The sequence below is a fragment of the Streptomyces sp. NPDC102360 genome (genome assembly GCF_044766085.1).
Classification (GTDB): Bacteria; Actinomycetota; Actinomycetes; order Streptomycetales; family Streptomycetaceae; genus Streptomyces.
This window is the reverse complement of sequence record NZ_JBIWLG010000019.1, coordinates 54,037-108,220: the sequence shown is the minus strand read 5'-3', so window position 1 is coordinate 108,220 and position 54,184 is coordinate 54,037. Positions and strand designations below refer to the sequence as shown.

The 54,184-nt window shown below is 70.1% G+C and carries 56 protein-coding genes and 1 pseudogene (2 of these 57 running past the window's edge); 26 read left to right on the top strand and 31 right to left on the bottom strand.

What is annotated here, in order from left to right:
• On the bottom strand, positions 1-439 hold the start of the coding sequence (locus tag ACIRHA_RS40890) for an ATP-binding cassette domain-containing protein (RefSeq protein ID WP_403856544.1). 509 nt of this gene lie to the left of the window's left edge; the window shows 439 of its 948 coding nt (coding positions 1-439); the start codon lies at positions 437-439; its stop codon lies off the left edge, out of view.
• A 105-nt stretch (positions 440-544) separates the two neighbouring features.
• On the opposite strand from ACIRHA_RS40890, the gene ACIRHA_RS40885 reads away from it, so the two are divergent.
• The gene (locus ACIRHA_RS40885) at positions 545-1,117 is read left to right on the top strand and encodes a GNAT family N-acetyltransferase (protein WP_403856542.1); all 573 of its coding nucleotides are present in this window, start codon (positions 545-547) and stop codon (positions 1,115-1,117) included.
• 35 nt (positions 1,118-1,152) lie between these two features.
• On the opposite strand, the gene ACIRHA_RS40880 is transcribed toward ACIRHA_RS40885, so the two are convergent.
• On the bottom strand, positions 1,153-1,749 hold the full coding sequence (locus ACIRHA_RS40880) for an NADPH-dependent FMN reductase (protein ID WP_403856540.1): 597 nt from the start codon (positions 1,747-1,749) through the stop codon (positions 1,153-1,155).
• Positions 1,750-1,766: 17 nt separating this feature from the next.
• On the bottom strand, positions 1,767-3,446 hold the full coding sequence (locus tag ACIRHA_RS40875; RefSeq protein WP_403856538.1) for an MFS transporter: 1,680 nt from the start codon (positions 3,444-3,446) through the stop codon (positions 1,767-1,769).
• A gap of 93 nt (positions 3,447-3,539) precedes the next feature.
• Here ACIRHA_RS40875 and ACIRHA_RS40870 point away from each other — a divergent pair, with 93 nt between their 5' ends.
• A complete protein-coding gene (locus ACIRHA_RS40870) occupies positions 3,540-4,181 on the top strand; it encodes a TetR/AcrR family transcriptional regulator (protein ID WP_403856536.1) in 642 nt (213 codons plus the stop codon).
• Positions 4,182-4,185: 4 nt separating this feature from the next.
• Here the strand turns inward: ACIRHA_RS40870 and ACIRHA_RS40865 are convergent, their stop codons facing one another.
• The 6 genes from ACIRHA_RS40865 to ACIRHA_RS40840 form a co-directional block, all read right to left on the bottom strand.
• Positions 4,186-5,736: a TraM recognition domain-containing protein gene (locus ACIRHA_RS40865; protein WP_403856562.1), complete on the bottom strand. Its 1,551-nt coding sequence runs from the start codon at positions 5,734-5,736 to the stop codon at positions 4,186-4,188.
• Positions 5,737-5,801: 65 nt separating this feature from the next.
• Positions 5,802-7,220, bottom strand: coding sequence for an ATP-binding protein (locus ACIRHA_RS40860; protein WP_403856534.1), 1,419 nt, complete (start codon positions 7,218-7,220; stop codon positions 5,802-5,804).
• 111 nt (positions 7,221-7,331) lie between these two features.
• Positions 7,332-8,891, bottom strand: coding sequence for an SCO6880 family protein (locus tag ACIRHA_RS40855; protein WP_403856532.1), 1,560 nt, complete (start codon positions 8,889-8,891; stop codon positions 7,332-7,334).
• Positions 8,888-10,249: a hypothetical protein gene (locus tag ACIRHA_RS40850; RefSeq protein WP_403856530.1), complete on the bottom strand. Its 1,362-nt coding sequence runs from the start codon at positions 10,247-10,249 to the stop codon at positions 8,888-8,890. The genes ACIRHA_RS40855 and ACIRHA_RS40850 overlap by 4 nt, the downstream gene beginning before the upstream one ends.
• Positions 10,239-11,030 carry a hypothetical protein gene (locus tag ACIRHA_RS40845; RefSeq protein WP_403856528.1) on the bottom strand — a complete coding sequence of 264 codons (792 nt, stop codon included), beginning with the start codon at positions 11,028-11,030 and terminating at the stop codon, positions 10,239-10,241. The genes ACIRHA_RS40850 and ACIRHA_RS40845 overlap by 11 nt, the downstream gene beginning before the upstream one ends.
• A 133-nt stretch (positions 11,031-11,163) precedes the next feature.
• Entirely contained in the window at positions 11,164-11,472 is a 309-nt protein-coding gene (locus ACIRHA_RS40840; RefSeq protein ID WP_326019448.1) for a hypothetical protein, read from the bottom strand.
• 306 nt (positions 11,473-11,778) lie between these two features.
• On the opposite strand from ACIRHA_RS40840, the gene ACIRHA_RS40835 reads away from it, so the two are divergent.
• Both ACIRHA_RS40835 and ACIRHA_RS40830 read left to right on the top strand, forming a co-directional pair.
• Positions 11,779-12,795, top strand: coding sequence for an NlpC/P60 family protein (locus tag ACIRHA_RS40835; RefSeq protein ID WP_403856526.1), 1,017 nt, complete (start codon positions 11,779-11,781; stop codon positions 12,793-12,795).
• A gap of 197 nt (positions 12,796-12,992) precedes the next feature.
• Positions 12,993-13,712 (top strand): phosphatase PAP2 family protein, encoded by a 720-nt coding sequence (locus ACIRHA_RS40830; RefSeq protein ID WP_403856524.1) that lies wholly within the window; start codon positions 12,993-12,995, stop codon positions 13,710-13,712.
• A gap of 154 nt (positions 13,713-13,866) precedes the next feature.
• Here the strand turns inward: ACIRHA_RS40830 and ACIRHA_RS40825 are convergent, their stop codons facing one another.
• A complete protein-coding gene (locus ACIRHA_RS40825; protein ID WP_403856560.1) occupies positions 13,867-15,465 on the bottom strand; it encodes an FAD-binding oxidoreductase in 1,599 nt (532 codons plus the stop codon).
• Positions 15,466-15,800: 335 nt separating this feature from the next.
• On the opposite strand from ACIRHA_RS40825, the gene ACIRHA_RS40820 reads away from it, so the two are divergent.
• Both ACIRHA_RS40820 and ACIRHA_RS40815 read left to right on the top strand, forming a co-directional pair.
• The gene (locus ACIRHA_RS40820) at positions 15,801-16,664 is read left to right on the top strand and encodes a hypothetical protein (RefSeq protein ID WP_403856522.1); all 864 of its coding nucleotides are present in this window, start codon (positions 15,801-15,803) and stop codon (positions 16,662-16,664) included.
• A 161-nt stretch (positions 16,665-16,825) separates the two neighbouring features.
• A complete protein-coding gene (locus tag ACIRHA_RS40815) occupies positions 16,826-17,014 on the top strand; it encodes a hypothetical protein (protein ID WP_403856520.1) in 189 nt (62 codons plus the stop codon).
• 77 nt (positions 17,015-17,091) lie between these two features.
• Here ACIRHA_RS40815 and ACIRHA_RS40810 read toward each other — a convergent pair whose 3' ends face one another.
• Positions 17,092-17,451: a metal-sensitive transcriptional regulator gene (locus ACIRHA_RS40810; protein WP_403856518.1), complete on the bottom strand. Its 360-nt coding sequence runs from the start codon at positions 17,449-17,451 to the stop codon at positions 17,092-17,094.
• A 208-nt stretch (positions 17,452-17,659) separates the two neighbouring features.
• Here ACIRHA_RS40810 and ACIRHA_RS40805 point away from each other — a divergent pair, with 208 nt between their 5' ends.
• On the top strand, positions 17,660-18,280 hold the full coding sequence (locus ACIRHA_RS40805; RefSeq protein WP_266712456.1) for a DUF47 domain-containing protein: 621 nt from the start codon (positions 17,660-17,662) through the stop codon (positions 18,278-18,280).
• Positions 18,281-18,287: 7 nt separating this feature from the next.
• Positions 18,288-19,286, top strand: coding sequence for an anion permease (locus ACIRHA_RS40800; RefSeq protein ID WP_403856516.1), 999 nt, complete (start codon positions 18,288-18,290; stop codon positions 19,284-19,286).
• Between the two features lie 222 nt (positions 19,287-19,508).
• On the opposite strand, the gene pstB is transcribed toward ACIRHA_RS40800, so the two are convergent.
• From pstB to mshD, 12 genes are all read right to left on the bottom strand, one after another.
• Complete coding sequence (gene pstB / locus ACIRHA_RS40795) at positions 19,509-20,285, bottom strand: phosphate ABC transporter ATP-binding protein PstB (protein WP_403856514.1); 777 nt, start codon at positions 20,283-20,285, stop codon at positions 19,509-19,511.
• A gap of 51 nt (positions 20,286-20,336) precedes the next feature.
• A complete protein-coding gene (gene pstA / locus ACIRHA_RS40790) occupies positions 20,337-21,419 on the bottom strand; it encodes a phosphate ABC transporter permease PstA (protein ID WP_403856512.1) in 1,083 nt (360 codons plus the stop codon).
• Complete coding sequence (gene pstC, locus ACIRHA_RS40785; protein ID WP_403856510.1) at positions 21,416-22,426, bottom strand: phosphate ABC transporter permease subunit PstC; 1,011 nt, start codon at positions 22,424-22,426, stop codon at positions 21,416-21,418. The genes pstA and pstC overlap by 4 nt, the downstream gene beginning before the upstream one ends.
• A 118-nt stretch (positions 22,427-22,544) precedes the next feature.
• Positions 22,545-23,672, bottom strand: coding sequence for a phosphate ABC transporter substrate-binding protein PstS (pstS, locus tag ACIRHA_RS40780; protein ID WP_403856508.1), 1,128 nt, complete (start codon positions 23,670-23,672; stop codon positions 22,545-22,547).
• Between the two features lie 245 nt (positions 23,673-23,917).
• The gene (locus ACIRHA_RS40775) at positions 23,918-24,367 is read right to left on the bottom strand and encodes an NUDIX hydrolase (RefSeq protein ID WP_403856506.1); all 450 of its coding nucleotides are present in this window, start codon (positions 24,365-24,367) and stop codon (positions 23,918-23,920) included.
• A complete protein-coding gene (locus ACIRHA_RS40770) occupies positions 24,364-25,401 on the bottom strand; it encodes a CHAD domain-containing protein (RefSeq protein WP_403856504.1) in 1,038 nt (345 codons plus the stop codon). Before ACIRHA_RS40770 ends, ACIRHA_RS40775 begins: the two co-directional genes overlap by 4 nt.
• Entirely contained in the window at positions 25,382-27,799 is a 2,418-nt protein-coding gene (locus ACIRHA_RS40765; RefSeq protein WP_403856502.1) for an RNA degradosome polyphosphate kinase, read from the bottom strand. Before ACIRHA_RS40765 ends, ACIRHA_RS40770 begins: the two co-directional genes overlap by 20 nt.
• A gap of 131 nt (positions 27,800-27,930) precedes the next feature.
• On the bottom strand, positions 27,931-28,869 hold the full coding sequence (locus tag ACIRHA_RS40760) for a hypothetical protein (RefSeq protein WP_403856500.1): 939 nt from the start codon (positions 28,867-28,869) through the stop codon (positions 27,931-27,933).
• On the bottom strand, positions 28,866-29,873 hold the full coding sequence (locus tag ACIRHA_RS40755; RefSeq protein ID WP_403856498.1) for a hypothetical protein: 1,008 nt from the start codon (positions 29,871-29,873) through the stop codon (positions 28,866-28,868). Before ACIRHA_RS40755 ends, ACIRHA_RS40760 begins: the two co-directional genes overlap by 4 nt.
• Positions 29,870-30,766, bottom strand: a complete 897-nt coding sequence (locus ACIRHA_RS40750) for an ABC transporter ATP-binding protein (RefSeq protein WP_403856496.1) — start codon at positions 30,764-30,766, stop codon at positions 29,870-29,872. The genes ACIRHA_RS40755 and ACIRHA_RS40750 overlap by 4 nt, the downstream gene beginning before the upstream one ends.
• On the bottom strand, positions 30,763-31,185 hold the full coding sequence (locus ACIRHA_RS40745; protein ID WP_403856494.1) for a GntR family transcriptional regulator: 423 nt from the start codon (positions 31,183-31,185) through the stop codon (positions 30,763-30,765). The genes ACIRHA_RS40750 and ACIRHA_RS40745 overlap by 4 nt, the downstream gene beginning before the upstream one ends.
• Positions 31,186-31,292: 107 nt before the next feature.
• A complete protein-coding gene (mshD, locus tag ACIRHA_RS40740; RefSeq protein ID WP_403856492.1) occupies positions 31,293-32,219 on the bottom strand; it encodes a mycothiol synthase in 927 nt (308 codons plus the stop codon).
• A 220-nt stretch (positions 32,220-32,439) separates the two neighbouring features.
• On the opposite strand from mshD, the gene ACIRHA_RS40735 reads away from it, so the two are divergent.
• Together ACIRHA_RS40735 and ACIRHA_RS40730 are read left to right on the top strand one after the other, a co-directional pair.
• On the top strand, positions 32,440-34,260 hold the full coding sequence (locus ACIRHA_RS40735; RefSeq protein WP_403856490.1) for a bifunctional metallophosphatase/5'-nucleotidase: 1,821 nt from the start codon (positions 32,440-32,442) through the stop codon (positions 34,258-34,260).
• A gap of 106 nt (positions 34,261-34,366) precedes the next feature.
• Entirely contained in the window at positions 34,367-35,530 is a 1,164-nt protein-coding gene (locus ACIRHA_RS40730) for a DUF2993 domain-containing protein (protein ID WP_403856489.1), read from the top strand.
• Positions 35,531-35,552: 22 nt separating this feature from the next.
• Here ACIRHA_RS40730 and ACIRHA_RS40725 read toward each other — a convergent pair whose 3' ends face one another.
• The 5 genes from ACIRHA_RS40725 to ACIRHA_RS40705 all read right to left on the bottom strand — a co-directional run bounded on the left by ACIRHA_RS40725 (position 35,553) and on the right by ACIRHA_RS40705 (position 40,879).
• Positions 35,553-36,968, bottom strand: coding sequence for an ATP-binding protein (locus ACIRHA_RS40725; RefSeq protein WP_403856487.1), 1,416 nt, complete (start codon positions 36,966-36,968; stop codon positions 35,553-35,555).
• Positions 36,965-37,693, bottom strand: coding sequence for a response regulator transcription factor (locus ACIRHA_RS40720; protein ID WP_403856485.1), 729 nt, complete (start codon positions 37,691-37,693; stop codon positions 36,965-36,967). Before ACIRHA_RS40720 ends, ACIRHA_RS40725 begins: the two co-directional genes overlap by 4 nt.
• Positions 37,694-37,794: 101 nt before the next feature.
• Entirely contained in the window at positions 37,795-38,853 is a 1,059-nt protein-coding gene (locus ACIRHA_RS40715; protein WP_403856483.1) for a S1C family serine protease, read from the bottom strand.
• Positions 38,854-38,975: 122 nt separating this feature from the next.
• Positions 38,976-39,998, bottom strand: a complete 1,023-nt coding sequence (locus ACIRHA_RS40710; protein ID WP_403856481.1) for a LacI family DNA-binding transcriptional regulator — start codon at positions 39,996-39,998, stop codon at positions 38,976-38,978.
• Positions 39,999-40,051: 53 nt separating this feature from the next.
• A complete protein-coding gene (locus ACIRHA_RS40705; RefSeq protein WP_403856479.1) occupies positions 40,052-40,879 on the bottom strand; it encodes a response regulator transcription factor in 828 nt (275 codons plus the stop codon).
• Between the two features lie 249 nt (positions 40,880-41,128).
• Between ACIRHA_RS40705 and ACIRHA_RS40700 the strand changes: the two genes are divergently transcribed.
• From ACIRHA_RS40700 to ACIRHA_RS40650, 11 genes and pseudogenes are all read left to right on the top strand, one after another.
• Entirely contained in the window at positions 41,129-41,956 is an 828-nt protein-coding gene (locus tag ACIRHA_RS40700; protein WP_403856477.1) for an alpha/beta hydrolase, read from the top strand.
• 82 nt (positions 41,957-42,038) lie between these two features.
• Positions 42,039-42,293: a MoaD/ThiS family protein gene (locus ACIRHA_RS40695; RefSeq protein WP_389271557.1), complete on the top strand. Its 255-nt coding sequence runs from the start codon at positions 42,039-42,041 to the stop codon at positions 42,291-42,293.
• 157 nt (positions 42,294-42,450) lie between these two features.
• Positions 42,451-43,185: pseudogene (locus ACIRHA_RS40690) on the top strand (hypothetical protein); the annotation flags it as partial.
• An 89-nt stretch (positions 43,186-43,274) separates the two neighbouring features.
• Entirely contained in the window at positions 43,275-44,012 is a 738-nt protein-coding gene (locus ACIRHA_RS40685; RefSeq protein ID WP_403856475.1) for a DUF2993 domain-containing protein, read from the top strand.
• A gap of 212 nt (positions 44,013-44,224) precedes the next feature.
• Entirely contained in the window at positions 44,225-44,305 is an 81-nt protein-coding gene (locus ACIRHA_RS40680) for a putative leader peptide (protein ID WP_351257108.1), read from the top strand.
• 117 nt (positions 44,306-44,422) lie between these two features.
• Positions 44,423-45,268 (top strand): sulfurtransferase, encoded by an 846-nt coding sequence (locus tag ACIRHA_RS40675; RefSeq protein WP_403856473.1) that lies wholly within the window; start codon positions 44,423-44,425, stop codon positions 45,266-45,268.
• A 32-nt stretch (positions 45,269-45,300) separates the two neighbouring features.
• Positions 45,301-45,588, top strand: coding sequence for a DUF1416 domain-containing protein (locus ACIRHA_RS40670; protein ID WP_266712503.1), 288 nt, complete (start codon positions 45,301-45,303; stop codon positions 45,586-45,588).
• Positions 45,589-45,711: 123 nt separating this feature from the next.
• Entirely contained in the window at positions 45,712-45,972 is a 261-nt protein-coding gene (locus tag ACIRHA_RS40665) for a DUF3099 domain-containing protein (protein WP_403856471.1), read from the top strand.
• 258 nt (positions 45,973-46,230) lie between these two features.
• The gene (locus ACIRHA_RS40660) at positions 46,231-46,806 is read left to right on the top strand and encodes an FABP family protein (RefSeq protein WP_403856469.1); all 576 of its coding nucleotides are present in this window, start codon (positions 46,231-46,233) and stop codon (positions 46,804-46,806) included.
• A 39-nt stretch (positions 46,807-46,845) separates the two neighbouring features.
• Positions 46,846-47,292: a Fur family transcriptional regulator gene (locus tag ACIRHA_RS40655; RefSeq protein ID WP_403856467.1), complete on the top strand. Its 447-nt coding sequence runs from the start codon at positions 46,846-46,848 to the stop codon at positions 47,290-47,292.
• A gap of 54 nt (positions 47,293-47,346) precedes the next feature.
• A complete protein-coding gene (locus ACIRHA_RS40650; protein WP_403856465.1) occupies positions 47,347-48,327 on the top strand; it encodes a YgfZ/GcvT domain-containing protein in 981 nt (326 codons plus the stop codon).
• Positions 48,328-48,346: 19 nt separating this feature from the next.
• On the opposite strand, the gene dtd is transcribed toward ACIRHA_RS40650, so the two are convergent.
• Positions 48,347-48,772 carry a D-aminoacyl-tRNA deacylase gene (dtd, locus tag ACIRHA_RS40645; RefSeq protein WP_403856463.1) on the bottom strand — a complete coding sequence of 142 codons (426 nt, stop codon included), beginning with the start codon at positions 48,770-48,772 and terminating at the stop codon, positions 48,347-48,349.
• A gap of 198 nt (positions 48,773-48,970) precedes the next feature.
• On the opposite strand from dtd, the gene ACIRHA_RS40640 reads away from it, so the two are divergent.
• Both ACIRHA_RS40640 and ACIRHA_RS40635 read left to right on the top strand, forming a co-directional pair.
• Positions 48,971-49,597, top strand: coding sequence for an ABC transporter substrate-binding protein (locus ACIRHA_RS40640; RefSeq protein ID WP_403856461.1), 627 nt, complete (start codon positions 48,971-48,973; stop codon positions 49,595-49,597).
• Between the two features lie 178 nt (positions 49,598-49,775).
• Positions 49,776-51,068, top strand: a complete 1,293-nt coding sequence (locus ACIRHA_RS40635; protein WP_403856460.1) for a GNAT family N-acetyltransferase — start codon at positions 49,776-49,778, stop codon at positions 51,066-51,068.
• A gap of 70 nt (positions 51,069-51,138) precedes the next feature.
• Here the strand turns inward: ACIRHA_RS40635 and ACIRHA_RS40630 are convergent, their stop codons facing one another.
• Complete coding sequence (locus tag ACIRHA_RS40630) at positions 51,139-51,324, bottom strand: hypothetical protein (protein WP_403856459.1); 186 nt, start codon at positions 51,322-51,324, stop codon at positions 51,139-51,141.
• 165 nt (positions 51,325-51,489) lie between these two features.
• On the opposite strand from ACIRHA_RS40630, the gene ACIRHA_RS40625 reads away from it, so the two are divergent.
• Positions 51,490-52,467: a winged helix-turn-helix domain-containing protein gene (locus ACIRHA_RS40625; protein WP_403856458.1), complete on the top strand. Its 978-nt coding sequence runs from the start codon at positions 51,490-51,492 to the stop codon at positions 52,465-52,467.
• Positions 52,468-52,502: 35 nt separating this feature from the next.
• Here ACIRHA_RS40625 and ACIRHA_RS40620 read toward each other — a convergent pair whose 3' ends face one another.
• Positions 52,503-52,694, bottom strand: coding sequence for a hypothetical protein (locus tag ACIRHA_RS40620; RefSeq protein WP_403856457.1), 192 nt, complete (start codon positions 52,692-52,694; stop codon positions 52,503-52,505).
• A 214-nt stretch (positions 52,695-52,908) separates the two neighbouring features.
• On the opposite strand from ACIRHA_RS40620, the gene ACIRHA_RS40615 reads away from it, so the two are divergent.
• On the top strand, positions 52,909-53,796 hold the full coding sequence (locus tag ACIRHA_RS40615; protein WP_403856558.1) for a winged helix-turn-helix domain-containing protein: 888 nt from the start codon (positions 52,909-52,911) through the stop codon (positions 53,794-53,796).
• Positions 53,745-54,184, top strand: the 5' portion of a protein-coding gene (locus ACIRHA_RS40610) for an HAD family hydrolase (RefSeq protein ID WP_403856456.1). 415 nt of this gene lie beyond the right edge of the window; 440 of the gene's 855 nt are visible here — the first part of the coding sequence; it begins with the start codon at positions 53,745-53,747; the stop codon falls past the right edge of the window. Before ACIRHA_RS40615 ends, ACIRHA_RS40610 begins: the two co-directional genes overlap by 52 nt.

Below are 54,184 nucleotides of genomic sequence, written 5' to 3'. Positions count from 1 at the left end.
GGAGCGCCGCCGCGATGCCGAGGCGCTGGCCCATGCCGAGGGAGAAGCCCTTCACCCGCTTGTCCGCCACCTCGGTGAGGCCCGCGAGGTCGAGGACGTGCTCGACGCGGGAGCGCGGGATGCCGTGCGTGAGGGCGAGCGCCGTGAGGTGGTGGAAGGCGGTGCGGCCGGGGTGGACGGCCTTCGCCTCCAGGAGCGCGCCGACCTCGGTGAGCGGGGCCGGGTGGGTGGCGTAGGCGCGGCCGCCGATCGTGGCGCGTCCCGCGGTCGGGGTGTCCAGGCCGAGCAGCATGCGCATGGTCGTGGACTTGCCCGCGCCGTTGGGGCCGAGGAAGCCGGTGACCGTGCCGGGCTCGACCGTGAAGGTGAGGTCCTCGACGACTGTCTTGCCGTTCCTGCCGCCGTAGCGTTTGGTGAGGCCGTGGGCTCGGATTGTCATGGTTGTACGGTGCCGTGGGCGGGGTGCCGCGGGCGTCGGACCGGGGCATCGAGCTGCGGGAATGCCGTAGTACCGGGGGACTAGGGGCCCTTAGGGTGCGGTTGCATGGACTACGTGATCAGACCCGTGCGGGCCGACGAGTGGCGCGCCGCGAAGGAGCTGCGGCTCGCGGCGCTGCGGGATCCGGCGGCGCCGCTGGCGTTTCTGGAGACGTACGAGGACGGGGCGGCGCAGCCGGACGAGTTCTGGCGGGGGCGGGCCGAGCGGGCCGCGCACGGGGCGACGGCCCTGCAGTTCGTGGCGGAGTCCACCGAGGCCGGGGAGACAGGCGCGGGCGGGCGCTGGGACGGCAGCGTGGTGGTGCTCGTGGAGGAGGCGGGCGCCGTGGACTTCTTCGGGCGGGCCGTCGAGCGGCGGCAGGCGCAGCTCGTCGCGGTGTTCGTGCGGCCGGAGGCGCGGGGGAGCGGGGTGGCGGGGGCGCTGTTCTCCGCCGCGGTGGAGTGGGCGTTCGGTCTTGAGGGCGTGGCGCGGGTGCGGTTGTACGTCCATGAGGACAATCGGCGGGCCGAGGCGTTCTACCGGAGGTTCGGTTTCGTCCGCACGGGAGGGGTCGTCCCGAATCCGGGCGACCCGTCCCAGGTGGAGCGAGAGATGGAGCTCAAGCGGCGTCAGCCGTAGGGGTGTTGGTCGCAGGGGCGTTGGCCGTGACGGCTCTAGCTGTACGGGTTTTCCGCTCGGGCCGTGCGCAGGGCGTGGGCCCACCAGTTCAGTTGGTCGAGCATGACCTTGGCGGCGCCGGCCGCGCCCTGCTCGTCGTGGGCCGGTCCGTCCTCGGCGAAGAGGCCGCCGTGGGCCCGGTGGAAGCTGACGCCGTCGCGGATCGTGGCGCAGTGCAACTCGGCGAATACCAGGCGGAGTTGTTCCACGGCGCGGAGGCCGCCGCCCACGCCGCCGTACGAGACGAAGCCGACGGGCTTGGCCTTCCACTCGTCGTGGTGCAGGTCGATGAAGTGCTTCAGGTGGGCCGGGAAGCTGTGGTTGTACTCGGGGGTGATCACCACGTAGGCGTCGGCGGCGGCCACGCGGGTGGCCAGTTCGGCCTGGACCGGGGTGGGTTGGTGGCCCCAGTCGGGGTGGGTTCCGGGTAGGTCCAGGTCGGTCAGGTCGATGACGTCGTAGTGGGTTTCGGGGGTGTGGGCTTCGGCCTGGGCCGTGAACCAGGTGCTTACCGTGGGGGCGAGGCGGCCGTCTCGGGTGGATCCGACAATTACGCCCACTCGGAGCGGGGTGGTGGTGTTGGTCGTGGTCATGGTGCGGTCCTCCGTGGTCATCGGGTCGACTCGGTGTGCGTGGTCGTGTTGTTGCGCGGAGACGGGGGCTGTGCCCACCCTTCCCCAAGCTCTCGGCTTCGCTCGAGCAGGGGAGACCCCATTCGCCGTGCGGAACGCCTGCCCACAGCGGGGGGCGAGTGGGTGGGGTCAGCGGGGGTGGAGCGGCTGCCCACGGCGGGGGGTGAGTGGGTGGGGTCAGCGGGGGCGGGGCGCTTGGCCGTGGCCGTGAGCAGCCAGTAGGTCAGTGCTGCCAGTGCCGTTATCAAGGTCGCTATCGACCAAAGTGTCAGCTGCCAGGCCTGCGTGAATTCCGGGGCGTGGCCGGGGGTGCCTGCCGTGATCCGTTCCGCGACGTCGGGGGAAGGGACGCGGGAGCTCACTGCGGCCAGCAGTACCGCGCCGAAGACCGTGAGCATGATGGCGCCCGTGCCGCCGCGGACCGTGTTGAGGAAGCCGGAGGCCATACCGACCTCGGACGGGGCGACCATCGACATGGCCTGGGCGTCGATGATGCCGATGGAGAGGCCCTGGCCCGCGCCGATGGTGAGCAGCGGGCCCGCGAGCCCCAGGGCACCGATGCCCGGGTGGAGCGTCGTCAGCCACGCGTTGCCCGCCGCCAGCAGGAGCAGGGACAGGACCAGGATGTGGCGGGCCGGCACGCCCCGGTTGACCAGGCGGGCGCCGAGCGGGGGCAGGGCCAGGATCGGCACCGTCATCAGGAGGAGCGTCAGGCCGGCCGCGCGGGCCGTCGTGCCGTTCGCGCCCTGGAGGTAGGTCGGCAGGAAGGTGAGGACGCCGGTGGTGCCCGCTCCGAGCCCGAAGGAGCCGACCGCCCAGCCGAGGAACGCCGGGTTGCGGGCGAGGCGCAGGTCGAGGATCGGGCGGCCTTCGCCGGTGCGGACGAGGCGCCGTTCGACGCGTACGAAGGTGAGGAGGAGGGCGAGGGACAGGGCGGCGGGGACGAGGGTCGGGGCCGCCGTCCAGCCGGACTTGGAGCCCTGGGTGATCGCGTAGAGGGCGAGTGCCAGGCCCGCGATGAAGGTGGCCGCGCCCGCCTTGTCGACGCGCGGGCTCGTGTCCGCCCGGGACTCCGGCATCAGGCGGGTGCCGAGGACGATGACCGTGCCCACGGCGACGTACGACAGGAAGGTGGCACGCCAGCCGACCGCGTCCACGAGCCAGCCGGAGAACGTCGGGCCGAAGGCGAGGCCGAGGCCCGCCGTGGTGCCGAGTGAGGCGAAGACGCGGGTGCGGGCGGGGCCCGTGAAGGTCGCGGCGAGCAGCGAGCTGCCGCTGGCCATCACGCCCGCGGCGCCGATGCCGGACAGGATCCGGGCCGCGTCCAAGAGCAGGATGTTCTGGGCGAGGGCCGAGGCCAGGGTACCCGCCGTGTAGAGTGCGGCGCCCGCCGTGAGGATCCGGCGGCGGCCGTAGAGATCGCCGAGGGAGCCCGCGACCAGCATGAACGAGGACGCGGCGAGGAAGTAGCCGACGACCACCCACTGCAGCGTGGCGCCGGAGGCGCCGAGGTCGGCCCCGATGCGCGGGAGCGCGACCGTGGTGCCGGACATGGCCATCGGCAGGGTGAGCATGCCGAGCAGGACGACGAGGAGAGTGAACGTGGAGCGGCTGCCGCCGACTTCGCGGGCCGCCGAAGCCTGGGGTTCGGTTGCCATGCCGGTAAAGTACAACGACGGTTGTAAGAAGTGCAACCGTCGTTGTACCTAGGTCTCTGTGCCTAGGCTGAACGTGAGCGGAGGAGTGCGGGCATGGTGCAGCAACGGGAACGCAAGGGCACGGTCGAGAAGCGGCAGGCGCTGTTGCGCGGGGCACGCACGGTTTTCGGCCGCGAGGGGTACGCGCGCGCGGGCATCGACGAGATCGCCGCGGAGGCGGGGGTCTCCACGCGTACGCTCTACAACCATTTCGGCGGCAAGGAGAACCTCTTCCGTGAGGTTCTCATCGACAGCGCGGAGAACGTGACGGGCGCCCATGTCGCGCTGATCGAGCGGCACTTGGGCAAAGTCACGGACGTGGAGAAGGATCTGCTCGCGCTCGCCCGGGAGTGGATGGGGCGGCGCGGCGACCACGAGCCGCACATGCTTCTCGTACGGCACATCATCTCGGAGGGCTCGCATCTGCCCGCCGACGTCATCGAGGAGTGGCAGCGGATCGGCCCGCGGGCGACGGTGGAAGCGGTGCGCACGGCGCTGCTGCGGCTCGGCGAGCAGGGGCACTTGGCGGTCGACGAGGCCAACTCCACTGAGGCCGGGCGCCACTTCATGCTGCTGATCCCCGGGTCCGTCACGGTGGATACGTTCTTCGGGGTGGTGCCGATGACGGCCGACGAGGTCGACGCGCGTGTACGCAGCGGGCTCGCGGTGTTCCTGAAGCTGTACGGCCTGCCCTAGGGCCCTAGTCGAGCGGGAGTTCCGCGTCCGGCCAGCGGGTGCGGGCCTGTTCCCTGGACCGGAGCAGGGCCAGGGTGTTCAGACCCCGGTCCGCTCCCGTGGCCAGCAGCTCCGGCAGTTGGGGAAGCGGAGCCACCGCCGCGACGTCGTCCAGGACGAGCGTCATTGGTGGGTCGAGCCGGCCGGCAGGTGACCGTGCGGCCACGCGGCGGCCGTGCTCGACCACGCTCGAGGCGAGGGCCGTGAGCAGGGGCATCGCGCCGGGCTGCCCCTTCGGGTCCTCGATGGGTTCACCGACCACATAAAGCGTGCCCCCTTCGTTCACGAAGGAATCCAGAGTGAGCGCATCCGTTCGGTTGGGCGTGCAGGCCTCGCGGACGTGGATGGTGAAGAGGGAGGACAGGGCACGGGCGGTCAACTCCTGTGCCATGTCGCGGCGCTCGGGGTGCGAGGTGAGAGCGGCCTCGAGTTCGCCCGCGGTGCCGGCGGCGGCCTTCGGGTTCGTACGGAGGGTGCGTACGGCGTCCTGGACCTGGGTGCCCTGGGCCCAGCGGTGGACGTGGCGGAACGGTTTGCCGTCGACGGCCGCGGCGTGCAGGTAGCTGCGGAGGAGGGTTTCGGCGGCTTCGGCGAGGGCCGAGTCCAGTTTGGCCGTGGGCCTTATCGGGGCGAGCAGGGCGGTGGCGCGCTGGGCCGCGGTGTCCTTGTCGGTGCAGCCGGAGGACGGGTTCCAGTGCATGCGGGCGGGGGTGTCGCAGAGGTGGGTGGGGTCGTAGAGGAGGACGGGGCCGAGTTTGGCGCGGGCGTCCTTGGTCTCCGACCAGACCTCCGGTGCCGAGGTGATGACGAGGGCTGGGCCCTCGGCGTCCCGGATTGCCTCTGTGGCGAGGGGGTGGCGGTCGGCCGGGGGGCCGAGGTGGATTTGGCGGGTCGCTGTTGCGGGAGCCGGGGTTGCGGTCACGGGGCTCTGCCCCGGACCCCGCGCCTCAATCGCCGGCGGGGCTTGATTGGCCTGCGCCTCGATCGTCGGCGGGGCTTGAATGGGCGGGGCCTGACCTGCTGGCATCTCCTGCTTCTCGAGCGTCGGCGGGGCTTTGCGTTCGGTGGCGGCGGGTTGGTTCTTTTCAAGCCCCGCCGTCGGACGAGAGCCAGCGGGGTCCGGGGCGGAGCCCCGTGACCGCACCGCGCGCCAGCGGGTGAAGGTTCCCGCTATGAAGATCGTGAGGACGACCAGGATCATCAGTTGGCCGATGACCAGGCCCCAGACGAGGCCGTAGCCGGAGAGTTCGGTGGTGGGGGTGTTCGGCCAGGCGCCGGGGATGTCGTGGGGGCGGGTGATCAAGGAGCGTAGGGCGAGCGGTGTGTTCGCGAACGTCACGGCCGTCGGCCACGCGCCCTTGGTGAACAGGCCCGCCAGGCCCGTCGCCGTCCACACCAGCACCGTCATGCCCAGGAGGAAGGCGAGGACGCCGATGAGCAGCCCGTCGGGCACGCCGCCCCGGCCGCCACGACCCTCCCGGTAACCCCGCTCGTCCCGGTCGTAACCCCGCTGCATCCGGCGCCCCCGCTCGTCCCGCATTCCTGTCATGCCACCGTTCGTCCCACCGTTCGTCCCACCGTTCACGCCACCGTGGACTCGGAGCCGCCGAAGCGCTGCTCCACGAACGCGGCGGCCCGTTCCTCGGCCTCCAGCTCGGCCGCGTGCAGGGCGTCGTCCACGAACTGCTCGCGCTCGGTGGACGTTTCGGTCATGGCCCGGTCGGTGAAGACCAAGGGGCGTTCCGTCTCGGTGACCAGGTGTTTGACCACCTGTACGTTGCCGTTGACGTCCCAGACGGCGATGCCGGGGGAGAGCGTCGGGATGATCTCGACCGCCCAGCGGGGCAGTCCGAGCACCCGGCCCGTGGCTCTCGCCTCGTCCGCTTTCTGGGCGTAGATCGTTCGTGTGGAGGCCATCTTCAGGATCGCCGCCGCTTCCTTCGCCGCCGCGCCGTCCACCACGTCGGACAAGTGGTGCACGACCGCCACGAAGGACAGGCCGAGACGGCGGCCGAACTTCAGCAGCCGCTGGAAGAGTTGGGCCACGAACGGGCTGTTGATGATGTGCCAGGCCTCCTCGACCAGGAAGATGCGCTTCTTCCGGTCGGGGCGGATCCACGTGTGCTCCAGCCACACGCCGACGATCGCCATCAGGATCGGCATCGCGATCGAGTTCCGGTCGATGTGGGACAGGTCGAAGACGATCAGCGGGGCGTCCAGGTCGATGCCGACCGTCGTCGGGCCGTCGAACATGCCGCGCAGGTCACCGTCGACGAGCCGGTCGATGACGAGCGCCACGTCCAGGCCCCAGGCCCGGACGTCCTCAAGGGCCACGTTCATGGCCTCCGCCGACTCCGGTTCCGGGTGGCGGAGCTGCTCGACGATGTCCATCAGGACCGGCTGCCGCTCGACGATCGTCTCGTTCACGTACGCGTGCGCGACCTTCAGCGCGAAGCCGGAGCGCTCGTCGAGGCCGTGGCCGAGCGCGACCTCGATGATGGTGCGCAGCAGCGCGAGCTGGCCCGTCGTCGTGATCGCCGGGTCGAGGGGGTTGAGGCGGATCCCCATGTCCAGGGCGGCCGTCGGGTCGAGCCGGATGGGAGTTATGCCCAGCTCCTCGGCGATGAGGTTCCATTCGCCGACGCCGTCCTCGCCCTGCGCGTCGAGGACGACGACCTGGCGGTCCTTGAACCTCAACTGCCGCAGCACGTACGTCTTCTCCAGCGCCGACTTGCCGTTGCCGGACTCGCCGAGGACCAGCCAGTGGGGGGCCGGGAGCTGCTGACCGTAGAGCTGGAAGGGGTCGTAGATGTAGCCCTTGCCGGAGTACACCTCGCGGCCGATGATCACGCCGGAGTCACCGAGGCCTGGCGCGGCCGTCGGCAGATAGACGGCCTGCGCCTGCCCCGTCGACGTACGCACCGGAAGCCGGGTCGTCTCCACCTTCCCGAACAGGAACGCGGTGAAGGTATCGGTGAGAGCGGTCAGCGGATCCCGCATAGTGCAGCGCCTACCTTCCGGCCGGAGACTTGGCGGCGGACATCAGGAACATCGGGATCGTCGAGGGTGTCGAGGGCGTCGGGATCATCGGGCTCGTGGGGACCATCGGCGTCATCGGCGGATGCCGGTGGCGAACGGCAGCGTGTTCACGAAGGCCCGGTGGTGCTCGCGGTCGCACCACTCCAGCTTCAGGTACGACTTGCCGGCGGAGGCGCGGATCGTGCGCTTGTCGCGGGCGAGCGCGTCGGGGTTGCGGGAGGAGACCGTGATGTAGCCGACGAGGTTGACGCCGGCCGCGCCGCTCGCCAGGTCCTCGCCGCGCTGGTCGAGGCGGCCGTGGGCGGCGATGTCGCGGGGGTCGACGGTCCGGTTCATCTTGGCGGCGCGGGACGCCTCCGCCTCGTCGTTGGTCTTCTCGGTCAGCATCCGCTCGATGGCGACCTCGGTGGGTTCGAGGTCCATCGTCACCGCGACGGTCCGGATGACGTCCGGGGTGTGGACGAGGAGCGGAGCCAGGAAGTTCACGCCCACCGGCGTCATCGGCCACTCCTTCACCCACGCCGTGGCGTGGCACCAGGGCGCGCGCGTCGCCGACTCGCGCGTCTTGGCCTGCAGGAACGTCGGCTCCATGGCGTCGAGCTCGGCCGGCCAGGCGTTCCGCTTCGACATCGCCTGGATGTGGTCGATGGAGTGGTCCGGGTCGTACATGGAGTGGATCAGGGACGCGAGCCTGCCCTGCCCGAGCGGCTGCCGGACGCGGATGTCCGCCTCCTGCAACCGCGAGCAGATATCGGTCAGTTCGCGCGCCATGACGACGGCGAGCCCGGCGTCCCTGTCGACCTTCTTGCCGCCCTTCGGGCGGGTGGCGCGGGCCATCGCGTTGGCCTCGGCGGCCAGGTCGCGCGTGTAGTGCATGCAGGCCACGAGGTACGCGCGGTGCTGCTCGCTGCTCGTCGACACCATGGACTGCAGCTGGTCGTACGACTTCTGCAGCCAGCCGAGCGAGCGGTCGTCGCCGCGCACGGCGACGTCCTTGTTGTGCGCGTCGGGGTCGGCGGGGAGGGTGCGGGCCAGCATTTGCAGCCGGCTCACGAACCCGTCCCCGTTGGCGACGTGCTTGAGCAGTGTGCCGAACCGGTCGACCAGCGCCTCCTGGTCCTCCGAGTCGCGCAGCCCGACGCCGGGGCCCTCGATCTCGATGGCGGCGGTGACGGTGCGCCGGTCGGCGTGGAGCAGGACGGCGATCTCGTCGGGCCCGAACGGCGCGGCCAGCCAGGTGAGCCTGCCGATGCCGGGGGGCGGGCCGATCTCGACCTCACGCCCGTCGAGCCGGGTGCCGGCCTCCATGGTGCGCGAACGGTAGGCGGTGCCGCGCTTGAGGGAGCGCTTGTAACTGCGGTTGATCTCGAACCACTTGTAGAAGGTGCGGTTCTTGTAGGGGACGTAGACCGCGGCCAGCGCGAGCATCGGGAAGCCGGTGAGCAGCACGATGCGCAGCGACAGCACGGGGACGAGCAGTCCGCACATCATGCCGAGGAACGCGCCCACGACGATCATCGCGATCTCGCCGGACTCACGATTCTTGCCGACGATCGCGTTCGGCCGGGCGCGACCGATCAGATATGTACGGCGGGGCGTGACCGGAGGGGACACGTGGGACTGGGTCGTCAACGCCCTGCACCTCCTTGCCAGTTGCCGTTCTTGCCGGTGTTACCGCTGTTGCTCCCGCGGTCCCCGCTCGCGTGCGGGGACTTCGACGGGCTCGTACGGGGCGGGGGTGCGGCGGAGGGGACAGTTCCGCCGCCTCCCGCTGCCCCGCCCTGCCGCGAACTGTGCGCGGCCACACCGCCGGACGCGGGGTTGGCGGGACGGGCCTGGGAAGCTCCGCCACCACCCGAACCCCCGCTGTCCTGACGGCTGCTGTGGGTCTTGATTCCTTGCGAGACGAGCGCCGCGGGGGAACTGATCACGGCGGCGGCCTTGCCCTCGGCCCCTTGCATGAGCCGGTTCTTGCGTACGTTGGCCATCTCGTCGCCGAAGCCGGGTACGAAGCGGTAGATCATGCCGCTCGCGAAGATGGCGAGCAGCACGATGGCGAGGCCGGAGACGACCGCGGCGAGGGAGTCGGGCCCCTTGCCGCCCGTGGACAGCGCGCCCGCGAGGCCGAGCACGATCACGATGACCGGCTTCACGAGGATGACCGCGATCATGACACCGACCCAGCGGCGGACGTGGCCCCACAGGTTCTTGTCGACGAGCCCCGCGTAGACGACGACGCCGAGCAGCGCGCCCACGTAGAGCAGGACGGCCCGCAGATACAGCTCCAGGTAGAGCACGCCCGCCGCGACGATCGACACGAGTGACACGACGATCAGCATGATCGGCCCGCCGCCGATGTCGTCGCCCTTCTTCAGCGCCTCGGAGAACGTCCCGAAGAACGCGTCCGTCTGATTGCCCGTCGCCTTCGCCAGCACGTCACTGACCCCGTCGGCCGCCGACACCACCGTGTACAGGATCAGCGGGGTGAAGGCCGACGCGAGCACGGTGAGCCAGAGGAAACCCACGGCCTCCGTGATCGCGGTCATCAGCGGTACGCCGCGCACGGCGCGCTTGGCCACGGCGAGCAGCCACAGCACGAGCGTGAGGATCGTCGACGCGGCGAACACGACGGCGTACTGCTGGAGGAACTTCTGGTTGGTGAAGTCGACGGTGGCCGTCTTCTGCACGGCGTTACTGAGCTGATCGACGGTCCACGACGCGGCCTCGGCGCAGCCCTTGGCGAGGCTGGAGAGGGGGTCGAGGGGGTTGGAGACGTCGGGCGTCCCGCCACCGCCGCCGCCTCCGGTGCTGCCACCGGTGGCTTCGTTGCCGCGCTCGCAGTAGTCCTTGGCGCGCCCCGGGATCAGGGAGCAGGGGTCGTCGGTCGGTTCGGGTGCCGCGAAGGCGCGGGTGGCCGTCAGGACGGCCGCGGCCTGTACGGCGGCGACGAGACCGGTGAGCTTGAGCGCACGGCGTGGGTTACCGGGCATACGAGAACCCTCCGTACTCCTCGATGGCCTTGCTGATGTCGTCGGAGTTGGAGGCGCGGTCGTCGCCGGGGACGGGCGTGGGACCGTTCTTCTGCGAGTCGGAGGTGATCTTCCAGTCGCCGTCGGTCCACTGCAGCTGGAAGGTCCAGGTCTGCCACGACGTGGCGACCGGGTTGGTCGAGTTCGTGCCGGAGATGCCGAGGAGCCCCATGTACCAGACCGACACCTTGGCGGTGTCGTCCTCGTACCGGAGCGCCTTGGTGCCGACCGGAATGGTGCGGGAGACGAACGTGCTGCCCTTGGGCGCCTTCCCGTCCGCGTCGAGGCCCAGCTTGGTCAGGAACTCCGTGGAGTACGCCTTGTCCATCGGGCCCTTGAGCTTGGTGGCCGCCCCGGACGTGTAGAGCTCGTCCACGATGCCGTGCCGACGGTCGGCGTTGAACATGCCGTCGCCGCCGAGCCGCACCGCATAGTTGGCGGCAGCCGATTGCGCGCCCTGTTCGTCATGCGCGAAGCCGGAGGCCACCGGTTTCGTACCGGAGGGAGCCGTGGGGGAGGCCTTGGCCTCAGCCCCGGAGTTCCCGGGACCGCCGGAGGCGTCGTCCCCGCGGTTCGCGAACGCGATCGCCGCGATGAGCAACACCACCACGCCGACCACGGTCACCAAGGACCGGGACGGCGAACGTCCCGGTCTGCGGGCGCCGGAGCCCTCCGGGAGCCGCGTCCGGGTCTGCCCGGAGCCCCCGTAGAGCTCGTCGTCCTGTGGACCGTCGGAACTCATCGCGCGCACGCCCCCTCAACCTTTCGCCGAACCACCGCATACGACGGTAGCCGTGCTGGTTTCCGCGCGGGCGCGGTGTGGTGACTCGACATCAGGGAGACGCAACCTCAGCGGAGAGCTAGATCGGCGGGAGCTAGACGGCCATGCCGTACACGATGGTGAACAGCGTGCCTAGTGAGCCGATGATGAACACCCCGGTCAGGCCCGCGATGATGAGGCCCTTGCCCTGCTCGGCGCTGAAGGTGTCGCGCAGGGCGGTCGCCCCGATCCGTTGCTTGGCGGCGCCCCAGATCGCGATGCCGAGGCACAGCAGGATGGCGACCGCCATCACCACCTCGATCATCACGCGCGCCTCGTTGCCCAGGGTCCCGAACGGGCCCCAGTCCGGGGCGATCCCGCCGATGATGGTGGAGATGTCGCCCTTTTCGGCTGCCAGCAGCATGTGTAACTCACCGCCCCATGTGGGTAGTTCTGTCGCCTCTGCCGCAGCGCAGAGGTCAGACCCATTCTTGCCCAGATTGGCTCCGTTGCCTGCACACTTGGCGCCATTCCTTGGCCGAGTTCCTACGGTCCCATGCCTGGGGGACCGCCCGGGAGGGACGGTTCCGGATGCGAAGGAACGTACGGTTACTCTGTGTATCATGCCTGGTCACGCCGGGCAATGAAGGCTGGTCGAGGACAGTTCGGCGCAGTCTCCGACGGCGTAGCGGTCCCGCCCGTAAACTGACTGCCCCGTGGCGAAGGGTGGTTGACGGTGCGTAAGGCGTGGATGCTCGCGGGCTCGGCCGTCGCCGGGGGTACCGGGTTCGTGGCGTTGCTCGTCTTCGGGACGTACATGGCGGCGGGGAGTCTGAGCAGCGGAGTCGGCCAGGGGGCCGTGGGGCTCGCGAAGGGGGCCGTGCCCGCCGCGTATCAGCCACTCGTGCAGAAGTGGGGCAATCTCTGCCCCGCCATCAACCCGGCGCTGCTGGCCGCGCAGCTCTACCAGGAGAGCGGGTTCAACCCGAAGGCGTCGTCGCCGGCCAAGGCGTACGGCATCGCGCAGTTCATCAGCGGCACCTGGGCCGCGCACGGGGTCGACGGGGACGGGGACGGGGACCGCGACATCTGGGACCCCAACGACGCGATTCCGTCCGCCGCTTCGTACGACTGCAAGCTCGCCTCGTACGTGAAGGACGCGCCCGGCGACAAGACGAAGAACATGCTCGCCGCCTACAACGCGGGCTCCTACGCGGTCATCAAGTACGGGGGAGTGCCTCCGTACCGCGAGACGCAGAATTACGTGAAGGTCATCACGACGCTCGAGGAGTCCTTCGCGAAGCCGGTCGGACGCGTGCAGCCCTCGCAGCAGGCCGCGGCCGCCATCTACTACGCGCAGAAGAAGCTCGGCACCCCTTACCTCTGGGGCGGCAACGGCACGGCGGACCAGGATGGCCGATTTGATTGCTCGGGTCTCACCAAGGCCGCGTACGAATCGGTGGACATCGAGCTGCCGCGCGTGGCCAACGACCAGTACAACGCCGGGCCGCATCCGAAGCGGGACGAGCTGCTTCCCGGGGACCTCGTGTTCTTCTCCCACGACCTCCAGAACAGCCGGGCCATCCATCACGTGGGCATTTACGTGGGCGGCGGCTACATGATCGACGCGCCGCGGACCGGCGCCGTCATCCGCTTCGACCCCATCGACACCGCTGACTACTTCGGCGCGACCCGGGTCACGCAGGACGGTGCGAAGGCGCTTCCGAGCGCTTCGCCGGAGGTCTGAGCCGGGCGATGCGGGCTGTGGTTTGGCTGGAACTCTCTGTTATGCCATGGCCCTGAGCTGCGGGTTTGTGTCTCTCTTCGATAACGTCTGGGTGATCGTTCGGTGGAGTGTGGAACGTAGAGGGCGGGACCGTGCGTTCCTCTTGCTGAATCGAAAACAACCACGGGGGTGGCTGAAGACGAAGGGGCCGCTGAACTATGGCTGGACTCGTGGCACTCGAAGCGCCCGCGACATCCGGATCCAACCCCGACGTCACGCTGCTCTACGACATCAACGGCCTGGCCGATGACGCTCCCCGCTGGTTCGACCGGACCATGGAGTTCGTCGGGGAGTACGGGATCCTGCTCGCGCTCGTCCTCGTCGTGCTGTGGTGCTGGTGGGGTGCGAGGAAGCGCGGGTCGCTCGACGACGCGGCGTCCTCCGTGGCCGCCGTGGTGTGGGCGCCGCTCGCGGCCGGCGTCGCGGTTCTGGTGAACGTGCCGATCCGGTCCTTCGTCGAGCGGCCGCGGCCCTTCATGGACCACCAGGGGCTCGAGGTTCTGGTCAAGGGGAAGACCGACTTCTCGTTCGTCAGCGATCACGCCACGCTGGCGATGGCCATCGGGGCGGGTCTCTTCATCGCCCACCGCAAGCTTGGGCTCGCCGCCATAGGTCTTGCCGTGCTTGAGGGGTTCTGCCGGGTCTTCATGGGTGTGCACTATCCGACGGACGTCGTCGGCGGGTTCGCGCTCGGTACGGCCGTCGCGCTGCTGCTTTCGCCGCTGGCTTCGGCGCTGCTCACTCCGCTGGCGCGGGGCATCGGGCGGTCGTCCGGGTGGGTGTCACGGCTCGTGTGGGCGCCGGTCGAGCCCGCGGTGGAGCTCCCGCAGTCCCAGGACGCCCCCGGCCCCTCCGAGGAACGCGACCTGGCGGCGTAGCCCCACCGTCCTCGTCGCGCGGTGCCGGGGGCTTTCTCCCCCACCCCGCCCCTTCCCGAAAGTCCTGCCGGACGGGCCTGCTCAATCGCCGCAGGGGCTATTTATAGCCCCGCCGGCGTTTGAGGCGCGGGGGCCGGGGCAGAGCCCCGAAGCGTTACAGGGACTGTGGGAAGTCGAAGAAGCCCGACGGGTCGTACTTGCGCTTCAGCTTGGTGAGGCGGGGCGCCGCGTCGCCGTAGTACGCACGCTTCCAGTTCTTCAGGGACGCATCCGTGTAGTTCTGGTACGCCGAGCCCGAGGCGTACGGTCGCATCGACGCGTGGGCCGAGGACAGCCAACTACGGGCGGCACCGCTGGAGGCATTCGGCTGCCACGACACGATGTACTGCGCGAGCATCCGCGCGCGGCGATGCACGAACGCCGTCGCCGTCGGATCCACCCGGTTGATCGCGCCGCCGAGTGCCGTGAGCGCCACCGAGCCGGCGCCGGACGTGATGTTCTCCAGCTGCTTGAGGAGCGTGCGCGCGCCCGCGTCCGAGAGGTCGCGGTCGAAGAAGTCGGAGGCGGCCGCGTACGTCTCGCGCTGGAGCGCGCCCGCCGAGTCGCGGCCGGGGGTGGCGCCGGGGAGGTGGCACTGGTCGTCATCCGCGAAGGCCGAGCAGCCCGCGTACACCTCCATCGACTCCTCGTACGAGCGGCGCTTGAGGGAGACCGAGGTGGCCGGGCCCGGGCCGCCGGGGCCGTCGGCGAGGCGGTCGACCGCGTTCTGCAACTCCGTGTACGTACCGAGGGAGAACGCGGCGACCGAGACCGTCGGGTTGCCGCCGGGCGCGCCCGCGATGTGCAGCGAGGACCAGATCTCGTCGGCCTGGTCGGGGCCCCACTTCTGCCACGCCTTGAGCACCTTGGTCGCCTTGGACCAGGGCCAGCTCATGTACGCGGACACCCCCTGCGGCGCGGGGTGGGTCTTGAAGCGGAGCTCCGTCACCACGCCGAACTGGCCGTTCCCGGCGCCGCGTAGCGCCCAGAAAAGGTCCTTCTCCGAGGTCTTGTTAGCCGTCAGCTCCTTGCCGTCGGCGGTGATGACCGTGGCCTGCGTCAGGCTGTCGCAGGTGAGGCCGTAGGCCCGTGAGACGACGCCGTGACCGCCGCCGAGCGTGAGGCCCGAGACGCCGACCGTGGGGCAGGAGCCCGCCGGTATCGTGACGCCCTTGGCCGCCAGCGACCGGTAGACGTCGATGAGCTTCGCGCCCGCGCCGATCACCGCCTCCGACCCCGACGAGCGGACGGACTTCATCCGGGAGACGTCGAGTATCAGATGACCGTCGCCGGAGGACCAACCCGCGTACGAGTGGCCGCCGTTGCGTATGGAGAGCGGGACCTTGTGCGCGCGGGCGTACGCGAGCGTCGTGCGGATGTCGTCGGGCCCCTCGACGTACGCGACGGCGCGCGGTTTCAGCGCGTCGAAGCGGGTGTTGTAGAGCTGGCGGGCCGCCGCCCAGGAGGACTCTCCGGGGCGGACGAGGGAGCCGTCGAGGTCCTTGGCGAGCCCGGCGAGGTTCGCCGCGGCCCGCACCGCCGTGCCGGACGCGCTCGCGCTGGTGGAGCGGATCGGGACGGAGGAACCGGCGGAGGTCCCGCCCGTGGAACCGGAACCCGATCCGGAACCCGAACCCGAACCCGAGCATGCGCTCACCGCGCCGCCGGCCGTGAGTGCCGCGGCCGATGCCGTGATGAACGTGCGGCGTTCCATGCGGTTGTCCCCCTCGGCCACCTGTTCGCTTCCCGAGGTACGAGACGTCATCCGGGAGCCGTGGGTTCCGTCAGATGGTCGGGCCCGCCGAGCCGAGATGGTCGTCCGCGTCCGAACGGGCCTTGCTCCGTGCCCTCCTCGCGGGGCCCCGCCAGCCGCAGCTGCACCGGGCCAGGCAGAAACGTCCCTGTTCCACGACGGTGGTCGTATGCGAATGCTGCTGTTGTGCCACGCAGCCACGGTAGCGACTCCATGTAAACCCCCCGTTCGCGTGACGGTCGACCCTACTCGTCGTTAACCACGACAACACGGTGGCCGCACACGCACGGACAGGCATGGGGGTCGGACCAGCGATGGTGGTGCAGCAGGACGGGCGCGCGGCCGCTTCGGCACGGGTGGTGGTGGCCGCCGCGGTGGCGTCGGTGGTCGTGGGCGTCGGCGGGTGCGGTGGCGGCGCCGAGGGCGGGGAGCGGAACTCGGATCCGACGCAGACCGTGCGCGGGGCGGCCGACCGGCTGGTCCGCGAGGGCAGTTCGCAGGCGCGTACGTCGATGGAGATGGCCAGCGGCGGGACCCGCGTCACCATCCACGGCGAGGGCGTCTACGACTACCGCAAGGGCCTCGGCGAGCTGCGGGTGCGGCTTCCGCAGGACGCGGCGGGCGACGAGGAGCACCGGCCGATCACCGAACTGCTCGCGCCCGGCGCCCTTTACATGAAAAACCGTGGCGCCGGCGTCCCGGCCGACAAGTGGGTGCGCGTCGACATCGCGGCGTTGACGGACGGGAACCTGGTCACCGGCGGCGCCACCGATCCGCTCGCCGCTGCCGAACTGCTGCGCGGCGCACGGAATGTGACGGAGCGGGGCGAAAAGAACATCGCGGGCGTACGTACCCGGCACTACAAAGGGGACGTGGAGCTGAGCGTCGCGGCGAAGGCCGCTTCCGCGACGCAGAAGAAGGCGCTCGCGGCGGCGGCGAAAGGGTTCCGCAAGGGGCGGGTGCCGTTCGACGTCTACGTCGACGACGAGGGGCTTGTCCGCAAGGTCGTGCACCGGTTCAGCTTCGCCAACGGGCAGCCGGGGAAGGGCGTGGACGTGACGTCGACGACCCTGTACCGGGGTTTCGGGAAGCCGGTGAAGGTACGGCTTCCGGCCAAGGGGGACATCTTCGCGGGGAAGGTCGCCGAGCCCGGACCGTAGGGCCTGCCGCCCGTCCTGTCGCCCGTTTCGTCGTCCGTCCGTAGGCCTGTCGGGGGCCGGAAATGGTTCTTCCGTGCCATGCGCGGGGCGTGAGCCGGTCCCTACTCTAGGAAGTCGGCCATTGCGGCCATCGGCTGTTGGTCACGCGGCAGGAAGAGGTGATGAACGTGGCTCCCGTGGGTGGTACGGCGGTTCAGGACCACGTCGCCCTCGTCGAGATCGAGCTGTGCGGTGAGTTGATCATCGCGGCGTCCGCCGTCTCCGAGGGGCGGCTCAGCGTGGACCGGATCGACGAGGTGCTGCGGGTCGCCGAGGCGTTGCCCGGCGGACCGGAGGGCGACCGGGACTGAGGCGGAAAGAACGAGAAGGTGGGGGCGCCGGGATCGGCGTCCCCACCTTCTCGTAGAAGTACGGGTGGAACGGGCGCTCAGGTGCGCAGCAGGCGTGCGATCGCCTTGGTGGCCTCTTCGACCTTCTCGTCGATCTCGGTCCCGCCCTTGAGCGCGGCGTCGGCGACGCAGTGCCGCAGGTGCTCCTCCAGGAGCTGGAGCGCGAAGGACTGCAACCCCTTCGTGGAGGCGGACACCTGCGTGAGTATGTCGATGCAGTAGACGTCCTCTTCCACCATCCGCTGCAGGCCGCGGATCTGGCCCTCGATCCGGCGCAGCCGCTTGAGGTGTTCGTCCTTCTGGTGGTGGTACCCGTGGATGCCGCGGTCGTGGTCGGTCACGATCTCGGCCTTGTCCGGCACAGTCTGCTGTTCGGTCTGCGTCGCGTCCGTCGTCATCGCTTCCGTCCTCCCGTGGCCCTGTATACCCCCTGCGGGTATATGATACCGGATTCCTCGCGGGTCGTACCGGTTCGTCCCGTCTCGGCCGGGCCCAGTGCTGATCACTGTGCCCGATGGGCGACACTGTTGGAACGCCGGTTAGCCGTGGCCGGATGATGCGCCTAGCATCAGCCTGACCGAATCCAAAGCACCCCGAGGACCCCACGTGCGCTTTCGTCTGACCCCCAGGGAGACGAGCTTCTACGACATGTTCGCCGCGTCCGCGGACAACATCGTCACGGGCTCGAAGCTCCTGATGGAACTGCTCGGGGCGGATTCCTCCGCCCGGGCCGAGATCGCGGAGCGGATGCGGGCAGCCGAACACGCCGGTGACGACGCCACCCACGCGATCTTCCACCAGCTCAACTCCTCGTTCATCACGCCGTTCGACCGCGAGGACATCTACAACCTCGCGTCGTCCCTCGACGACATCATGGACTTCATGGAGGAGGCCGTCGACCTGGTCGTCCTGTACCAGGTCGAGGAGCTTCCCAAGGGTGTGGAGCAGCAGATCGAGGTGCTCTCGCGCGCGGCCGAGCTGACCGCGGAGGCCATGCCGAACCTGCGCACCATGGACAACCTCACCGAGTACTGGATCGAGGTCAACCGGCTGGAGAACCAGGCCGACCAGATCCACCGCAAGCTGCTCGCTCAGCTCTTCAACGGCAAGTACGACGCCATGGAAGTTCTGAAGCTCAAGCAGATCGTCGATGTGCTGGAAGAGGCGGCCGACGCCTTCGAGCACGTGGCCAACACGGTGGAGACCATCGCCGTGAAGGAGTCCTGACCGGCTCATGGACACCTTCTCCCTGATCGTGACGATCGGCGTCGCGCTTGGATTCACGTATACGAACGGTTTCCACGACTCCGCCAACGCCATCGCCACTTCTGTCTCCACGCGTGCGCTGACGCCCCGTGCGGCGCTCGCGATGGCCGCTGTGATGAACCTCGCCGGTGCCTTCCTCGGCAGCGGCGTCGCCAAGACGGTGAGTGAGGGGATCATCGCGACCCCCGTCGGCGACAAGGGGATGGGAATCCTCTTCGCCGCGCTCGCGGGCGCGATCGTGTGGAACCTCATCACCTGGTATTTCGGACTTCCTTCTTCGTCCTCGCATGCCCTGTTCGGTGGAATGGTGGGCGCCGCCCTCGCGGGCGGGACCACCGTCTACTGGTCGGGCGTGTGGGAGAAGATCGTCGTCCCGATGTTCACCTCGCCGGTGATCGGGCTCGTCGTCGGTTACCTGGTGATGACCCTCATCATGTGGCTCTTCCGGCGCTCCAACCCGCACAAGGCCAAGCGCGGCTTCCGTATCGCGCAGACCGTCTCCGCCGCCGGCATGGCGCTCGGGCACGGTCTGCAGGACGCGCAGAAGACGATGGGCATCGTGGTCATGGCGCTCGTCATCGGCGGCCACGAGACCTTCGAGGACCCGATTCCGGTCTGGGTCAAGATCGTGTGTGCCGTGATGCTGTCGCTCGGTACGTACGCCGGTGGGTGGCGGATCATGCGGACGCTCGGGCGCAAGATCATCGAGCTGGATCCGCCGCAGGGGTTCGCGGCCGAGACCACGGGTGCGTCGATCATGTTCGGTTCGGCGTTCCTGTTCCACGCGCCGATCTCCACGACGCATGTCATTACGTCGGCGATCATGGGTGTCGGCGCCACGAAGCGTGTGAACGCGGTGCGGTGGGGTGTCGCCAAGAACATCATCCTGGGGTGGTTCATTACGATGCCGGCCGCCGCGCTTGTCGCTGCCGCTGCGTATGGGGTCGTTTGGCTGGCCTTCGGGTAAGCCGCCGCCTGCGCCGTGGTTGCGGCCGCGGGGCTCTGCCCCGGACCCCGCGCCTCAAACGCCGGCGGGGCTGGGAAGGCTCAATCGCCGGCGGGGCTGGGAAGGCTCAATCGCCGCAGCGGTTTGATCGTGTGAAAAGGCCCGCCCCTCTCGGGGCGGGCCTTTTCTGGGCCCCGTGGTGGCACCGCCATGCAGCACCACGGGGGGTCGGGGGGAGTCGGGTCAGCCGAAGCGGCCCGAGATGTAGTCCTCCGTGGCCTGGACGGACGGGTTGGAGAAGATGCGCTCCGTCTCGTCGATCTCGACCAGCTTGCCGGGCTGACCGACCGCCGCGAGGTTGAAGAACGCGGTGCGGTCCGAGACACGGGCCGCCTGCTGCATGTTGTGCGTCACGATGACGATCGTGAAGCGCTCCTTCAGCTCCCCGATCAGGTCCTCGATCGCGAGGGTGGAGATCGGGTCGAGCGCCGAGCAGGGCTCGTCCATGAGGAGGACCTGGGGCTCGACCGCGATCGCGCGGGCGATGCAGAGGCGCTGCTGCTGGCCGCCGGAGAGGCCCGAGCCGGGCTTGTTCAGGCGGTCCTTGACCTCGTTCCAGAGGTTGGCGCCCTTCAGGGACTTCTCGACGACGTCGGCGAGCTCCGACTTCTTGTACTTGCCGTTGAGCTTCAGGCCCGCCGCCACGTTGTCGAAGATCGACATCGTCGGGAAGGGGTTGGGGCGCTGGAACACCATGCCGACTGTGCGGCGCACGGCGACCGGGTCGATGTGGGACCCGTACAGGTCCTCGTCGTCCAGGAGTACCTTGCCCTCGACGCGGCCGCCGGGGGTGACCTCGTGCATCCGGTTGAGGGTGCGCAGGAACGTCGACTTGCCGCAGCCGGACGGGCCGATGAAGGCCGTCACCGACCGGGGCTCGACGGTCATCGAGATGTCTTCGATCGCCTTGTGGGCGCTGTAGTAGGCGGTGAGTCCGCTTACGTCGATTCGCTTGGCCATGGGTTCAGTTCACTTCCGATTACGTCGCTGAGTCGCTGAGGGTGGCCGCGGTCAGCGACCGGCGCTCGGGGCCTTCCAGCGGGCTACGCCGCGGGCCGCGAGGTTGAGGATCATGATGAAGGCGATGAGCACCAGGGCCGCCGCCCAGGCGCGGTCGTACGCCGCCTGGCTGCCGCCGCTGCTCGCGTACTGCTGGTAGATGTACAGCGGCAGCGAGGCCTGCGGGCCTTCGAACGGGTTGCCGTTGATCAGCGGGTTGCCGAAGACCAGCAGCAGCACCGGGGCGGTCTCGCCGGCGATGCGGGCGACGGCCAGCATGACGCCGGTCGTGATGCCGCCGATCGACGTCGGCAGGACGACCTTGAGGATCGTGCGCCACTTCGGGACGCCGAGGGCCAGGGAGGCCTCGCGCAGCTCGTTCGGGACGAGCTTGAGCATCTCCTCGGTGGAGCGGACCACGACCGGGATCATCAGGATGGCCAGGGCCATCGATCCCGCGAAGCCGGAGAAGCCGAAGCCGAGGATCAGGATCCAGAAGGACAGGATGAACAGGCCCGCCACGATGGAGGGGATGCCGGTCATGACATCCACGAAGAACGTGACCGCCTTCGCGAGCTTTCCGCGCCCGTACTCGACCAGGTAGATCGCCGTGAGCAGGCCGATCGGCACCGAGATCACGGTGGCGATGCCGACCTGTTCCAGCGTGCCGAGGATGGCGTGGTAGATGCCGCCGCCCTCCTGGTACGAGGTGACGAAGCCCATCGAGTGGCTCAGGAAGTACGGGTCCAGGACCTTGATGCCGCGCGCGATCGTCTCGTAGACGAGGGACGCGAGGGGGACCACGGCGAGGATGAAGGCGACCCAGACGACGCTGGTCGCGAGGCGGTCCTTGGCCTGGCGGCCGCCTTCGACCTTGGCGGCGAGGGCGTACGAGACGAGGACGAACAGGAGGGCCGCGATCAGGCCCCACTGGATGCGGCTGGAGAGCCCGGCACCGAGGCCGATGGCGCAGCCCGCGGCGATCGAGCCGATCGCGATGGCCCAGGGGGCCCAGCGGGGCAGGCGCGCGGCGCTCAGGGTGCTCGGCGCCTTGGGCGCGTCCGGCGTCCGGGCGGGAACGGTTGCGTTGCTCATGCGTTGGCCCCCGAGTACTCCTTGCGGCGGGCGATGATCAGGCGGGCCGCGCCGTTGACCAACAGGGTGATGACGAAGAGGACCAGGCCCGAGGCGATCAGGGCGTCGCGGCCCTGGTCGTTGGCCTCGGAGAACTTCGCGGCGATGTTCTGCGCGAAGGTGCCGCCGCCCGGGTCGAGCAGGCTGGTGTGGATCAGGAAGTCGGGGGAGAGGACCGTGGCGACGGCCATCGTCTCGCCGAGCGCGCGGCCGAGGCCGAGCATCGAGGCGGAGATGACGCCGGAGCGGCCGAAGGGGATCACCGACATCCGGATGACCTCCCAGCGGGTCGCGCCGAGCGCGAGGGCCGCCTCCTGGTGCATCTGGGGCGCCTGCCGGAAGACCTCGCGGGAGACGTTGGTGATGATCGGCAGGATCATGATCGCGAGCAGGATGCCGACGGTGAGCAGGGTGCGCGGGGCGCCGCCCTGGTACTCGAAGATGCCGGTCCAGCCGAAGTAGTCGTCGAGCCAGTGGAAGACGCCGGTCATGTGCGGCACGAGGAACAGCGCGCCCCACAGGCCGTACACGATGGACGGCACGGCGGCCAGCAGGTCGATGACGTAGGCGATGATCCCGCTCAGCTTCTTCGGCGCGTAGTGCGTCAGGAAGAGCGCGATGCCGACGGCGACGGGGACCGCGATCACCATGGCGATGATCGAGGTGACGACCGTGCCGAAGACGAGGACGGCGATGCCGAAGACGGGCGGGCTCGCGGTCGCGTTCCACTCGAAGGTGGTGAGGAAGTTGCCCTCGTTCTTCGAGAGGACCAGCGAGGCGCGGTAGGTCAGGAAGACCGCGATCGCGGCCATGATCACCAGCAGCAGGATGCCCGAGCCGCGCGAGAGGCCGAGGAAGACCCGGTCTCCGGGGCGGGTGGCGCCGCGGGCGGCGCGCTTCTGCTGGGAAGGCGAGGGGCGATCGGTGGGCGCCGGTGGCGGCGCCGGTGCTTGCGTGGTTATGTCCATGAGGGTTCTCCGGTCTGCGAAGTCCCGTTCCCGGTAGGGGAGTTCAGAGCTGCGGGGCTTCTGGCGGCGGTGCACCGGACGGTGCGGGCCGCCTCCGGGAGGCGGCCCGCACGCTGGGTCAGCTGATGCTCGCGACGGTCTCGCGGACCTTCTTGTTGATCTCGGTGGGGATCGGGGCGTAGCCCAGGTCGGAGAGGGCCGCCTGGCCCTCCTCGGACGAGGTGTAGTTCAGGAAGGACTTGGTGGCGGGCAGGCTCTCCGCCTTGTTGCCCTTGTCGCAGACGATCTCGTACGTGACCAGGGTGATCGGGTACGCGCCCGCCGCCTTGGTCGCGTAGTTCAGCTCCAGGGCGAGGTCCTTGCCGGTACCCACGACCTTGGCGTCGGCGATCGCCTTCGAGGCGTTCTCCGTGGTGGCCTTGACGGGCTGGTCGGCGCCGGTGTCGATGTCGACGGTCTTCACGCCGTCCTTGGCGTAGGAGAGCTCGACGTACGTGATGGCGCCGTCGGTCTGCTTCACCTGCTGGGCGAGGCCGGAGGAGCCCTGCGCGGACTGGCCGCCCTTGGCCTGCCAGGCCTTGCCGCCCTCGTACTTCCAGTCGCCCGGGGCGGCGGACTTGAGGTACTTGGTGAAGTTGTCCGTGGTGCCGGACTCGTCGGAGCGGTGGAACGCCTGGATCTTCGTGGACGGCAGCTTGGCGTCCGGGTTCAGCTTCTTGATCGCCGGGTCGTTCCACTTGGTGATCTTCGAGTCGAAGATCTGGGCCAGCGTCTTGGCGTCCAGGGTCAGGTTGTCGACGCCCTGGACGTTGAACGCGACGGCGATCGGGCCGCCGACCATCGGCAGGTCGATGCCCTGGCCGCCCTTGCAGACCTTCTTCGAGGCGGCGACCTCTTCGGGCTTGAGCGCCGAGTCGGATCCGGCGAAGGCGACCTGGCCCTGGTTGAAGGCGGTGACGCCGGCGCCCGAGCCGTCGGGCTTGTAGTTGAGCTGCACGCCGGAGCAGGCCTGCGCGTAGGCCTGGCGCCAGGCGTCTATGGCGTTGGCCTGGGCGGACGAGCCGATGCCGAGGAGCTGGCCCTTGGCGTCGTCGCACTTGATGTTGCCCGCCTTGGCCGAGGCGCTGGTGCCGCCCGAGCCGCCGCTGGTGTCGTCGGAGCCGCACGCCGTGAGGGCCAGGGCGCCGGAGACGGCGAGAGCGCCGAAGGAGAGGGCGCGGAGCCGGTTCTTGCGCTGAAGCTTCACTTTCGGATGTTCCTTCCAGGAGCCGCCGGCCTTCTCTGTCGCTGTGGCGGCGTGCGATCTGCGGTTGGTTTCCAGTCGAGCGGCGGACCGTTCCCGGAGGCCGGGGACGCACCGCGTAAGGCTGAAATTAGGCAGATCAGGTGAAGCGGCCGATGGGCGTGAGTGAACGCGGGGTGAACCTAAGCGGGCGGCCCGGTTAGGTCACGGTACGGCTACGGAACGTGATCGTCCGGCGGTGTGGACCGTCAGGTGGTGTGGAGGGCGTCCAGGAGCGCGTCGACGAGGGTGCGGTCCCTGGGCTGGGTGAGGCGGGCGCGGGCCGCGGGGGGTGTGAGCCAGGTGATGCGGTCGACTTCGCGGTTCGGCCTGAACGTGCCGGAGGTCGCCTCCGCCGCCCAGTAACTCACCTGCTTGGGGCCGCCGTTCGCGAGGTAGCGGACCGTGGGGAGCGCGGGGCCGGGTGCGCAGTCGTGTCCGGTTTCCTCGCGCACCTCGCGGAGGGCTCCGGAGAGGGTGTCCTCGCCGCGCTTGAGCTTCCCTTTGGGGTGCGACCAGTCGTCGTATTTGGATCGATGGACCAGGCAGATCTCAATGCCCTGGCCGCCGTGGGGAGTTGAGGTGTGGCGCCACAGGACGCAGCCCGCCGCGAGGATCGTGCGGGGGCCGCCGTGGCGGTCGTCCTGATACACGGTCATGGGGTGCCCACCGTCTGTCGTTGCCATGCCTGTCCGAACGCGATCCTGGCGGCCGCGACCTCGTGGCGCTGATCGGCGTGGAGCACGCCGAGCGCGTACGCGGTCGCGGGCGCGATGCGGGGGGTGCGGGCCGCGTGGGCCGCCGCGGCGGCGGCCTCGGCGGCGTCCCTGTGGGCGTTCAGGGCGTCGGCCGCTTCGAGGAGTCGTACGTCCCTGGGGGCGCCCGGGAGCACTTCGCGGGCGTAGCGGTGCAGGCGGAGCAGGAGGCGTACGTGGTGCCAGGAGGTGTCGGCGTCCGCGTCGTAGGGGTGGCTGGTGTGGTGGAGGGCGGTGGCGGCCTCGGTGAGGCGGGAGGCGGCTTCCGTGGCGAGCTTCTCCAGCTCGGTGTGGGTGGCGGTGGTCGCCAGGGGGACGTCGCTGGCCAGTACGGCCACGTTGTCCGCGACCGCGTGGAAGCGGGCGGAGCCGAGGGACTGGAGGGCGGTGCTGTGGGCGCGGGTCCTTGCCAGGGTGAGCTGGCGGTCGAGCAGGGCGGACGCCTTTGCGGCGCCGAGGGTGAGGGTGTCCCGCGGCTCGGGCGTGGGGGCCGTCGTGGCGGCGCGCGGCGCCGGGGGCCGTCTTGCCCACTGCTCAAGCCCCGCCGGCGATTGAGGCGCGGGGTCCGGGGCGGAGCCCCGGGGCGTGGGGGACGGTGGCGTCGACAGGTCGCGGAGGGCCGAGGTCAACCGGTCGAGGCGGGACGCGTACGCGTGTTCGCGGGCCAACGTGCCCGAGAGCCACGCCAGTTCGGGACGGAGCGCATCCGACCACTCCGTGTCGAGGAGCGGCCGGAACGTGTGCAAGGTCCCACTGATCCGCCGCGCCGCACGGCGCAACGCGCGCGCCGCCTCCGCCGTGTCCCCCGCCGCCCCGCTCTCGCGGTGCTGCCGCAACGAGCGCAGGAACTCGGTGGCCTGGGAGCGGAGATAGCACCCCAGGGCATCGACATCGTTCCCGTTCAGCGGCTCGCTGGACTCAAGGTGTCGCTGTGCCACGCCGGCGCCTCCGGGCGTCTATGAGCATCTCCTGTACGTTGCGCAGGGGTTGGCCGTCCGCGTCCAGCGCGTGCCGGGTCCAGTTGCCGTCCGGGCCCAGGTGCCAGGAGGCGGTGGTGTCGGACATCCCCGTTTCGAGCAGTCGGCCGAGCGCCGCGCGATGGGCCGGGTCCTCCACGCGGACCAGGGCCTCGATGCGGCGGTCGAGGTTGCGGTGCATCATGTCGGCGCTGCCGATCCAGACCTCCGGTTCGCCGCCGTTGCCGAAGGCGAAGACGCGGGAGTGCTCCAGGAAGCGGCCGAGGACCGAGCGGACCCGGACGTTCTCGGAGAGGCCCGCGACGCCGGGTCGGACGGCGCAGATGCCGCGCACCCAGATGTCGACGGGGACACCCGCCTGCGAGGCCCGGTAGAGCGCGTCGATGACGGCCTCGTCGACCATCGAGTTGACCTTGATGCGGACGTGCGCGGGGCGGCCCGCACGGTGGTGCTGGACCTCCTTCTCGATCCGCGTGATCAGGCCCGTACGAAGGGACTTGGGGGCGACGAGGAGGCGGCGGTAGGTCTCGCGGCGCGAGTAGCCGGACAGCCGGTTGAAGAGGTCGGAGAGGTCGGCGCCGACCTCCTGATTGGCCGTCAGCAGCCCCAAATCCTCATACAGACGGGCGGTCTTGGGGTGGTAGTTGCCGGTGCCGACGTGCGAGTACCTGACGAGCTGGTCGCCCTCCTGGCGTACGACGAGCGACAGCTTGCAGTGCGTCTTCAGGCCGACGAGGCCGTAGACGACATGGCAGCCGGACTCCTCCAGCTTGCGGGCCCACTTGATGTTGGCCTGCTCGTCGAAGCGGGCCTTGATCTCGACCAGGACGAGCACCTGCTTGCCGGCCTCGGCGGCCTCTATCAGCGCGTCCACGATCGGCGAGTCGCCCGAGGTCCGGTACAGCGTCTGCTTGATGGCGAGCACGTCCGGGTCGTTGGCCGCCTGTTCCAGGAAGGCCTGTACGGAGGTGGAGAAGCTGTCGTACGGGTGGTGGAGGAGCACGTCGTGCTGGCGCAGCGCGGCGAAGATGTCGGGGGCCGAGGACGATTCCACCTCGGCGAGGTCGCGGTGGGTGCCGGCGACGAACTTGGGGTACTTCAGCTCGGGGCGGTCGATGCCCGCGATGGAGAAGAGTCCCGTGAGGTCCAGGGGGCCCGGCAGCGGGTACACCTCGGCCTCGCGCATCTTCAGCTCCTTCACGAGGAGGCTGAGTATCTCCGAGTCGATGGTCTCCTCGACCTCAAGGCGCACCGGCGGCCCGAAGCGGCGCCGCATCAGCTCCTTCTCCAGGGCCTGGAGAAGGTTCTCGGCGTCGTCCTCCTCCACTTCCAGGTCCTCGTTCCGGGTCAGCCGGAACATGTGGTGCTCCTCGACCTTCATGCCGGGGAACAGCTCGCCGAGGTGCCGGGGCGCGGCGATGACGTCCTCGATGGGGACGTAGCGCTGCGGTGAGGCCTCCAGGAAGCGGGCGAGCAGCGGCGGAACCTTTACCCGGGCGAAGTGGCGATGGCCGGAGACCGGGTTCGAGACGACGACGGCGAGGTTGAGGGAGAGCCCCGAGATGTACGGGAAGGGGTGCGCGGGGTCGACGGCCAGCGGCGTGAGCACCGGGAAGATCTGCTGCATGAACAGCGTGTAGAGCCGGGCCTGCTCCTTCTCCGTGAGCTCGTTCCAGCGCACGACGTGGATGCCCTCGTCGGCGAGCGACGGGGCGATCTCGTCCTGGTAGCAGGCGGCGTGCCGGGCCATGAGTTCGCGGGAGCGGTTCCAGATCAGCTCCAGGACCTCGCGGGGCTGCAGCCCCGAGGCCGACCGGGTGGCGACGCCGGTCGCGATGCGGCGCTTCAGGCCCGCTACCCGGACCATGAAGAACTCGTCCAGGTTCGAGGCGAAGATCGCCAGGAAGTTCGCCCGTTCCAGGAGGGGGGTGCTCGGGTCCTCGGCGAGCTCCAGGACCCGCTCGTTGAACGCGAGCCAGCTGCGCTCGCGGTCCAGGAAGCGGCCCTGCGGGAGCTCCGCGCCCTCCTGGCTCGCATAGCTCTCTTCGTAGTCGTCCGGGTCCGCGTCGATGTCGGCGACGATGCCGGCGAGCTTCGCGGCGGCCAGGTCGTACTCGCCACCGGCCACGGGGTGCGGCCGGTGCGCGGCGAGCGACCCCACGGACGGCTGGGGCTGCGCGGCCGAGGGGGCCGGAGCAGCGTCGGTCGTCTGGTCCTGTGCGGCGTTCGGCTGGCTCATGGCCCCATTCTTCCGCGTGGACGCCGTCCGGGGCGCGTCGACCGCGTCGGAGTGCGCGGGCGCGAGCGTGAGACCGCCGCGGCGGGCGGGCTCAGCGGGTTCGGGGGCGGGGGGCTGCATTCCATGAGCGTCGCAAGCCCGTCTGAATCGACGGTTACGGCGACATGACGTACGGGCTATGGGCGTGCGGCCCGCCGGGTATTTCCCGGGAACCGCCCCGCCGCGGCCCCCGCGCCGGGGCCGGTCCCCCGCTACCTGGCCCGGCGGCGCAGCAGGTAGAAGGCCGTGGCCGTGGCGATGCCCGTGAGGGCGAGGATCAGGCCGGTTTCGACGAGCTGGAGTGGCCAGAAGTGCGACGGTGGGTGGCCTTCACGGTAGTAGCCCGTGATGTCGTGCGAGGTCAGGCAGGCGCGGTCGTCGACGCACATGGGGTCGGCGACGCGTGCGCCGGAGCCGGTCAGCGCGCCCTCGGTGGTCAGGGAACCCGCGAAGTAGGGGTAGCCCTCGCGCAGGTCCCCGGTCACCGTGACCGTGGGCCACAGCCGGTCGCGGACCGAGCCGAGCACGCCCACCACCACGGCCATGGCGATCAGGGAGACGGGCGCCGCGGACAGGCTCCGCCGCATCAGGAGCGCCACGACCGCGCCGATGGCAAGACCGAGCAGCGGCATCGCCACGGCCGTCGGGCCGAGGGCGTCGTAGACCCCCGAATCGTGCCAGCGGTTGCCCGAGAGGCCGGGGGCCGCCGAGGCGACGAGCCGGCGGAGGAGGACCAGGACGGTCGTGCCGACGACCAGGAACATCGCGGGTACGGCCAGCTTCGTGGCGAGCCAGCGGGCCGGGGAGACGGACTGCGTCCACGCCAACTCGGCTGTGCCCCTGCTCAGTTCGCGCCCGATGAGCAGGCTGCCCGCGAACACCGAGGCCGCCATCGGCAGCAGCGTGATCAGCGTGTCCGTGAGGGTGAGGACGTAGTGGTACGTGTCCGCGGTGGCGCCCTTCGCCGTGCAGCCGTTGGCCACCGCCGGGTCGCAGTGCCCCGTGATGTCGAGCCCGGCCGTGCCGGGACCCCACAGCCACAGCAGCAGCGCGCCCGTCACGACGACGAAGGCGATCCACAGCCAGGCGGCGACGCGGTGCAGTCGCAGGACCGTCCGGGGCAGGCCCAGGGAAATCGTGGCGGCGCTCATGCGGCGGTCTCCTTCGTGAGCGGGGTGACCGGGGGCTCGGGCTGGAACCGGCGCAGTACGAGGAAAGCGGCGACGACGGCCAGCGCGGTGAGCCCGAGGAGGATGCCGGTCTCGGTGAGCTGGCGCGGCCAGAAGTCGGGGGAGGGGAGGTAGTGGCGGGTGAAGCCGGTGATGTCGTGCTGGTCGAGACAGCGCTGCGTCATGCAGCCGGGGTCGCGGATCTCCGCCCCCGTCGACGTGATCGCCTTGCTGTGCACGGGGATCTCCGGCTGCTGGTAACTGCCCTGGAGCGGCCAGGAGTTGGAGCGGAACGCGCCCACCAGGTACGTCACGACCCCGGCGAGGGCCGCGGCCGGCAGCGTCCGGCGCAGCACCAGTGCGGCCAGCACCCCGATGGCCAGGCCGAACAGGGCGTTCGCCACCGTCGCGGGACCCACGGAGAAGTCGAAGTCGCGCGGGCCGATGCCGGCGACCAGCAGATGGTTCCGGCCGTCCCACACCAGTCGGTAGAGGATCACGACGAGCGTCGTGCCGACGGTGATGAGCGCGGCGGGCACGTACAGCTTCGCGGCCAGCCAGCGGGCCGGGGAGACGGACTGGGTCCACGCCAACTGGGCGGTGCCCTGCTCCAGTTCGCGGGAGATCAGCGGGCCCGCCGCGAAGACGGCGATGACGCACGCGGCGATCCGGGCCAGCGTCAGCGGATCGTAGAAGAGGGCGTCGAAGGAGCTGCCGAGGAACGGCAGGAACGCGGAGAGCGCACCGTGCCACGCGTTGTCCTGAGCCCCGCTGTAGCCCAGCTTGTCGAAGGCCGCCTGGGTCTCCGACGAGCCGGGGCCCCACAGCCACAGGAGCAGGCCGAGGCTGACCGCCACGTAGCCGATCCACACCCACATCGCACTGCGGTGCAGGCGCAGGACCGTCCACACCAGGCCGTCGGGTCCGGGCTTCGTGCGGCGCACGCCGGAGGGCTTGGCGGGCTTGTCGAGGGACGGGGCGCTCATGCCGTCACCGCCGTCCGGCGCGGGCCCGCCGTGGTGCCCGGCGTGATCAGGGGTGGGGCGTCGGGCGATCGGAGGTGGGCCAGGAGCAGCTCCTCCAGGGAGGGCTCCTGGACCTGCCAGCCCTCGCCGACCGGTCCGTCCCTGCGGATCAGAGCGGTGACGCCGCGGCCGGAGGCGCGGGACTCGACGACCGTGTGCGGGTCGAGGTCGCCGCGGCCCGTGACCAGGCTGTGTGAGCCGATCAGATCGTCGATGCCGCCGCCGAGCCGGATCCGGCCGCCGCCGAGCAGCAGCAGGTGGTCGCAGGCGTCGGCCAGTTCGGTGACGATGTGCGAGGACATCAGGACCGTCGTGCCGTGCTCGGCCGCGTCCGCCATCAGCGTGCCCATCAGTTCGTGCCGCGCCAGCGGGTCGAGGTCGGCCATCGGCTCGTCGAGCAGCATCAGCTCGGGGCGCTTGCCGAGGGCCAGGGCGAGCGCGACGCGGGTGCGCTGGCCGCCGGAGAGCGAGCGGATCTTCGCCTTCGGGTCGAGCTCGCCCTGCTCGACGATCTTCGACGCGTACGCGGCGTCCCAGCGCTCCAGGTTGAGCTCGGCGCCCACCTGCAAGGTGTCCGCGACGGACAGCTGGGGGTACAAGGGCTTGCCCTGGGAGAGGTAGGAGACCTTCGCGCGGTGCGCGCCGGGGGCGGCGCCGAGCACGGAGATGCTCCCCGACGTGGGGCGCGACAGGCCGGCCGCGATGGTCAGCAGCGTCGACTTGCCCGCTCCGTTGGGCCCGACGAGCGCGCTGATCCGGCCCGCGGGCAGCCGGAACGAGCAGTCGTCCAGGGCCGCGGCGGCGCGCCGTCCGTAGCGCTTGACGAGGCCGTTCGCCTCGATGGCCGTGCTCATGAAGTCCCCTTGGATGTGGTGCCGAAGTGCGCCTCCAGGGCGCTGCCGAACAGGGCCTCGACGTCCTCTCGGTCGAGGCCCGCCTCCTTCGCCCTGGCCGTCCAGTCGCCGAGCTCCGCCCTCAGTGGTGAGTCGGCGGAGCCGGATCCGAGCGTCGCGCGGACGAACGTGCCGAGCCCGCGCCGGGCCTCGACGAGTCCGGAGCGCTCCAGCTCGCGGTATGCCTTCAGCACGGTGTTCGGATTGATCGCCGTCGCCTCCACGACCTCGCGGGCCGTGGGCAGCTTGTCGCCGGGTTCGAGCAGCCCGAGCCGCAGTGCGTGCTCGGTCTGGTGAACGATCTGGAGGTAGGTGGAAACGCCGGTGTGGCGGTCGATCCGGAACTCGATGACCGGTTCCGGTGCTGGCCCTTGTGCCACGGCGTACCCCCTTTCACTAATCAAGTAGTGAAAGGGTGATGCAAGAGAGGGGGCGGCGTCAAGCGACGCCGCCCCCTCAGCTTGGGCCGTTCCGGGAAAACCCCAGGTCAGGACTCAGTTCGGTACATCAGATCCGTTTCGTACGTGGTGAAACCGAGCCGCTCGTACACGCTCACCGCCGCCTTGTTGTCGGCGTCGACGTAGAGCATCGCGGTCGGAATGCCGGCCGCCGCCAGGTGCCGCAGGCCCGTGGCCGTCAGCGCCTTGCCGAGGCCGCCGCCCTGGCCCGCGGGCGTCACCCCGACGACGTACACCTCGCCCAGCCGCTCCTGCGCGTGCACCTTCGTCCAGTGGAAGCCGACCAGCTCGTCACCGCGGAAGGCGAGGAAGAAGCCCGCCGGGTCGAACCAGGGCTCGGCCTTGCGGTCGTCCAGGTCGCGCTGGGTGAGGGAGCCCTGCTCGGGGTGGTGGGCGAACGCCGCCTTGTTCACCGCGAGCCACGCCTCGTCGTCCTGGCCGGGCACGAACGTACGGATCCGGACGCCCGCGGGCAGGGCCGGCTCCGCGAGATCCAGGTTCTCCAACGGCCGCCGCATCTGCCGCAGTTCGCGGAACAGGGTCAGTCCGAGCACCTGCGCGAGATGGCGCGCCGCGCTGTGACCGCCGTGCGCCCACACGCGTAGCCGCTTGCCGGAGGCGGCGAGCAGCGCGCTGCCGAGCGCCCGCCCGTGACCGTGCCCCCGGTGTGCCGGGTGCACGACCAGCTCGGCGGCCGGGGCCTCGACGGGGTCGGTGTCCTCCAGCTGCGCGTAACCGGCCAGCTCGTCGCCGACGCTGAGCAGCAGATGCCGTACGCCCTCCCGCTCGCCTCCCCGCAGTCGCAGCCGGCCCTGCTCGGAGACGGCTTGCTGGCCGTCCGTGCGGGTGGCTTCGCCGAGCAGGGCGAGCACGGTGGTGGATTGCTCGGCGGTCAGGGTGGTCAGGGTGTCGATTCGGCGGCCGGGGTCGGGGGTGGGGGCGGGGTCCGTGGTCATGGATACGAGGGTACGGCTGGGCTCCGCCCGGGGCGGGTGCCTGGTGCGCGGCGCCGGTCCTACGCCACGGGGCTCCGCCCCGGACCCCGCGCCTCAAGCGCCGGCGGGGCTTGGTGTGCTCAATCGCCGCACGGGCTTGATTTTGCTTACGTACTACGCGCGTTGACTCTAGGCTGCCTCCACATCCACGGTCGTCGCACCGCACCCCGAGGGGGATCCCATGCACGTACGGACCAAGAGACGTGGGCGTCGGCTGCGTGCCGCGTTCGCCGCCGCTGTCACACTCGCCGCCGCGGGCGCGCTGGTGGCCGCGTTGCCCGCCGGGGCCAGTGCCGCGAAGGCGGGGCAGGGGCGCTACCAGGACGTACAGCTGCTGTCCTTCAATGACTTCCACGGGAACCTGGAGCCGCCGGCCGGGTCCTCCGGGCAGGTCACCGAGGACCAGGCCGACGGCACCACCAAGAAGATCGACGCGGGCGGCGTCGAGTACCTGGCGAGCTCCCTGCGCAAGGCCCGCCAGGGCCACCCGTACAGCGTCACGGCCGCCGCGGGCGACCTGGTCGGAGCCAGCCCGCTGCTGTCCGGCCTGTTCCACGACGAGCCGACCGTCGAGGCCATGAACAAGCTGGACCTGGACGTGACCTCGGTCGGGAACCATGAATTCGACGAGGGTTCGGGGGAGTTGAAGCGGCTGCAAAAGGGCGGCTGCCATCCGAAGGACGGGTGTTATGAGGACGGGCGCACCTTCGAAGGCGCCGACTATCCGTACCTGGCCGCGAACGTCACCGACGAGAAGACCGGCAAGCCGGCCCTCGCCCCCTACTGGGTGTGGAAGCACAAGGGCGTGAAGGTCGGGTTCATCGGCGTCACCCTCGAGGGGACGCCGGACATCGTGTCGGCGGAGGGCGTCAAGGGGCTGAAGTTCCACGACGAGATCGAGACCGTCGACAAGTACGCGAAGATCCTCGACAAGCAGGGCGTGAAGTCGATCGTCGCGCTGGTCCACGAGGGCGGCGCCCCGGCCTCGGCCTCGTACAACTACGACTGTGACGCGCCGAGCGGCGGCAGTGGCGTGTCCGGGCCGATCGTCGACATCGCCAAGGGCGTCACGTCCAAGGTCGACGCCCTGGTCACCGGCCACACCCACAACGCGTACGCGTGCACGATCCCGGATCCGGCCGGCAAACCGCGCATGGTCACGTCCGCGTCCTCGTACGGGAAGCTCTACACGGACACGACCCTGACGTACGACCGTGCCACCAAGGACGTCGTCCGTACGTCGGTGAAGTCGCCCGCCGCCAAGAACCCCACCTCCGCCAACCACGTCGTCACCCGGACGCAGCCGAAGGCCGCCGACATGACGGCGCTGATCGGGCAGTGGAACAAGCTGGCCGCGCCGGTCGCGAACCAGCCCGTCGGCTACATCTCCGCCGATGTGCCCGGCTGCGGGGCCACGACCCCCGAAGCCCCGCTCGGTGACCTCATCGCCGACGCGCAGCTCGCGCATGCCAAGTCCCTTGACCCGGAGGCCGATCTGGCGCTGATGAACCCGGGCGGCATCCGCTCCGACCTGGTGTTCAAGGCGAGCGGGGGCGAGGGCGACGGCGTGGTGACGTACGGCGAGGGCTTCGCCGTGCAGCCGTTCAGCAACACCGTCAATCTGGCCGACCTGACCGGCGAGCAGCTCGTCACCGCGCTCAAGCAGCAGGTCAGCGGGTCGAACGCGGCCTCGCCGAAAATCCTTCAGCCCTCGGCGGGCCTCACGTACACGCTCGACATGACCAAGGCGGGGGCCGACCGGGTCGTCACCGACTCGATCAGGTTGAACGGCGCCGCCATCGCCCCGACCGCCACCTACCGCGTCGCGATGAACTCCTTCCTCGCGGGCGGCGGCGACGGCTTCGCGGCGCTCGGGGCGGGCAAGAACCCGCTGGTCGGAAGCGATGACCTGAAGGCGCTCAACGACTACCTGACCGCCAACTCCTCGGCCTCGAACCCGATCGCGCCGCCGAAGGCGGACCGCATCACGATCGTCAAATAGCTGAAACAGAGCTTGCATTGGGGTGGCCTACGGTTGAACAGTGGGCCACCCTTCGCATGTGAAGATTATTTGTGCAACTGGTGGGGTTGTGTGATGGAATCACCCGATGCGTACCCCCCACCGCATAGCCGACGACACCCTGGCCGACGACCGCACGACGTTCGACGATTGGTTTGATGGCGGTGCGGAGGATTTGGTTCCGCCCGACCACAGGCGAGCCGGCCGGCGCAGGCGCCGAAGTCGCCTCGCCGGGCTCTCCTTCGCGCTGAAGGGCCTGATCGCGGTCCTTGTCCTGTGCGGATTCCTCGCCCTGGGCGACCGCTGGGCGGTGCTCTACGCCGAGAACAAGGCGGCGCAACAGATCAAGAAACAAATGAAGTTGACGGCCGCCCCCGAGGTGGAGATCGCCGGCTTCCCGTTTCTCACCCAGCTCGCCGACCGCCGCATCGGCGAACTGAAGGTGACCGTCCCCGACGTCGCCGCCGACCGCGTCACCCTCGCCAAGGTCTCCGCGACCGCGCACAACGTACGCATCAAGGGCTCGGGCCTCACCGAGATCAGCGGCGCCTACGCCGACGCGATGCACGGCGAGGTGCTGCTCAGCTTCGCCGACATGAACAGGGAGCTGGGCGCGTCCCAGGTCACGTTCAGCGGGCACGGCAAGAACAAGGTGCTCGCGCGCGGCACCCTGCCCGTCGCCGGGCACGACGTGAAGGTGCGGGCGGACGCGAACATCCAGCGGCTCGGCGCGTCCGGGATCTCCACCGACATCGACAACATGAGCCTGGCCGTCGGCGACCTCGCCACCTACCGACCCGGCACCCGCGCCTCCGAGGGCCTGCACCTCACGCGCGCGTCCGTGGACAAGCTCACCAAGCAGGCCGACAAGGCGCGGCAGCTGCTCGCCGTGCCTGCCGTGGTGAAGCGTCTCGGGGTACCGGACAGTGCGGTGCAGCAGGCGCTGAACAGCGACGCGAAGCTGCGCGAGCTGACCGGGACGCCGCGCTTCGTCAAGCAGTTGATGGGCACGAACCTCATCGACATCGCGCTCGCCCACCCCGAGATCCTGAAGCGGGTCGGGCTCGACCCGGCGCTGCTCGACGGCCTCACCCGCCTCACCAAGCCCGAGCTCGCCGACCGCCTCTCCCTCGCCTTCCGGCTGCCGAAGCTGCCCGGCGACGACGGCTATGTGCGGCTGCAGGACGTGACCGTGGAGAAGGAAGGGATCCGGGTGGACCTGTCGGGCGGCGGGCTCTCGATCGGCAAGTGACCGACAGGGCCCAGGCCCTGTCCTACGGGATCTCCGGCGGCGGTGTCGGCGCGCCGGGGAGGATCAGCGTGGCGACCGTGCCGCCGCCGTCCGCCGTCGAGAGCGCGATCTGTCCTCCGCTGGCCTCGACCGTGCGCGCCACGATCGACAGGCCGAGGCCCGAACCCGGCAGGGCGCGCGCGGTCGGTGAGCGCCAGAACCGGTCGAAGACGTACGGCAGTTCATCGTCAGGGATGCCGGGGCCGTGGTCCCGCACGGTGAGCGTGCCGCGCATCAGCCGGACCTCGACGCGGCCCTTCTCCGGGCTGAACTTCACGGCGTTGTCCAGCAGGTTCACGACCGCCCGCTCAAGTGCCGCGGGCTCGGACCGTACGTACCAGGGGGCCAGCTCCGAGGCGAAGGTCAGCTCGGGGCCGCGCAGCCGGGCGCGCTCGATGGCGCTTCGCACGGTGTCGTGCAGCGAGACCACCTTCAGCGGCCCTTCCGCCCCGGTCAGTCCCGTACGCGACAGTTCCTGAAGGTCGCCGATGAGCGCGGCAAGCTCCGTCATCTGCGCCTTCAGCGAGGCCATCAGCGCCTTGCGGTCCTCCGGGGGGATGGTGCGGCCCGTCTCCTCGATCCGGGTGAGCAGTTCGATGTTGGTACGCATCGAGGTCAGCGGCGTCCGCAGTTCATGCCCCGCGTCGGCGATGAGCTGCTGCTGGAGCTCGCGGGAGGAGGCGAGCGAGGCGGTCATCGAGTTGAACGACTCCGAGAGCCGCGCGATCTCGTCGTCGCCCTCGACCGGGATCCGGACCGTGAGGTCCTCGGTCCTGGCCACGTGCTCGACGGTCTCGGTGAGCTCGTCGACGGGGCGCAGACCGGTGCGGGCGATCCACAGACCGGCGGCCGTGGAGCCGAGGACACCCACGCCGCCCACGGCGAGGAGCAGCCAGGCCAGGGTGGTCAGGGGCTTGGTGATCTCGTCGAGGGGGGTGGCGATGGAAACGGCACCGCCCTTGACCGGGTTGTCGTTGAAGCTGAACGGCACGGTGAGAACCCGCATGGCCGTTTCGTTCTCGGCGTCCGTGGTGTGCAGCGCCTCCTTCGACGTGCCCTCGGCCACGGCGATGTCGGACGGCTGCGCCGGGATCGTCGATTCGCCGCGCCACGTGCAGACGCGGCCGTCGGCGGAGATGAGCTGGATGGTCGGTCCGGGCAGCCCGCGCTGGTTGGAGGAGGAGGTGCAGCCAAGCACCGCGGTGACCTGACGGGACTGGTTCAGCGAGCCGACCTGTGCGTGCAGGTCGTGGTCCATCTGCGCGTACAGCTGCCCGCGCGTGATGAACCAGCAGGTCACCGCCACCGCGGCGACCGCTGCCGCCACCGCGACCGCCACCAGGAGCGCGATCCGCGACCTCAGCGGCAGCGTCCGCAGCCGCCGGACGAGCTTGCTCACTCGGCCGCCCCGTCGGACCGCAGCACGTATCCCACGCCCCGCACGGTGTGCACGAGGCGCGGTTCGCCGCCCGCCTCGGTCTTGCGCCGCAGGTACATGACGTAGACGTCCAGGGAGTTGGAGGACGGCTCGAAGTCGAAGCCCCAGACCGCCTTGAGGATCTGCTCGCGCGTGAGGACCTGGCGGGGGTGCGCGAGGAACATCTCCAGGAGCGTGTACTCGGTGCGGGTCAGCTCGACCGCGCGCCCGCCGCGCGTGACCTCCCGGGTCGTCAGGTCCATCCGCAGGTCGCCGAAGGAGAGTGCGTCGGAGTCGGCGGCTTCGTCGCCGGCGGCCGCGTAGGAGCTGCGCCGCAGCAGGGCCCGCACCCGCGCGAACAGTTCGTCGAGCTCGAACGGCTTGACCAGGTAGTCGTCGGCGCCCGCGTCGAGGCCGGTGACCCGGTCGCCGACCGTGTCACGGGCGGTGAGCATGAGGATCGGGGTGGTGGAGCCGGTGGCGCGCATCCGTCGGGCGGCGGTCAGGCCGTCCATGCGGGGCATCTGAATGTCGAGGACGACCAGGTCGGGGCGGTACGAGGCGACCTTCTCCAGGGCGTCGGCGCCGTCGACCGCGACCTCGGTGCCGTAGCCCTCGAAGGCGAGAGAACGCTGGAGTGCCTCCAGTACCGCGGGCTCGTCGTCGACGATGAGGATGCGGTGCGGGTCGCCTTCGGCGGGACTCATGGGTTGTGCTTCCTGTCGGTCGGTACGGGTGGGTGGGCGGCGCCTCTCAGCGTCGCACGGCCACCCGGCGTGTGCGTGCCGCGCGTCGCGTGCGCGGCACGTCAGCTGTCGGTGCCGCCGGCGCGCAGCGTGTCCAGGTCCGCCTTGACCGTGTTGATCGGGATGGCGAAGCCGAGGCCCACGCTGCCGTTGCTGGACGACGATGTGGAGGAGTCCGAAGCGGACGAGTACATCGCCGAGTTGATGCCGATGATGTTGCCGTTCATGTCGATCAGGGCGCCGCCGGAGTTGCCCGGGTTGAGGGACGCGTCGGTCTGGATCGCCTTGTACGTCGTCTTGGACGAGCCGGTGTTGCCGTTGAACTCCTGGCCGCCGAACTCGAACGGCCACTCGCCGCTGCCGCCGCTGCCGCCCTGCTGTTGCTGCTGGCCCTCGTCGGTGGAGACGGTGACGTCGCGCTGGAGCGCGGAGACGATGCCGCTGGTCACGGTGCCGGTCAGGCCCTCGGGCGAGCCGATCGCGACGACGTCGTCGCCCACCTTGACGCCCTCGGAGTCGCCGAGTGTCGCGGCCTTGAGGCCGGAGGCGTTCTTCAGCTTGATGAGCGCGAGGTCCTTCTTCGCGTCGGTGCCGACGACGTCCGCCGTGTACGTCTTGCCGTCGCTCGTCGAGACCTTGACGGAGGAGGCGCCGGACACGACGTGGTTGTTGGTGACGATCTCGCCGTCACCGGTGATGATCACGCCGGAGCCGGTCGAGGACCCGGAGCCGAGCGTCGCGTTGACCTCGACTATCGACGGGCTGACCGCCTCCGCGACGCCGGACACGGTGCCCTTCTTGCTGCTGGGCACCACCGTGGTGCTGGTGGAGGACGAGGCCGTGGCGGAGCCGGTGAACTCCTGGAAGGCGTACGCGGTGCCGCCGCCGACGGCCGCCGCCGCGATCGCCACCGCGGTGATCAGCCCGGCCGGCCCGCGCAGCCGCTTCTTCTTCGGGGTGCCGTGCTGCGGGTGCTGCTCGTGCTGCGCCTGCTCCTGCTGCGGCTGCTCGTACCGCGGCTGTTCGTGCGTCTGCTCGGAGAGCACCACGCCCGGCAGGTACGGGGGCTGCGGAGGGTGGGCCTGGGAGTCATCGCCGCTTCGGCGGTAGGTCTCGGTCATGGCACCAAGCCTGTGACGCGTACATGAGAGCTGCCTGAGTGCTCCCTGAGAGTCCCAACAGAACCCTGTTTGCCCGAAATAAAGGTCGACCCCGACCAATGATCCGGCGACCCGCAGAGCGGCTACGCGCAGCCGCAGGACTGCCGGACGACCAGCCGCGAGGGGAACAGCTTCAGCCGCTCGCGCCGCGACCCTGCCACCCGCAGCGAGTCGTCCAGTACGAGGTCCACGGCGGCCCGCGCCATCGCCGGACGGTCCGAGGCGACGGTGGTCAGCGTCGGATCGGTGAGCCCCGCCTCCTTCACGTCGTCGAACCCGGCCACCGCGAGACTGCCCGGCACGTCGATGCGCAGCTCGCGCGCGGCCCGCAGCACACCGATGGCCTGGTCGTCCGTCGAGCAGAAGACCGCGGGCGGCCGGTCGGGCCCTGACAGCAGGCCGAGCGCCATCTTGTAGGCGTCGTAACGGTTGTACGGCGCCTCGAAGAGCCGTCCCTCGATGGACCGCCCCGCCTCCTTCATGGCACGGCGCCAGCCCTCGACGTGGTCGGAGACCGGGTCGCCGACGGAGGGGGTGTCCGCGGTGCCGCCCACACAGGCGACGTAGTCGTGGCCGTGCTCCAGGAGGTGGCGGGTGGCGAGCTGGGCGCCGCCCACGTCGTCGGTCACGACCGCGACGTCGTCGATCGCCTCGGGCCGCTCGTGCAGTAGCACGACGCGGGCGTCCCAGGCCTCGATCTCGTTCGCCGCGAGGTCGTTGAAACCGTGCGAGACGAGGATCAGCCCGGAGACCCGCATGCCGAGGAAGGCGCGCACATAGTGGACCTCACGGTCCGGCACGTAGTCCGAGTTCCCGACCAGGACCATTTTTCCGCGCTCCGACGCCGCCTGTTCGACGGCGTGCGTCATCTCCGCGAAGAACGGCTGGCGCGCGTCCGGCACGATCATGCCTATGAGGTCGGTCCGCCGCGAGGCCATGGCCTGGGCGACCCGGTCGGGCCGGTACCCCAGCTCCTTGATCGCGGCGAGCACCCGCTCGCGCGTGGCCGGGGCGACCGGCCGGGGTCCGTTGTTGATCACGTAGGACACGACGGCGGTCGAGGTACCCGCCAGCCGCGCCACATCGTCCCGAGTCACCTTGGCCACGCGCGGAGTCTACGCGGATGGACCACCCTCTGGGCAGGTCGTGAGCCGCACGGCTAACGGCGCACGGAGGTTGGGCGGCCCGCTCCGTCCACAGGGGACGGGACCTTGTCCGGGTTGGCTGCGTTATCCGCCTGGTTCGCGGCGGCGGCCTCCTGCTCGGCCTTCTTCTCGGCCCGCGCCTCGGCGTTCTTCTCCGCCTTCTTCTCCGGCTTCTCCGGGGTGACGAAGCGGTAGCCCACGTTGCGCACGGTGCCGATGAGCGACTCGTGCTCGGGCCCGAGCTTGGCGCGCAGCCTTCGCACGTGCACGTCCACGGTCCGGGTGCCGCCGAAGTAGTCGTAGCCCCAGACCTCCTGGAGCAGCTGGGCGCGCGTGAACACGCGGCCGGGGTGCTGCGCCAGGTACTTGATGAGCTCGAACTCCTTGAAGGTCAGGTCGAGGACCCGGCCCTTGAGCTTCGCGCTGTACGTCGCCTCGTCCACCGAGAGATCGCCGTTGCGGATCTCCATGGGGGAGTCGTCGGTGACGATCTGCTGCCGGCCCATGGCGAGCCGGAGGCGGGCCTCGACCTCCGCGGGTCCCGCGGTGTCCAGGAGTACGTCGTCGATGCCCCAGTCGGCGGTGACGGCGGCGAGGCCGCCCTCCGTCACGACGAGCACCAGCGGACAGCCGGGCCCCGTGGAGCGGAGCAGCTGACAGAGGCTGCGGACCTGAGGGAGATCCCGGCGCCCGTCGATGAGGATGACATCGGCACCGGGGGTGTCGACGAGGGCGGGGCCCTCCGCCGGGGCCACTCGCACGTTGTGCAGGAGCAGGCCGAGAGCGGGGAGCACCTCCGTCGACGGCTGAAGGGCATTGGTGAGGAGCAGAAGAGAGCTCATCGGTCCCCACCTGCCCTGGGGGTCGTCATACGTTCGTGCACGGTTCGCTCGCCCATAACGTCTGGTTCCTCCTCGGTCCCATCGAGGACGTTTGCGGCACTGCTTCGTACAAGGCCGGGACCCCGCGCCCGCGGGTCCTGACCTGTGGTTCTGCTGGTGTTTTCGGGGCGTCGTATACAACGGCCCTGAAAGCACAAAAGGACCCGGGGGCTGCATTGCCCGAGTCCTCTTCCCAGCAGAATAGCCCACATGACTTGGGGTCCGGCAGGTGACGAGCGTGGATCTTCTGTGTGGCCGATCACCGAACGGAGGCGGCGCGTGATGCTCCGGACACGCGACGGGGTCGCCATCGACGCCGCCTACGAGCCCGGTCCGGGCGGCCCCGAGACCCCGGCGATCGTGCTCGCGCACGGCTTCACCGGCGATCTGGAGCGGCCCCGCGTGCGCCGCGCGGCGGCGGTGTTCGCGCAGCGTGCGGCCGTGGTCACGTTCTCGTTTCGGGGCCACGGGCGCTCCGGCGGGCGGTCCACGGTCGGCGACAAGGAGGTGCTCGACCTCGCGGCGGCGGTCGAGTGGGCGCGCTCGCTCGGCCACGCGCGCGTGGTGACGGTCGGCTTCTCCATGGGCGGTTCCGTGGTGCTGCGGCAGGCCGCGCTGCACAGGGGGCGCACGGAAGCGCGCGTTGACGGGGTCGTCGCGGTGAGCGCCCCCGCCCGGTGGTTCTACCGCGGCACGCCTTCGATGCGGCGGGTGAACTGGGCGGTGACCCGGCCCGTCGGGCGCCTTGTCAGCCGCTTCGGGCTGCGCACGCGGATCCACCCGTACGGCTGGGACCCGGTCCCGCTCTCCCCGGTCGAGTCGGTTCCGCTGCTCGCGCCGACCCCGCTGCTCGTGGTGCACGGCGACCGTGACCCGTACTTTCCCGTCGACCACCCCCGGATGCTGCTCGGTGCGGCGGCCGAAGGGGACGCGGAGCTGTGGCTCGAACCGGGGATGGGCCACGCCGAGAACGCGGCGAGCGACGAGCTGATCGAGCGGATCGGGGCGTGGGCCGCGGCGACGCTTGCCGCACAATAGGACGCCGCACACAGAGCGGGACCGAACAGAGCGGGACCGAACAGAGCGGGACCGAACAGAGCGGGACCGAGAGGAGTCGGGAATGGCGCAGGGCACGATCCGCTTCTGGGCCGCGGCCAAGGCCGCCGCCGGCGTCGCCGAGGAGCCGTACGAGGCCGAGACCCTGGCCGTGGCGCTGGAAGCGGTGCGTACGCGGCACCCCGGCGATCTCGTCCGGGTCCTCCAGCGTTCCTCGTTCCTGGTGGACGGGGACCCGGTCGGGACCCGCGGCCATGAGACGGTACGGCTTGCCGAGGGCGGCACGGTCGAGGTGCTCCCGCCGTTCGCAGGAGGATGACACCCCGATGAGCAACAACCAGCAGTATCCGTATCAGTACGACGCGTACGGGCAGGTGCAGCCGGCGCCGGTGCCGCAGCAGCAGTGGTCGTACGAGGCCGCGCCCTCGGCGTCGGAGGGGCTTGAAAGGCCTGCTCAAACGCCGCAGGGGCTTGGACGGCGGGCGCGTCGCTCTCCCGTCATCGAGCCGGGGTTGCAGCCCGCCGCGATCACTGCCGTGCTCGCGGCGTTGCTCGCGGGGGGCGCCGCCATCGGGTCGTACGCGCTGCTCGTCCCGCTGGTGGTGCTGCAGGCGGTCACGGCCGCGGGCTGGTTCCGGCTCAACGGGATGTGGCCCGCGCGCCAGGGCATCGCGCTCGCCTTCATGGGCGGCGTCGCCGCCGATGTCGCGCTGCTCGTGGCGGGCCGGGACAACGGCCCCGCCGCGATCCTCGGCACGCTCGGCGTCTGGGTGCTGCTCACCCTGGTCCTCCAGCTGCGCTCGCACGCCGACCCGGACGAGCGGATGTACGGCCTGATGGCGACCGTGGCCTCGGCGGCCCTGGCGATCGTCGCGGCCGGACACCTGGCGGCCGAGCCGGAAGCGGTGACGGTCGGCGGGGTGGCCGTGGCGGTCGCGATCCTGGCCCGCGCGCTGCCGCTGCCGACGGTCGCGTCCGTGATCGTGGCGCTGCTCGCGGCGACCGGTGCGGGGGTCGCGGCCGGCGGGGTGACCGGGTTCGGTACGGGGGGTGCCTTCCTCGGCCTCGGTGCGGGCGCCTGCGCCGTCATCGGCCACCGCGTCGCGTCGTACGACTACCCGTCCCGGTTCGTCCACATGACGGCGGGCGTAGCGCTGCCGCTGGCCGCGTCGGCCCCGGCGGTCTGGCTGCTTGGCCGCGCGCTCGGATAGCCCACTCAAGCCCTGGCGGCCCACATCAAGCCCCGCGCCTCAAACGCCGGCGGGGCTTGACGTGCCGACGTTCGCGTACCCTCCCCGCCATGCGCGCACTGCGAATACTGCTGATATTTGTCGTCGTCATCGGCGGCCTCTTCGTCGCGGCCGACCGCATCGCGGTCCACTTCGCCGAGAGCAAGGCCGCCGACAAGATCCGCACGAGCGAGGGGCTCGGACAGACCCCCGACGTGTCGATCAAGGGCTTCCCGTTCCTGACTCAGGTCGCGGGCGGCACCCTCGACGACGTCGAACTCGGCATCCAGGACTTCGAGGCGAAGAGCGGCAAGAGCGACGACGCCGGCATCCGCATCGCCGACCTCAAGGCCGAGATGCATGGCGTGAAGTTCGACAGCAGCTACAGCTCCGCCACCGCCGGCTCGGCCACCGGCACCGCCCGTATCGACTACGCCGAGCTCCTCAAGGCCGTGAAGAAGCAGGGCCCGGCGCAGGTCGCCCCCGGCGTGACCGCGTGGATCGACGGCCTCGCGTACGCCGGTGACCACAAGGTCAAGGTGACGGTCGCCGTCAAGACTCCGCTCGGCACGGTGCGGCCCACGGTGCGCAGCACGGTGAACGTCGACGGCGGCAAGGTGTCCGCCCGCGCCGGCAGCCTGCCGGACATCCCCGCGTTCGACCTGGCGAAGGACCGGATCCGGGGGGTCATCGACTTCCAGCAGGCGCTCGACGACCTGCCGGCCGGCATCGAGCTCGACCGGGTGCAGGCCGTCGGCCAGGGCATCGAGATCACGGTGAAGGGTTCGGACCTCGACCTGGTCGGGTAGGCCGGGGAAGACGTCGGAACGGGCCACGGACACCGTTGGTCCGAACTGCGAGACGACGGCGTCCGCAGAGTAGATGTCGAGGGGCGCCCGGCGGTGCGGCGGCGGGACGAATGCCGCCCCGGAACGCGATCGTTCTCATATTCCGGACGATCTCGTCTCACCATCCGACATGCCGGTGACACGGCCACCGGTACGTCCTTACGATCGGACCCATGAAGCGACAGGCGGATCTCACGAAGCGGCGGGCAGTAGACCTGTGCCGCGTCGCCGCCATGCTCTGTCGCACCGCCTGAGCGGGACGGAGCAACTCCCGCTTTTCCCGGACCCCTTGAGGCCGATGCCTCGGGGTCCCCGTGCAGCTGTGCACACCCCTTTCGCATGCCCCCGCAACTGCCCCGGAGGAAGACAGCATGAGCCGCAGTGACGTCCTGGTAGACGCCGACTGGGTCGAGGCCAACCTCGACAACGACAGCGTGGCCATCGTCGAGGTCGACGAGGACACGTCCGCGTACGACAAGAACCACATCAAGAACGCGATCCGGATCGACTGGACCAAGGACCTCCAGGACCCGGTCCGCCGTGACTTCATCGACCAGGCCGGCTTCGAGGAGCTGCTGTCGAAGAAGGGCATCGGCAACGACACGACCGTCGTCCTCTACGGCGGCAACAACAACTGGTTCGCGTCCTACGCGTTCTGGTACTTCAAGCTCTACGGCCACCAGGACGTCAAGCTCCTCGACGGCGGCCGCAAGAAGTGGGAGCTCGACTCCCGCGACCTGGTCGACGGCTCGCAGGTCCCGAACCGCCCGGCCACGCAGTACAAGGCCAAGCCGCAGGACACGTCGATCCGCGCCTTCCGCGACGACGTCGTCGACGCGATCGGCAACAAGAACCTCGTCGACGTGCGCTCGCCCGACGAGTTCTCCGGCAAGCTGCTCGCCCCGGCCCACCTCCCGCAGGAGCAGTCGCAGCGTCCGGGCCACGTCCCGTCCGCGCGCAACATCCCGTGGTCGAAGAACGCCAACGACGACGGCACCTTCAAGTCGGACGACGAGCTCAAGGCCCTCTACGAGGACGAGCAGGTCGACCTGGCCAAGGACACCGTCGCGTACTGCCGCATCGGTGAGCGTTCCGCGCTCACCTGGTTCGTGCTGCACGAGCTGCTCGGCCAGGAGAACGTCAAGAACTACGACGGCTCGTGGACCGAGTACGGCTCCCTCGTCGGCGTGCCGATCGAGCTCGGCGCCAACAAGTAACCCAGCGACCTTTCACTTCCTAGGAGAGCGACATGTGCGGAGCGAAGGCCGGCGGCCCCGACGCCTCGACGATCAAGCCCGGTGAGACCACGATCCAGGGCCAGGTGACCAAGGACGGCGAGCCCGTCACCGGTTACGTGCGCCTCCTGGACTCGACCGGCGAGTTCACCGCCGAGGTCCCCACCTCGGCCACGGGCCAGTTCCGCTTCTACGCGGCCGAGGGCACGTGGACCCTGCGCGCCCTGGTCCCCGGCGGCCAGGCCGACCGTACGGTCGTCGCCCAGACCGGCGGGCTCGCGGAGGTCGCGATCGCCGTCTGAGCGGTCACACACGACGGCTGAAGGGCCGCACCCCGCCTGGGTTGGACGCCACTGGTACGGGTGCGGTCCTTCGGCATGTCCGAGGCCGGTGCCGGGCCGTGCCCGCGGGCTTACGCTGAAGGTATGTACGCACGGCGAAAGCACGTCTACTTCGCCATGATGGGCGTCTGCATCGGCCTGTTCGTGCTGGCCTGGGGCGTCGTGCGGCTCTGGTCCGTGCCGGCCGCCGTGGCCATGTGCGTCGTCGCCATGGTCATCCCGCCGGTCGCCGCCATCGTCGCCAACCGGCGCGGGCCCGACGACCGCTGGTGGGACGATCCCTCGGGCGATGAGAAGTCCGACGACTGGTGGGACGAACTGGACGGCAAGAAGCGCCCCCGGTGAGACCCCCGATGAGACTCCCGCTGACACCCGCTGTGACCGACCTCGCCGAGAGGGCCGGTGCCCGGACGACTACAGTGGGGTCCGGCTCTGTTATCCGCATACGTTCCGCTCACCGAGGAGCAATCCCGTGCTTGAGGCCTTCTTCTCCACCCTTCTCGTCCTGGTCTGCGTCGGCGTTGTCGCCTTCGCGGGTCTGACCGTGAAGAAGCTGTACCAGGGCCAGCGCTGACCCCCCACTGAGAGACGTCTGAACCGCTCATGATCCAGATCCCGTCCGACCTGAACCCCGACCTCGTCCCCCTCGCCTTCCTCCTGGGCGACTGGGCGGGCGCCGGCGTCACCGACTTCCCGGGCGCCGAGAAGGCCAACTTCGGTCAGGAGGTCTCCTTCACCCACGACGGGCGGGACTTCCTGGAGTACCGCTCGCACACCTGGGTCCTGGACGCCGAGGGCAACAAGGTGAAGCCTCTGGAGTCCGAGTCGGGCTTCTGGCGGATCGGCAAGGACCGCAAGGTCGAGGTCGTCATGGTCCGTGACGACGGTGTCGTCGAGGTCTGGTACGGCGAGCTCGCCGACAAGAAGCCGCAGATCGAGATCGCCACGGACGCGGTGGCCCGCACCGCGGCCTCCGGCCCGTACAGCGGCGGCAAGCGCCTCTATGGCTACGTGAAGAGCGATCTGATGTGGGTCGGCGAGAAGCAGACCCCCGAGGTTCCGCTGCGCCCGTACATGTCCGCCCAGCTCAAGAAGGTCATCTCGCCCGAGGACGTCGCCGAGATGGCGCGCAACCTTCCGGACGACGCCCCGGACGACGGCATCGCCTTCTTCAAGTAGGTCGAATCGCTTTCCTCAAGTGGTTCTACACTCGGCGGTGTGGTGAGCACCGAAGGTATCGACTGGAAGAGCGATCTGCGGCAGCGCGGCTACCGGCTGACGCCGCAGCGCCAGCTTGTCCTCGAAGCCGTGGACACCCTTGAGCACGCGACCCCCGACGACATCTTGTGCGAAGTGCGCAAGACGGCGTCGGGGGTCAACATTTCGACGGTCTACCGGACCCTGGAGCTCCTGGAGGAGCTCGGGCTCGTCTCGCACGCCCATCTCGGGCACGGCGCGCCCACGTACCACCTCGCCGACCGACACCACCACATCCACATGGTGTGCCGCGACTGTACGAACGTGATCGAGGCGGATGTGGACGTGGCGGCGGAGTTCACCGCCAAGCTGCGCGAGGAGTTCGGTTTCGACACCGACCTCAAGCACTTCGCGATCTTCGGCCGCTGTGAGAACTGCGCCAAGGACAAAGGGCGTACGCAGGAATAGCGGAGGCTCCGCAGGAATAAGCGCGTCCGCCCACTCGTCGTAGTGTGTGTGAACATGCAGCGACTTTCACCGAGCAGCCCCCTGCTGACCCTGCCCGGCGCCGTCCCCGCCGAGGGCGTGGACGAAGGCGTCGCCGCGCACTACGGCGACCTGTTCCGCGAGCAGCGCGCCCTCGCCGACGGGGCGGGCGTCGTCGACCTGTCGCACCGCGGCGTGATCACGGTCACCGGCGCGGACCGGCTGAGCTGGCTGCACCTGCTGCTCACCCAGCATGTGGAGCAGCTGCCGCCCGAGCAGGCCACCGAGGCGCTGATCCTCTCCGCCAACGGACACATCGAGCACGCCCTGTACCTCGTCGACGACGGTACGACGACGTGGGCGCACGTCGAGCCGGGCACGCAGGAGGCCCTCCTCGCGTACCTGGAGTCCATGAAGTTCTTCTACCGGGTCGAGGCCGCCGACCGGACGGACGAGTTCGCCGTCGTGCATCTGCCGGCCGGGTCGATCGCGCCGGTGCCGGACGGGGTGGTGGTGCGCGAGACGCCGCACGGCCGGGATCTGTTCCTGCCGCGCGCCGACCTGGAGTCGTACGCGGGGGAGAACGGCCCGGTGGCCGGGCTGCTCGCGTACGAGGCGCTGCGCGTCGAGCAGCACCGGCCGCGCTTCGGCTTCGAGACGGACCACCGCACCATCCCGCACGAGCTGGGCTGGATCGGCTCGGCCGTGCATCTGCAGAAGGGCTGCTACCGGGGGCAGGAGACCGTCGCCCGCGTGCACAACCTGGGGAAGCCGCCGCGGCGGCTCGTCTTCCTGCACCTGGACGGCAGCGAGGTGCACCTGCCGCCGCACGGCGCCGAGGTGCGGCTCGCCGCGGACGGTCCCGAGGGCCGGAAGATCGGTGTCGTGACGACCTCCGTACGCCACCACGAGCTCGGCCCGATCGCGCTCGCGGTCATCAAGCGGAACGTGCCGGCCGACGCGGAGCTCCTCGCGGAGGCCACGGCGGCGGCGCAGGAAGTCGTCGTCGAGCCGTAGCCACTCCGTACGAGAGGGGCTACATCTCCAGCAGCACCGTGAACGGGCCGTCGTTCGTCAGGGACACCCGCATCTTCGCCCCGAACCGGCCCGTGGCCACGGTCGCGCCGAGCGCCCGCAGCCGCGCCACGACCTCGTCGACCAGCGGCTCGGCGACGGGGCCTGGCGCGGCGGCGTTCCAGGTGGGGCGGCGGCCCTTGCGGGCGTCTCCGTAGAGGGTGAACTGGCTGATCACGAGGAGCGGCGCGTCGATGTCGCTGCACGACTTCTCGTCGGCCAGCATCCGTACCGACCAGAGTTTGCGGGCCAGTTGGGCCGCCTTCTCCTTGGTGTCCTCGTGCGTGACCCCGACGAGGACGCACAGGCCCTCGCCCTTGATCTCGCCCACGACTTCGTCCTCGACGACGACGCTCGCGCCGTCCACCCTCTGCACCACTGCTCGCATACGGCCATCATGCCGTGCGCCGATTTTCTTGCTCCGCAAGGGGTTTGACATACTCCCCAACCCCCCATCCGGGGCGGATATGGGGCACTCGGGCCCGAAGTGACCACCGGGAGTGGCACCATGCTGACACGCGGTGCGCCGGTGGCGTGCGGCGCGGTCCGGTCGAGGGGACGGTAAGCAACCATGGATACCCATGCCATGAGCCACACAACGAGTACGGGGCTGCCGGGGCAGCCCGTATCGCTGACGCACAGGGAACGGGTGGCCCCGCTGACCCGCCCGCCGGCCCAGCGGACCGACAGCCCGGAGCTGCCCGCCGCGCCGGCCGTGGACCTGTCGGCCCTGCGCCTGCCGGAGCTGCGCACGCTGCGCCGCGACTCGCAGCAGAACGAGGCGGACCTCAGCTACGTACGACGCCTGCTCCAGGGCCGGATCGACATCCTGCGGGCCGAGCTGGACCGGCGGAAGGACCCCGAGGCGCCGGTCGTGGACCGGCTGTCGGAGATCCTGCGGGACCAGCCGACGAGCCACCGCTCCTCCGCCCGGCACGTCACTCTCGGCACGCCGCTCAGTGACGAGTCCCGGCGCCTCGCGCAGGAGATGCTCGCCGAGGTCGAGCTCTCCGACCTGGTCGCCCGCACGGACGACGAGCTGCGCACGGCGATGGGCCGCCTCGTCCGCTACGAGCAGCAGGTCTCGCGCCGCCGCCACCAGCTTCAGCGCACGGCGGACGACTGCAGCGCCGAAATCGCCCGCCGCTACCGCGCGGGCGAGGCTCAGGTGGACGATCTCCTCACCGGCACGACCCGCCTGGCCGGCGACTGAGCCCTCAAGCCCTCGCCGGGCGGGCCTGCTCAATCTCCCCCAGCCAACGCTGGGAGGTGCCCCCTGCAGGGGCTATTTACAGCCCCGCCGGCGATTGAGGCGCGGGGGCCGGGGCGGAGCCCCGTGGCGTGGGGGGAATTGGGGCAACACGGACGCGGGGCCCGCCTAGCGTGAGCGCATGAGCAGCAGTGACACCACCCCCACCCCCGGCGCAGCCATAGACGTCCGACCCGTCACCGAGGACGAGCTCGCCGACTGGTCGCGCGCCCTCAACACCGGTTTCCTGCGCCCCCCGACCACCTCCCCGCAGACGGTCGCGAAGCGCCGCGCCCACTTCGACCTCTCCCGCACCCGCGCCGCCTTCGCCCCCGCCGGAGGCACCGGCACCCGGCAGGTCGCCACGTTCCGCTCCTTCTCGCAGCAGCTCACCGTGCCGGGCGGCGCCACCGTCCCCACGGACGCGATCACCAACGTCACCGTCAGCCCCACGCACCGCCGCCGCGGACTGCTCAGCCGCATGATGGCGGCCGACCTCGCCGAGGCGAAGGAGCGCGGTGACGTCGCGGCGACGCTGATCGCGGCGGAGTACCCGATCTACGGACGGTTCGGCTTCGGCCCCGCTGCCACCGCCACCGTGTGGGAGGTCGACGTACCGCGGACCGGCCTCGACCCCCGCTGGGCGGGCCCGGACGACGGCGGCCGCGTGGACCTGGCGGACCCGGAGGAGGTGCGCAAGGTAGGCCCTGAGCTGCACGCGCGGCTGCGCGCCCGCGTCGCCGGTGTCGTGTCGCGGGACGAACATTGGTGGCAGCACAACACCGGCCTGTGGCCGGCCCCGGAAGACCCGTGGGCGGAGCCGTTCTACGCGGTGTACCGCAACGCGCGCGGCGAGGTGGAAGGACTGGTCGACTACCAGGCCGACGACCGCTGGGGCGATGCCAAGCAGCCGCTGAACACGGCGCGGGTACGGCAGTTGATCGCCGTCACCCCGGCCGCCGAGCGCGCCCTGTGGACGTATGTCTGCTCCGTCGACTGGATCACCACGGTACGGTCCGGGCTGCGCGCCCCCGACGACCTGTTGCCCCACCTGCTGCCGGACCCGCGCGCCGCCCGCATCGTGACGCAGGCCGACTTCCTGTGGGTGCGGATCCTGGACGTCGCGGCGGCCATGGAAGCGCGCTCGTACGACACCAGCGGCGAGGTCTCGTTCGAGGTGCTCGACCCCGCGGGGCTCGCGGGCGGGCGGTTCACGCTGACGGCGGCGCCCGGCGAGGCGGTCTGTTCGCCGGGCGCCGCCTCCCCCCAACTCACTTTCGGTGTACGTGAGTTGGGGGCGTTGTGGCTGGGCGACGAGTCTGCGGTGCGGCTCGCCGCCCTGGGGCGGATCGTGGAGCACGAGGAGGGCGCCGCCGCGGGTCTCGGTGCCTTGCTGCGGACCGCGCGGCGGCCGTGGTGCCCCGACGTGTTCTGAGCCGCGACACCGTTCACGTACGACGTACTGACCGACCGGGCTCCCGGCTCCCCTCCGGAAGGGAGCCCGGTCAGCCGCTCTGGGCGAGCAGCATCACGAGGATGACGGCCCCGATGCCGCTGATCACGGTGTTCTTGGCCTTGAGGCCGATGGAGAGAACGATGAAGGCGATGATGCCCATCGGCCCGTACTTCCACTGGATGAGCTGCTCGAACCCGATGGCGAGTGCGGCGACGACGATGGCGAAGAGCGGCATTGTCCTACCTCCTTCAGGACCTGTGGTCCTAGTGGTCACCAACTTCAGGTCCCCCGACCATGTCCGGGAAGTTGGTCACCAACTCAAAGGTAGTTATCTCCATTGAAGGGCGGCTCATAACCACCTTCACGTCAACTCCCCAAAGATGGCGGGAAGTTGTAGGGTTTGGTTGTGAGTGGGGAGCATGCCGCCGTCAACGGACGGCCCAGGTCACAGCGGGCGCGCAACACGTACCGCGAAGTGGCCGACGCGCTGCGCGACCGGATCACGTCCGGTCGCCTGAGTCCCGGCCAACGGATGCCTACACAGGCACAGTTGGCGGGCGAATTCGGTGTGGAGCGCTCCGCCGTACGCCAGGCGCTGCGCATTCTGCAGTCCGAGAACCTGTTGGTGAACGCCTCGAAGGGCAGCCCGCCCACCGTCGCGCAGCATCCGCGGCCCGCGCTGCTCGGTCCCGAGGCGCAGCCGCAGTCGACGATGGTGACGCTCGCTCCGCGCATCGCCGAGGCCTTCCAGAAGTCCGACGTGGAGATCGACGCCCTGTGCCTGACGGCGGTCTCGCTGACGCTCGCGATGGGCGAACCGTTGCGCCTCATCCACGAGGGCCGTACGAAACCGGCCAGGGTGCGGGTCCGGGTGCTGCTGCCGAGCCGGGACATCGACCTCGCGTTCCCCGCGCCCGCGCCGCCGGCCCGCGAGCCCGCGTCGTCACGGGCGGCGGAGGCCTCACGGGTGGCCGAGGCCACGCGGGTGGAGGCGGTGATGGGCGGCAGGCTGCGGCGCGACTGGCTGGCGCAGCGCAACGCGCAGGGGCAGGTGCTGCGCCACAATCTGCTGGCCCTGCGGGCCACGCACAACATGGACGTCACGGTGGAGTTCCGCGCGCTGCCGTTCACGCCCCCGGTCAAGCTCTACCTGCTCAACAGCAACGAGGCGCTGTTCGCGTACTACACGCTGTCCAGACGCGGCGAGCAGATCGACCATGAGCGGGTGGACGTGTACGACGCGCAGGGCGTGCGGCAGATGCTCTTCGCGTTCGAGCACGGGGCGGGGCTGCGGGACACGACCTTCGTGGAGCAGTCCCACCTGTGGTTCAACGGCCTGTGGAACACGATCAGCCAGGACCTGACACTGAGCTCATGACGTGGTCCCGCGACAGGCCCTCGGTCCCGTCGCGGTCACTGCAGCGCGGGCCCGGCCACCGTGAGCGCGAGCAGCACGCCGCCCAGCGAACTGCAGGTGGCGTTCCTGGCCTTGGCGCCGATGGCGAGCAGGAGCAGGCCCGCGAGGCCGGCGGGGCCGTAGTGCCACTGTGCGAGCTGTTCGAAGGTGATCACGACCACCGCGGAGAGGAGGCTGAGAACGGACATGGTGGTTCCTCCTGCTTCGGCGTTGCTTCGCTGATGGGCCTTACTTGGTCTCCTTCGCTGCCACCATTGGCCACCTTCCTCCAAGTTGGCGACCAACTGCATTGGAGTTGTCCCCACTTGGTCGTGGTATATAAACAAGAGGGCGACAACTCCCACCAAATCAAGGGGAGTTGCGCCGTTTGGTCGGGACCCAGGGGAGCAGGGCGTGGCGGACATGGCAGACGCGACACTGAACGGCAGGAGAAGGCTCACGGCCCCGGAGATCGCCGACCAACTCCGCGAGCGCATCAGGGCGGGCAGCCTGAAGCCGGGCGACCAACTGCCCACGCAGGCCACGCTCGCCGATGAGTTCGGCGTCGAGCGCGGCACGGTCCGTCAGGCGCTGCAGCTCCTGGAGACGGACGGCCTGCTGAGCAAGCGCAGCAAGGGCAGCCCGCCGCGCATCGCACCGGGTACCGCCGCGCGCGACGAGCCGCAGCCCTCCATGGTCGCCCTCGCCCCGCGCCTGGTGGTGGCCTTCCACGCGGCACACGTGCGTATCGACGCGGTCTGCATGACCTCGGAGACGCTGATGCTGGCGCTCGGTGAGCCGCTGCGCCACATCCACGAGGGCCGCATCCGCCCCGAATCCCTCGACGTGCGCATCCTGCTGCCCAGCCGGGACATCGACCTCGCCTTCCCGGTGCCGGTCCCGGACGGCAGCGACGGAATCGACCGCGACGAGTCGGTCGCGGTGCACAACCGATGGCTCGCGCAGCGCAACGCGCAGGGCCAGGTGCTGCGCCACAACCTGCGCTCCCTGCGCTCCTCGCACGACATCGACGTGCGGGTGACCTTCCGCGCCCTCCCCTTCACCCCGCCGGTCAAGCTCTATCTGCTGAACCAGTCCGAGGCCCTCCTCTCGTACTACATGGTCACGCGGCGCGAGGAGGAGATCGACAACGACACCAAGCTGGAGATGTTCTCGGCCACCGGCACGCAGGCGCTGCTCTTCTCCTTCGAGGAGCGGGCGGGCCACCGCGACCGGACGTTCGTGGAGGAGTCGCAGAAGTGGTTCGACGCACTCTGGGAAACCATCACCTCCGACCTGACACTCTCCTAGTGACTTCAGAGACGACGAAGCAGACTGTTCCGGTGGCAGAAGAGACCGAATCAAGCCGGGAAACGACCGAACGCCGGGAAACGACCGAACAGGGCGACGCACGCGAGACGGGCACTCTGGCTGAGCTGATCACGGGGGCCCACCATGTCCTCTTCGACTTCGACGGGCCGATCTGCCGGCTCTTCGCGGGCCGCCCGGCGGCCGGGATCGCGCGGGAGCAGGTGGACTGGCTGGACGCGCAGGGCCTGGGAGACGTGCTGACGGCCGAGGAACGGGCCGACGTGGATCCGCACGCAGCCCTGCGCCGTCTCGGTCGCGCACGGCCGGACAGCGATCTGGTCCTGGAGATGGAGAGCCGGCTCACCGAGCAGGAACTGCGCGCGGTCGG

Excerpts from the sequence above, each read along its gene's own strand:
- ACIRHA_RS40735 (WP_403856490.1), top strand. The coding sequence starts at position 32,440 with ATGCACGTACGGACCAAGAGACGTGGGCGTCGGCTGCGTGCCGCGTTC.
- ACIRHA_RS40730 (WP_403856489.1), top strand. The coding sequence starts at position 34,367 with ATGCGTACCCCCCACCGCATAGCCGACGACACCCTGGCCGACGACCGC.
- ACIRHA_RS40620 (WP_403856457.1), bottom strand. The coding sequence starts at position 52,694 with ATGTCCGTTCTCAGCCTCCTCTCCGCGGTGGTCGTGATCACCTTCGAA.
- ACIRHA_RS40700 (WP_403856477.1), top strand. The coding sequence starts at position 41,129 with ATGACTTGGGGTCCGGCAGGTGACGAGCGTGGATCTTCTGTGTGGCCG.
- ACIRHA_RS40755 (WP_403856498.1), bottom strand. The coding sequence starts at position 29,873 with ATGAGCGCCCCGTCCCTCGACAAGCCCGCCAAGCCCTCCGGCGTGCGC.
- ACIRHA_RS40830 (WP_403856524.1), top strand. The coding sequence starts at position 12,993 with ATGGCTGGACTCGTGGCACTCGAAGCGCCCGCGACATCCGGATCCAAC.
- ACIRHA_RS40870 (WP_403856536.1), top strand. The coding sequence starts at position 3,540 with ATGGTGCAGCAACGGGAACGCAAGGGCACGGTCGAGAAGCGGCAGGCG.
- dtd (WP_403856463.1), bottom strand. The coding sequence starts at position 48,772 with ATGCGAGCAGTGGTGCAGAGGGTGGACGGCGCGAGCGTCGTCGTCGAG.
- ACIRHA_RS40850 (WP_403856530.1), bottom strand. The coding sequence starts at position 10,249 with ATGCCCGGTAACCCACGCCGTGCGCTCAAGCTCACCGGTCTCGTCGCC.
- ACIRHA_RS40825 (WP_403856560.1), bottom strand. The coding sequence starts at position 15,465 with ATGGAACGCCGCACGTTCATCACGGCATCGGCCGCGGCACTCACGGCC.
- ACIRHA_RS40750 (WP_403856496.1), bottom strand. The coding sequence starts at position 30,766 with ATGAGCACGGCCATCGAGGCGAACGGCCTCGTCAAGCGCTACGGACGG.
- ACIRHA_RS40660 (WP_403856469.1), top strand. The coding sequence starts at position 46,231 with ATGATCCAGATCCCGTCCGACCTGAACCCCGACCTCGTCCCCCTCGCC.
- pstC (WP_403856510.1), bottom strand. The coding sequence starts at position 22,426 with ATGGACATAACCACGCAAGCACCGGCGCCGCCACCGGCGCCCACCGAT.
- ACIRHA_RS40845 (WP_403856528.1), bottom strand. The coding sequence starts at position 11,030 with ATGAGTTCCGACGGTCCACAGGACGACGAGCTCTACGGGGGCTCCGGG.
- ACIRHA_RS40680 (WP_351257108.1), top strand. The coding sequence starts at position 44,225 with ATGAAGCGACAGGCGGATCTCACGAAGCGGCGGGCAGTAGACCTGTGC.
- mshD (WP_403856492.1), bottom strand. The coding sequence starts at position 32,219 with ATGACCACGGACCCCGCCCCCACCCCCGACCCCGGCCGCCGAATCGAC.
- ACIRHA_RS40635 (WP_403856460.1), top strand. The coding sequence starts at position 49,776 with ATGAGCAGCAGTGACACCACCCCCACCCCCGGCGCAGCCATAGACGTC.
- ACIRHA_RS40685 (WP_403856475.1), top strand. The coding sequence starts at position 43,275 with ATGCGCGCACTGCGAATACTGCTGATATTTGTCGTCGTCATCGGCGGC.
- ACIRHA_RS40640 (WP_403856461.1), top strand. The coding sequence starts at position 48,971 with ATGAGCCACACAACGAGTACGGGGCTGCCGGGGCAGCCCGTATCGCTG.
- ACIRHA_RS40875 (WP_403856538.1), bottom strand. The coding sequence starts at position 3,446 with ATGGCAACCGAACCCCAGGCTTCGGCGGCCCGCGAAGTCGGCGGCAGC.
- ACIRHA_RS40810 (WP_403856518.1), bottom strand. The coding sequence starts at position 17,451 with ATGACGACGGACGCGACGCAGACCGAACAGCAGACTGTGCCGGACAAG.
- ACIRHA_RS40760 (WP_403856500.1), bottom strand. The coding sequence starts at position 28,869 with ATGAGCGCCGCCACGATTTCCCTGGGCCTGCCCCGGACGGTCCTGCGA.
- ACIRHA_RS40675 (WP_403856473.1), top strand. The coding sequence starts at position 44,423 with ATGAGCCGCAGTGACGTCCTGGTAGACGCCGACTGGGTCGAGGCCAAC.
- ACIRHA_RS40715 (WP_403856483.1), bottom strand. The coding sequence starts at position 38,853 with ATGACCGAGACCTACCGCCGAAGCGGCGATGACTCCCAGGCCCACCCT.
- ACIRHA_RS40615 (WP_403856558.1), top strand. The coding sequence starts at position 52,909 with ATGGCAGACGCGACACTGAACGGCAGGAGAAGGCTCACGGCCCCGGAG.
- ACIRHA_RS40670 (WP_266712503.1), top strand. The coding sequence starts at position 45,301 with ATGTGCGGAGCGAAGGCCGGCGGCCCCGACGCCTCGACGATCAAGCCC.
- ACIRHA_RS40705 (WP_403856479.1), bottom strand. The coding sequence starts at position 40,879 with ATGAGCTCTCTTCTGCTCCTCACCAATGCCCTTCAGCCGTCGACGGAG.
- ACIRHA_RS40840 (WP_326019448.1), bottom strand. The coding sequence starts at position 11,472 with ATGCTGCTGGCAGCCGAAAAGGGCGACATCTCCACCATCATCGGCGGG.
- ACIRHA_RS40860 (WP_403856534.1), bottom strand. The coding sequence starts at position 7,220 with ATGCGGGATCCGCTGACCGCTCTCACCGATACCTTCACCGCGTTCCTG.
- ACIRHA_RS40800 (WP_403856516.1), top strand. The coding sequence starts at position 18,288 with ATGGACACCTTCTCCCTGATCGTGACGATCGGCGTCGCGCTTGGATTC.
- ACIRHA_RS40880 (WP_403856540.1), bottom strand. The coding sequence starts at position 1,749 with ATGACCACGACCAACACCACCACCCCGCTCCGAGTGGGCGTAATTGTC.
- ACIRHA_RS40775 (WP_403856506.1), bottom strand. The coding sequence starts at position 24,367 with ATGACCGTGTATCAGGACGACCGCCACGGCGGCCCCCGCACGATCCTC.
- ACIRHA_RS40815 (WP_403856520.1), top strand. The coding sequence starts at position 16,826 with ATGAACGTGGCTCCCGTGGGTGGTACGGCGGTTCAGGACCACGTCGCC.
- ACIRHA_RS40720 (WP_403856485.1), bottom strand. The coding sequence starts at position 37,693 with ATGAGTCCCGCCGAAGGCGACCCGCACCGCATCCTCATCGTCGACGAC.
- ACIRHA_RS40865 (WP_403856562.1), bottom strand. The coding sequence starts at position 5,736 with ATGCAGCGGGGTTACGACCGGGACGAGCGGGGTTACCGGGAGGGTCGT.
- ACIRHA_RS40765 (WP_403856502.1), bottom strand. The coding sequence starts at position 27,799 with ATGCAGCCCCCCGCCCCCGAACCCGCTGAGCCCGCCCGCCGCGGCGGT.
- pstB (WP_403856514.1), bottom strand. The coding sequence starts at position 20,285 with ATGGCCAAGCGAATCGACGTAAGCGGACTCACCGCCTACTACAGCGCC.
- ACIRHA_RS40820 (WP_403856522.1), top strand. The coding sequence starts at position 15,801 with ATGGGGGTCGGACCAGCGATGGTGGTGCAGCAGGACGGGCGCGCGGCC.
- ACIRHA_RS40885 (WP_403856542.1), top strand. The coding sequence starts at position 545 with ATGGACTACGTGATCAGACCCGTGCGGGCCGACGAGTGGCGCGCCGCG.
- ACIRHA_RS40630 (WP_403856459.1), bottom strand. The coding sequence starts at position 51,324 with ATGCCGCTCTTCGCCATCGTCGTCGCCGCACTCGCCATCGGGTTCGAG.
- ACIRHA_RS40665 (WP_403856471.1), top strand. The coding sequence starts at position 45,712 with ATGTACGCACGGCGAAAGCACGTCTACTTCGCCATGATGGGCGTCTGC.
- pstA (WP_403856512.1), bottom strand. The coding sequence starts at position 21,419 with ATGAGCAACGCAACCGTTCCCGCCCGGACGCCGGACGCGCCCAAGGCG.
- ACIRHA_RS40695 (WP_389271557.1), top strand. The coding sequence starts at position 42,039 with ATGGCGCAGGGCACGATCCGCTTCTGGGCCGCGGCCAAGGCCGCCGCC.
- ACIRHA_RS40650 (WP_403856465.1), top strand. The coding sequence starts at position 47,347 with ATGCAGCGACTTTCACCGAGCAGCCCCCTGCTGACCCTGCCCGGCGCC.